At 47.7% G+C, this 56,993-nt stretch carries 62 protein-coding genes (1 of these 62 cut by a window edge); 59 read left to right on the plus strand and 3 right to left on the minus strand.

The window, feature by feature from the left end; genetic code table 11:
- The 14 genes from rpsA to LCF57_RS01130 all read left to right on the plus strand — a co-directional run.
- Positions 1–905: the 3' portion of a 30S ribosomal protein S1 gene (rpsA, locus tag LCF57_RS01065; protein WP_225999062.1), read on the plus strand. 322 nt of this gene lie to the left of the window's left edge; only the last 905 of its 1,227 coding nucleotides appear in the window; its start codon lies beyond the left edge, outside the window; the stop codon is at positions 903–905.
- 146 nt (positions 906–1,051) lie between these two features.
- Complete coding sequence (gene der / locus LCF57_RS01070) at positions 1,052–2,374, plus strand: ribosome biogenesis GTPase Der (RefSeq protein ID WP_225999063.1); 1,323 nt, start codon at positions 1,052–1,054, stop codon at positions 2,372–2,374.
- Between the two features lie 11 nt (positions 2,375–2,385).
- Positions 2,386–2,994, plus strand: coding sequence for a glycerol-3-phosphate 1-O-acyltransferase PlsY (gene plsY / locus LCF57_RS01075; RefSeq protein ID WP_225999064.1), 609 nt, complete (start codon positions 2,386–2,388; stop codon positions 2,992–2,994).
- Positions 2,987–4,027, plus strand: a complete 1,041-nt coding sequence (locus tag LCF57_RS01080) for an NAD(P)H-dependent glycerol-3-phosphate dehydrogenase (protein ID WP_318840568.1) — start codon at positions 2,987–2,989, stop codon at positions 4,025–4,027. Before plsY ends, LCF57_RS01080 begins: the two co-directional genes overlap by 8 nt.
- A 173-nt stretch (positions 4,028–4,200) precedes the next feature.
- A complete protein-coding gene (locus LCF57_RS01085; protein WP_225999066.1) occupies positions 4,201–4,476 on the plus strand; it encodes a stage VI sporulation protein F in 276 nt (91 codons plus the stop codon).
- A gap of 177 nt (positions 4,477–4,653) precedes the next feature.
- Positions 4,654–5,304: a hypothetical protein gene (locus tag LCF57_RS01090; RefSeq protein WP_225999067.1), complete on the plus strand. Its 651-nt coding sequence runs from the start codon at positions 4,654–4,656 to the stop codon at positions 5,302–5,304.
- A gap of 40 nt (positions 5,305–5,344) precedes the next feature.
- Positions 5,345–5,695, plus strand: a complete 351-nt coding sequence (locus tag LCF57_RS01095; RefSeq protein WP_225999068.1) for a 2Fe-2S iron-sulfur cluster-binding protein — start codon at positions 5,345–5,347, stop codon at positions 5,693–5,695.
- Positions 5,696–5,732: 37 nt separating this feature from the next.
- Complete coding sequence (locus LCF57_RS01100) at positions 5,733–6,308, plus strand: histidine phosphatase family protein (RefSeq protein ID WP_225999069.1); 576 nt, start codon at positions 5,733–5,735, stop codon at positions 6,306–6,308.
- Between the two features lie 197 nt (positions 6,309–6,505).
- On the plus strand, positions 6,506–6,787 hold the full coding sequence (locus tag LCF57_RS01105; protein WP_225999070.1) for a hypothetical protein: 282 nt from the start codon (positions 6,506–6,508) through the stop codon (positions 6,785–6,787).
- Positions 6,788–6,800: 13 nt separating this feature from the next.
- Positions 6,801–8,279, plus strand: a complete 1,479-nt coding sequence (gene spoIVA, locus LCF57_RS01110; RefSeq protein ID WP_025720972.1) for a stage IV sporulation protein A — start codon at positions 6,801–6,803, stop codon at positions 8,277–8,279.
- Positions 8,280–8,980: 701 nt separating this feature from the next.
- Positions 8,981–10,096, plus strand: coding sequence for a sugar ABC transporter substrate-binding protein (locus tag LCF57_RS01115; RefSeq protein ID WP_225999071.1), 1,116 nt, complete (start codon positions 8,981–8,983; stop codon positions 10,094–10,096).
- A gap of 74 nt (positions 10,097–10,170) precedes the next feature.
- Positions 10,171–11,688 carry a sugar ABC transporter ATP-binding protein gene (locus tag LCF57_RS01120; protein WP_225999072.1) on the plus strand — a complete coding sequence of 506 codons (1,518 nt, stop codon included), beginning with the start codon at positions 10,171–10,173 and terminating at the stop codon, positions 11,686–11,688.
- Positions 11,685–12,671 (plus strand): ABC transporter permease, encoded by a 987-nt coding sequence (locus tag LCF57_RS01125; protein ID WP_225999073.1) that lies wholly within the window; start codon positions 11,685–11,687, stop codon positions 12,669–12,671. The genes LCF57_RS01120 and LCF57_RS01125 overlap by 4 nt, the downstream gene beginning before the upstream one ends.
- Before the next feature lie 247 nt (positions 12,672–12,918).
- Positions 12,919–13,191 carry an HU family DNA-binding protein gene (locus LCF57_RS01130; RefSeq protein ID WP_013310732.1) on the plus strand — a complete coding sequence of 91 codons (273 nt, stop codon included), beginning with the start codon at positions 12,919–12,921 and terminating at the stop codon, positions 13,189–13,191.
- Between the two features lie 87 nt (positions 13,192–13,278).
- Here LCF57_RS01130 and LCF57_RS01135 read toward each other — a convergent pair whose 3' ends face one another.
- On the minus strand, positions 13,279–13,539 hold the full coding sequence (locus LCF57_RS01135; protein ID WP_225999074.1) for a hypothetical protein: 261 nt from the start codon (positions 13,537–13,539) through the stop codon (positions 13,279–13,281).
- Positions 13,540–13,608: 69 nt separating this feature from the next.
- Here LCF57_RS01135 and mtrB point away from each other — a divergent pair, with 69 nt between their 5' ends.
- The 21 genes from mtrB (at position 13,609) to LCF57_RS01240 (ending at position 32,579) form a co-directional block, all read left to right on the plus strand.
- Positions 13,609–13,839, plus strand: a complete 231-nt coding sequence (gene mtrB, locus LCF57_RS01140; RefSeq protein ID WP_013310730.1) for a trp RNA-binding attenuation protein MtrB — start codon at positions 13,609–13,611, stop codon at positions 13,837–13,839.
- Positions 13,840–13,937: 98 nt separating this feature from the next.
- The gene (locus tag LCF57_RS01145) at positions 13,938–14,489 is read left to right on the plus strand and encodes a hypothetical protein (protein WP_225999075.1); all 552 of its coding nucleotides are present in this window, start codon (positions 13,938–13,940) and stop codon (positions 14,487–14,489) included.
- Positions 14,490–14,603: 114 nt separating this feature from the next.
- Positions 14,604–15,473 carry a heptaprenyl diphosphate synthase component 1 gene (locus LCF57_RS01150; protein WP_225999076.1) on the plus strand — a complete coding sequence of 290 codons (870 nt, stop codon included), beginning with the start codon at positions 14,604–14,606 and terminating at the stop codon, positions 15,471–15,473.
- 9 nt (positions 15,474–15,482) lie between these two features.
- A complete protein-coding gene (locus LCF57_RS01155; RefSeq protein WP_225999077.1) occupies positions 15,483–16,211 on the plus strand; it encodes a demethylmenaquinone methyltransferase in 729 nt (242 codons plus the stop codon).
- A complete protein-coding gene (locus LCF57_RS01160) occupies positions 16,204–17,076 on the plus strand; it encodes a UbiA-like polyprenyltransferase (protein WP_225999078.1) in 873 nt (290 codons plus the stop codon). Before LCF57_RS01155 ends, LCF57_RS01160 begins: the two co-directional genes overlap by 8 nt.
- Positions 17,076–17,738: a UbiX family flavin prenyltransferase gene (locus LCF57_RS01165; protein ID WP_225999079.1), complete on the plus strand. Its 663-nt coding sequence runs from the start codon at positions 17,076–17,078 to the stop codon at positions 17,736–17,738. Before LCF57_RS01160 ends, LCF57_RS01165 begins: the two co-directional genes overlap by 1 nt.
- Complete coding sequence (locus LCF57_RS01170) at positions 17,695–18,561, plus strand: menaquinone biosynthetic enzyme MqnA/MqnD family protein (RefSeq protein ID WP_225999080.1); 867 nt, start codon at positions 17,695–17,697, stop codon at positions 18,559–18,561. The genes LCF57_RS01165 and LCF57_RS01170 overlap by 44 nt, the downstream gene beginning before the upstream one ends.
- Positions 18,558–19,532 (plus strand): polyprenyl synthetase family protein, encoded by a 975-nt coding sequence (locus LCF57_RS01175; protein WP_225999081.1) that lies wholly within the window; start codon positions 18,558–18,560, stop codon positions 19,530–19,532. The genes LCF57_RS01170 and LCF57_RS01175 overlap by 4 nt, the downstream gene beginning before the upstream one ends.
- 111 nt (positions 19,533–19,643) lie before the next feature.
- On the plus strand, positions 19,644–20,087 hold the full coding sequence (gene ndk, locus LCF57_RS01180; RefSeq protein ID WP_225999082.1) for a nucleoside-diphosphate kinase: 444 nt from the start codon (positions 19,644–19,646) through the stop codon (positions 20,085–20,087).
- 30 nt (positions 20,088–20,117) lie between these two features.
- On the plus strand, positions 20,118–20,918 hold the full coding sequence (locus LCF57_RS01185) for a CheR family methyltransferase (RefSeq protein ID WP_225999178.1): 801 nt from the start codon (positions 20,118–20,120) through the stop codon (positions 20,916–20,918).
- 228 nt (positions 20,919–21,146) lie between these two features.
- Complete coding sequence (aroC, locus tag LCF57_RS01190) at positions 21,147–22,316, plus strand: chorismate synthase (RefSeq protein ID WP_225999083.1); 1,170 nt, start codon at positions 21,147–21,149, stop codon at positions 22,314–22,316.
- A gap of 1 nt (position 22,317) precedes the next feature.
- Positions 22,318–23,412 carry a 3-dehydroquinate synthase gene (aroB, locus tag LCF57_RS01195; RefSeq protein ID WP_225999084.1) on the plus strand — a complete coding sequence of 365 codons (1,095 nt, stop codon included), beginning with the start codon at positions 22,318–22,320 and terminating at the stop codon, positions 23,410–23,412.
- Between the two features lie 3 nt (positions 23,413–23,415).
- A complete protein-coding gene (aroH, locus tag LCF57_RS01200) occupies positions 23,416–23,790 on the plus strand; it encodes a chorismate mutase (protein WP_025718923.1) in 375 nt (124 codons plus the stop codon).
- Between the two features lie 375 nt (positions 23,791–24,165).
- Positions 24,166–25,716 carry an anthranilate synthase component I gene (trpE, locus tag LCF57_RS01205; protein WP_225999085.1) on the plus strand — a complete coding sequence of 517 codons (1,551 nt, stop codon included), beginning with the start codon at positions 24,166–24,168 and terminating at the stop codon, positions 25,714–25,716.
- A 75-nt stretch (positions 25,717–25,791) separates the two neighbouring features.
- Entirely contained in the window at positions 25,792–26,838 is a 1,047-nt protein-coding gene (trpD, locus tag LCF57_RS01210; RefSeq protein WP_225999086.1) for an anthranilate phosphoribosyltransferase, read from the plus strand.
- A complete protein-coding gene (gene trpC / locus LCF57_RS01215) occupies positions 26,828–27,622 on the plus strand; it encodes an indole-3-glycerol phosphate synthase TrpC (protein ID WP_225999087.1) in 795 nt (264 codons plus the stop codon). The genes trpD and trpC overlap by 11 nt, the downstream gene beginning before the upstream one ends.
- Positions 27,619–28,305 (plus strand): phosphoribosylanthranilate isomerase, encoded by a 687-nt coding sequence (locus LCF57_RS01220; protein ID WP_225999088.1) that lies wholly within the window; start codon positions 27,619–27,621, stop codon positions 28,303–28,305. The genes trpC and LCF57_RS01220 overlap by 4 nt, the downstream gene beginning before the upstream one ends.
- Entirely contained in the window at positions 28,302–29,498 is a 1,197-nt protein-coding gene (gene trpB / locus LCF57_RS01225; protein ID WP_225999089.1) for a tryptophan synthase subunit beta, read from the plus strand. The genes LCF57_RS01220 and trpB overlap by 4 nt, the downstream gene beginning before the upstream one ends.
- The gene (gene trpA, locus LCF57_RS01230; protein WP_225999090.1) at positions 29,495–30,301 is read left to right on the plus strand and encodes a tryptophan synthase subunit alpha; all 807 of its coding nucleotides are present in this window, start codon (positions 29,495–29,497) and stop codon (positions 30,299–30,301) included. The genes trpB and trpA overlap by 4 nt, the downstream gene beginning before the upstream one ends.
- A gap of 59 nt (positions 30,302–30,360) precedes the next feature.
- Positions 30,361–31,464, plus strand: coding sequence for a histidinol-phosphate transaminase (gene hisC / locus LCF57_RS01235; protein WP_225999091.1), 1,104 nt, complete (start codon positions 30,361–30,363; stop codon positions 31,462–31,464).
- A gap of 26 nt (positions 31,465–31,490) precedes the next feature.
- Positions 31,491–32,579 (plus strand): prephenate dehydrogenase, encoded by a 1,089-nt coding sequence (locus tag LCF57_RS01240; RefSeq protein ID WP_225999092.1) that lies wholly within the window; start codon positions 31,491–31,493, stop codon positions 32,577–32,579.
- Positions 32,580–32,772: 193 nt separating this feature from the next.
- Here the strand turns inward: LCF57_RS01240 and LCF57_RS01245 are convergent, their stop codons facing one another.
- A complete protein-coding gene (locus tag LCF57_RS01245; RefSeq protein ID WP_225999093.1) occupies positions 32,773–33,387 on the minus strand; it encodes a class I SAM-dependent methyltransferase in 615 nt (204 codons plus the stop codon).
- Between the two features lie 689 nt (positions 33,388–34,076).
- Between LCF57_RS01245 and LCF57_RS01250 the strand changes: the two genes are divergently transcribed.
- The 8 genes from LCF57_RS01250 to LCF57_RS01285 all read left to right on the plus strand — a co-directional run bounded on the left by LCF57_RS01250 (position 34,077) and on the right by LCF57_RS01285 (position 39,830).
- On the plus strand, positions 34,077–34,673 hold the full coding sequence (locus tag LCF57_RS01250; protein ID WP_014282079.1) for an RNA polymerase sigma factor: 597 nt from the start codon (positions 34,077–34,079) through the stop codon (positions 34,671–34,673).
- Positions 34,670–35,296 (plus strand): anti-sigma factor, encoded by a 627-nt coding sequence (locus tag LCF57_RS01255; RefSeq protein ID WP_225999094.1) that lies wholly within the window; start codon positions 34,670–34,672, stop codon positions 35,294–35,296. The genes LCF57_RS01250 and LCF57_RS01255 overlap by 4 nt, the downstream gene beginning before the upstream one ends.
- A gap of 33 nt (positions 35,297–35,329) precedes the next feature.
- Positions 35,330–35,932 carry a histidine phosphatase family protein gene (locus LCF57_RS01260; RefSeq protein WP_225999095.1) on the plus strand — a complete coding sequence of 201 codons (603 nt, stop codon included), beginning with the start codon at positions 35,330–35,332 and terminating at the stop codon, positions 35,930–35,932.
- Between the two features lie 166 nt (positions 35,933–36,098).
- Entirely contained in the window at positions 36,099–37,208 is a 1,110-nt protein-coding gene (locus tag LCF57_RS01265) for a hypothetical protein (protein WP_225999179.1), read from the plus strand.
- Positions 37,209–37,260: 52 nt separating this feature from the next.
- On the plus strand, positions 37,261–37,767 hold the full coding sequence (locus LCF57_RS01270) for a gamma carbonic anhydrase family protein (RefSeq protein ID WP_014282075.1): 507 nt from the start codon (positions 37,261–37,263) through the stop codon (positions 37,765–37,767).
- A 22-nt stretch (positions 37,768–37,789) separates the two neighbouring features.
- Positions 37,790–37,969 (plus strand): IDEAL domain-containing protein, encoded by a 180-nt coding sequence (locus LCF57_RS01275; protein WP_025718907.1) that lies wholly within the window; start codon positions 37,790–37,792, stop codon positions 37,967–37,969.
- 278 nt (positions 37,970–38,247) lie between these two features.
- Positions 38,248–38,898 (plus strand): DUF1405 domain-containing protein, encoded by a 651-nt coding sequence (locus LCF57_RS01280; protein ID WP_225999096.1) that lies wholly within the window; start codon positions 38,248–38,250, stop codon positions 38,896–38,898.
- 86 nt (positions 38,899–38,984) lie between these two features.
- The gene (locus LCF57_RS01285) at positions 38,985–39,830 is read left to right on the plus strand and encodes a sporulation protein YpjB (protein ID WP_225999097.1); all 846 of its coding nucleotides are present in this window, start codon (positions 38,985–38,987) and stop codon (positions 39,828–39,830) included.
- A 94-nt stretch (positions 39,831–39,924) separates the two neighbouring features.
- On the opposite strand, the gene LCF57_RS01290 is transcribed toward LCF57_RS01285, so the two are convergent.
- Positions 39,925–40,794: a YitT family protein gene (locus tag LCF57_RS01290; RefSeq protein ID WP_225999098.1), complete on the minus strand. Its 870-nt coding sequence runs from the start codon at positions 40,792–40,794 to the stop codon at positions 39,925–39,927.
- A gap of 212 nt (positions 40,795–41,006) precedes the next feature.
- Here LCF57_RS01290 and LCF57_RS01295 point away from each other — a divergent pair, with 212 nt between their 5' ends.
- The 16 genes from LCF57_RS01295 (at position 41,007) to LCF57_RS01370 (ending at position 56,443) form a co-directional block, all read left to right on the plus strand.
- Entirely contained in the window at positions 41,007–41,336 is a 330-nt protein-coding gene (locus LCF57_RS01295; RefSeq protein ID WP_225999099.1) for a nucleotide pyrophosphohydrolase, read from the plus strand.
- A gap of 50 nt (positions 41,337–41,386) precedes the next feature.
- Entirely contained in the window at positions 41,387–41,905 is a 519-nt protein-coding gene (locus tag LCF57_RS01300; RefSeq protein WP_225999100.1) for a tetratricopeptide repeat protein, read from the plus strand.
- Positions 41,906–41,936: 31 nt separating this feature from the next.
- On the plus strand, positions 41,937–42,740 hold the full coding sequence (gene dapB, locus LCF57_RS01305) for a 4-hydroxy-tetrahydrodipicolinate reductase (RefSeq protein WP_225999101.1): 804 nt from the start codon (positions 41,937–41,939) through the stop codon (positions 42,738–42,740).
- A gap of 57 nt (positions 42,741–42,797) precedes the next feature.
- On the plus strand, positions 42,798–43,235 hold the full coding sequence (mgsA, locus tag LCF57_RS01310) for a methylglyoxal synthase (RefSeq protein WP_225999102.1): 438 nt from the start codon (positions 42,798–42,800) through the stop codon (positions 43,233–43,235).
- Positions 43,232–43,924, plus strand: coding sequence for a bacillithiol biosynthesis deacetylase BshB1 (gene bshB1, locus LCF57_RS01315; RefSeq protein ID WP_225999103.1), 693 nt, complete (start codon positions 43,232–43,234; stop codon positions 43,922–43,924). Before mgsA ends, bshB1 begins: the two co-directional genes overlap by 4 nt.
- A 127-nt stretch (positions 43,925–44,051) precedes the next feature.
- The gene (bshA, locus tag LCF57_RS01320; RefSeq protein ID WP_225999104.1) at positions 44,052–45,215 is read left to right on the plus strand and encodes an N-acetyl-alpha-D-glucosaminyl L-malate synthase BshA; all 1,164 of its coding nucleotides are present in this window, start codon (positions 44,052–44,054) and stop codon (positions 45,213–45,215) included.
- Positions 45,216–45,271: 56 nt separating this feature from the next.
- A complete protein-coding gene (locus tag LCF57_RS01325) occupies positions 45,272–46,606 on the plus strand; it encodes a CCA tRNA nucleotidyltransferase (RefSeq protein WP_225999105.1) in 1,335 nt (444 codons plus the stop codon).
- The gene (locus LCF57_RS01330; protein ID WP_225999106.1) at positions 46,599–47,573 is read left to right on the plus strand and encodes a biotin--[acetyl-CoA-carboxylase] ligase; all 975 of its coding nucleotides are present in this window, start codon (positions 46,599–46,601) and stop codon (positions 47,571–47,573) included. The genes LCF57_RS01325 and LCF57_RS01330 overlap by 8 nt, the downstream gene beginning before the upstream one ends.
- 345 nt (positions 47,574–47,918) lie before the next feature.
- The gene (gene panB / locus LCF57_RS01335; RefSeq protein ID WP_225999107.1) at positions 47,919–48,830 is read left to right on the plus strand and encodes a 3-methyl-2-oxobutanoate hydroxymethyltransferase; all 912 of its coding nucleotides are present in this window, start codon (positions 47,919–47,921) and stop codon (positions 48,828–48,830) included.
- Entirely contained in the window at positions 48,827–49,765 is a 939-nt protein-coding gene (panC, locus tag LCF57_RS01340) for a pantoate--beta-alanine ligase (RefSeq protein WP_225999108.1), read from the plus strand. The genes panB and panC overlap by 4 nt, the downstream gene beginning before the upstream one ends.
- Positions 49,758–50,141, plus strand: coding sequence for an aspartate 1-decarboxylase (gene panD, locus LCF57_RS01345; RefSeq protein ID WP_007430795.1), 384 nt, complete (start codon positions 49,758–49,760; stop codon positions 50,139–50,141). The genes panC and panD overlap by 8 nt, the downstream gene beginning before the upstream one ends.
- A gap of 82 nt (positions 50,142–50,223) precedes the next feature.
- Entirely contained in the window at positions 50,224–50,871 is a 648-nt protein-coding gene (locus tag LCF57_RS01350) for a tetratricopeptide repeat protein (protein WP_225999109.1), read from the plus strand.
- Between the two features lie 155 nt (positions 50,872–51,026).
- Positions 51,027–53,894, plus strand: a complete 2,868-nt coding sequence (gene dinG, locus LCF57_RS01355; RefSeq protein ID WP_225999110.1) for an ATP-dependent DNA helicase DinG — start codon at positions 51,027–51,029, stop codon at positions 53,892–53,894.
- A 45-nt stretch (positions 53,895–53,939) separates the two neighbouring features.
- Complete coding sequence (locus LCF57_RS01360; RefSeq protein WP_225999111.1) at positions 53,940–54,593, plus strand: redox-sensing transcriptional repressor Rex; 654 nt, start codon at positions 53,940–53,942, stop codon at positions 54,591–54,593.
- Positions 54,580–55,881, plus strand: a complete 1,302-nt coding sequence (locus LCF57_RS01365) for an amidohydrolase (RefSeq protein ID WP_225999112.1) — start codon at positions 54,580–54,582, stop codon at positions 55,879–55,881. Before LCF57_RS01360 ends, LCF57_RS01365 begins: the two co-directional genes overlap by 14 nt.
- A gap of 37 nt (positions 55,882–55,918) precedes the next feature.
- Positions 55,919–56,443, plus strand: a complete 525-nt coding sequence (locus LCF57_RS01370) for a DUF5590 domain-containing protein (RefSeq protein WP_225999113.1) — start codon at positions 55,919–55,921, stop codon at positions 56,441–56,443.
- The last annotated feature ends 550 nt before the right edge of the window (positions 56,444–56,993 follow it).

Here is a 56,993-nt window from a genome sequence, read left to right on the forward strand (position 1 = left end):
AGCAACTGTTCGAAAGCAAAGAAGTGTTTGAAGTAGTAGTAAACGACGTCGTTAAAGGCGGCATCGTGGTAGACGTGGGCGTACGTGGATTTATTCCTGCATCCATGGTAGAACGTCATTTCGTTGAAGATTTCAGCGATTACAAAGGCCGCACATTGCGTGTTGTTGTAAAAGAGCTGGATCGCGAAAACAACAAAGTGATTCTTTCTCAAAAAGACGTTCTGGAAGCAGAATTTGAAGCCAACAAGCAAAAAGTAATGGCTGAGCTGAAAGAAGGACAAGAAATCGTAGGTACGGTTCAACGTCTCACTCAGTTTGGTGCTTTTGTTGACGTAGGTGGCGTGGATGGTTTGGTTCACGTATCTGAGATCGCTTGGACTCATGTTGATAAGCCTTCTGATGCTGTTTCTGAAGGGGATCAAGTAAAAGTAAAAGTCCTGAAAGTAGACCCTGAAAAAGGAAAAATCAGCCTGAGCATGAAAGCTGCACAGCCTGGTCCTTGGGAATCCGCTGCTGGACAATTTAATAACAATGACATCGTAACTGGTGTTGTAAAACGTCTGGTTAACTTCGGTGCATTCGTTGAAATCGCTCCTGGTGTGGAAGGTTTGGTTCATATTTCCCAAATTTCCCACAAACACATCGGAACTCCACAAGAGGTTCTGGAAGAAGGACAAGAAGTGAAAGTTAAAGTTCTTGAAATGAATCCTTCTGAAAAACGTGTTAGCCTGAGCATTAAAGAAACTGAAGAAGCTCCTGAAGCTGCTCCAAAAGCTGAAAGAGCACCACGGGCAGCTCGTGCGCCTCGTGAGGAACTGAACAATCCGAACGTTTCGCTCAACAATTCCGGTCTGAGCATTACGCTTGGCGAACGTTTTGGTGATAAGCTGAACAAATTTAAATGAGTTTTTAATCAATACACTTTATAATAAGCATAACGTACACCATCGGCGGACCCAGAGGGTTCGCCGATTGTTGTTACGTGACCATATCGCCAATAAGAATGTTTTTTGCTATGATGATAGCTGAGAATGACAGGAGGAGTGAATTTATGGCAAGACCCGTTGTGGCTATCGTTGGTCGCCCGAATGTGGGAAAGTCCACTATTTTTAATCGGATTATCGGGGATCGTTTGTCCATTGTTGAAGATAAACCTGGAATCACCCGTGATCGTATATACGGTATATCGGAGTGGAATGGTAAATCCTTCAGTATTATTGATACCGGCGGCATTGAAATTGATGGTGAAGATGTCATTTTGAAATCCATCCGTATGCAAGCCGAACTCGCAATAGAAGAAGCAGATGTTATCGTATTTATGAGTGATGCAAAAGCAGGAATTACGCAATCGGATGAAGAGGTAGCTCAAATGCTGTATCGTTCGGGTAAACCGATCATTGTAGCGGTAAACAAGGTGGACAACCTCAATCGTGCCGATCTGATTTATGAGTTTTACTCTTATGGATTTGGAGATCCTATTCCCGTTTCCGGTAGCCACGGTACAGGTATAGGTGACCTGTTGGACGCAATTACGTCCAATTTGCCTGAGCTCGAAGAAGAGCACTATGATGAGGACGTGATTCGTGTCGCTTTGATCGGCCGCCCGAACGTAGGTAAATCTTCACTCGTTAACGCCATTCTGGGAGAAGAACGGGTTATTGTAAGTGATATTGCAGGCACGACACGTGATGCGATTGATACGCCTTTTGAAAAAGACGGCCAGAGATATGTACTGATTGACACGGCTGGAATGCGCAAACGCGGCAAAGTATATGAAACGACAGAAAAATATAGTGTCATGCGTGCTATGCGTGCTATCGAGCGTGCAGATGTTGTGCTGGTCGTTATTAACGGCGAGGAAGGTATTATTGAGCAGGATAAGCACATTGCCGGCTATGCTTATGAGGCGGGTAAAGCATCGCTGTTTGTTGTTAACAAATGGGATGTCGTGGATAAAGACGATAAAACGATGCATCAGTTTGAAACTAAAATCCGCGATCATTTCCTGTTCATGACGTATGCTCCGATTGTGTTCTTGTCTGCCAAAACGAAGCAACGCTTGCAAAAGCTGCTTCCTGTTGTACAGCATGTAGCGCAGCAGCATGTCATGCGTATTCAGACGCATTTGCTGAATGATGTCATTTCCGATGCAGTGGCGATCAATCCTCCACCAACAGATAAAGGACGCCGTCTGCGCATTAACTATGTGACCCAGGTTGCTGTCAAGCCGCCTACAATGGTTGTATTCGTTAATGATCCGGAAATCATGCACTTCTCTTACGAGCGTTATCTGGAGAACAAAATTCGTGCCGCCTTCAATTTCGAGGGGACTCCAATTCGTATCTTCACACGGCGCAAGTCTGACGAAAGTTAGGAGCGAATAGGTTGATTTTACAGATCGTTGCTATACTACTCAGTTACCTGCTTGGCTCTGTCAGCTTTAGTTTGCTGTATGGAAAATTAAAAGGAATCGACATTCGCCAACATGGAAGCGGCAATGCCGGTGCGACGAATACGCTACGCGTGCTTGGAAAAGGCCCAGCTATTCTGGTACTACTGCTGGATGTACTCAAAGGGGTTATTGCGGTGCTGTTGGGGCACTGGCTGGGTGGAGAATCTTCCTGGCTACCGGGTTTGTGCGGCATCGCGGCGATTGCGGGCCATAACTGGCCGGTATATTTTCACTTTCGCGGAGGAAAAGGTATTGCCACCGCTATCGGTGTATTAGCATCGCTGACCTTGCTTCCCGCTTTATATGCCGGGATCATTGCGATTCTTGCTATCGTGATCACACGCTATGTGTCCCTTGGATCACTGATTTTTGTCATTCTGACGCCCTGGATTTTGCTTGTGCTTGGATACGAATGGACGTTCTTCTGGACAGCTCTAGTCATTTGCTTGTTTGCTGTGTGGAGACACCGTACCAATATCGTCAAGCTGGCACGAGGAAATGAAAATAAGCTTGGCTCCAAAGGGGGAGATCGTCTTGTCTGAGAAAATAGCTGTACTGGTCGCGGGTAGCTGGGGAACAGCCCTGGCTTCCGTTCTTGCGGCCAATAACAACGATGTCTCTGTCTGGACGAGAAATGAGCAGCAAGCAGCTGAAATCAATGAAAAGCATACGAATGAGCATTATTTACCCGGCTCCATTTTGTCTGATCGAATTTCCGCTACAACCGATATGGAGACTGCCGTATCTGGTGCTAAAGCTGTTATTATCGTATCGCCTTCGGCTGCGGCTCGTCAGGTAGCACGTAGTCTAAAGGACCACTTTACCAAGGATATGCTGGTGGTGCACGCCATTAAAGGCTTTGAAACCGAAACGCTCAAGCGTATGTCCACGGTGATCTCGGAAGAGCTGGAAATTGTGGAGGGTGATATTGCCGTGCTGTCTGGTCCGAGTCATGCGGAGGAAGTGGTGCGAAAATGCCCGACAACGGTCGTTGTAGCTTCCTCCAATGAGAAAGCTGCACAAGCAGCGCAGGAGCTGTTCATGAACTCCTATTTTCGGGTATATACAAACCGTGATTTGCTTGGCGTAGAGCTGTCCGGGGCGTTAAAAAACATAATCGCTCTAGGCGCGGGAATGTCAGACGGACTTGGCTTCGGTGATAATGCCAAAGCGGCTTTATTGACCCGTGGGTTAGCTGAGATTACCCGTGCCGGGGTTGAGATGGGCGCTAATCCACTGACCTTTGCTGGCTTGGCTGGAATTGGTGACCTTGTCGTCACTGCAACGAGTCGTCACAGCCGCAACTGGCGTGCAGGCTCGCTATTAGGACAGGGTCAACAGCTTGATGCTGTGCTGGAATCCATGGGCATGGTGGTAGAGGGGATTCGAACGACAAAAGCGGCATATGCTATCTCACAAAAGTTGGGTGTTCAGATGCCTATTACAGAAGTGCTGTATGGGGTGCTGTTCGAAGGACGTGACGTCCGCAAAGCGGTCGAGGCACTGATGGGTCGTGATCCTAAGACCGAGATGGAAGTCATGCCGCTGCAAACTTGGGAGCAATGGCATTCATAAAGACCGGGTGATCCCAAAAGTAATGTATAGTAAAGGCTGTCTCGTAAGTAGATTTTTCTACGAATGAGATAGCCTTTTTTAGTTAGGCATTAGGCATGTCTTTTGTAAGCTTAATCACCTTTTATCTCCACCATTCATAGACTGAGTTGAGCAATGGCGGAGGAGGGGAGATTGTGAATAAAAACTTTCCGAAAGAAGCGTTGAAGGCCATTAACAAAAAGGGCGGCAAAAACATATCCGAAAATGCGGTAAAAAAGCTGGCAGGCACGGTGAAGGCGGACACGCTTCAAAGTGAAGCGCAGTTACGTCAGCTTATAAGGCAGGTGTCTGCGATGGCCAACATTCCGGTGTCGGAAGATACAGTAAGAGATATTGTTAGTGCCGTCAAAAAGAGCGGAATGAATTCTTCCAACATGGAAGCGTTAATGAAAATGATGATGAAAAAATAAAAAAAGCTAGCCGCAAATGGCCAGGTTTCGCCGTGAACCGGGCAGGTTCGCGGTTTTTTTTATATAATGAAGCAGGTTTCACCTTCTCTTCACTGCACAAAATATCGAACTACCATGCTGAACATGATATAATGATGCCCAATAGGAAACGGGTTGAAAGACAGTAAGGAGGAAACAATGTTGAAGGAGGCTATATCATCGGCGCTATTAAACAGGCTGCCTCACGATTTGACAGCTGCGCTGAGTAGCTTGGCTGAGCGTTGGTCAACGGTGTCGGTTCCGTGGATGCTGGGAGGAAGCTGTTCACTACTGGTGCAGGGAGTTGAGCTGGATCGCCTGCCTCGGGACATTGATATTTATGCGGATATTCAAGCAGCAAAGCAGCTTCATGCGCACCCCCCGGGTGTAAATATAGATCGACAGCAGGTTGACCGCAGCGGCTCGTACGTTTCATTGCTAAGCCATTATGAGCTGGAGGGATTTCCAGTTGAGCTGGTGGGGGGATTCGAGGTGCTCTGTGACGGTGCCTTATACCGCTTGGAGGTCGAGCGGCTCCTTTGGTCGGCGGGAATCCAGCTTAATTTGGGGCGTGCTTCACTACATCTGATGCCACTTAGTCACGAGTTGCTGTTTAATCTGTTGCGAAATCGCCCTGACCGATATAGAGCGATTGCAGAGGTCATGAAGCGTGATCCACAGCGTCATCTCGTGATACTCAAGCAACTGCTGATCAGTAACATTTGGGCAGAGGAGCAGTTAGACAAGCTGGTAGAGCTTTTGCCTTGGCCGGAGTTGCATTCCATAATTCGGATGGGACATGATAAATAGCTTCGTGTGTGTTAAGAGGAAAGACAAGGGAGGACTGTTCATGAATGTGCAGATTACGTTCAAGCCGTCAGGCAGGCGTGTACAAGTCGGTCAGGGTACAACATTGCTCCAGGCTGCCCGTAAAGCAGGTGTATATATTCCCACTCGCTGTGACGGGAAAGCGGCCTGCCTCATGTGTAAGGTACATATATCACCGGAATGGGCTGCATTAGCAGGTCGTCCCAATGATGCAGAGCAGCGTAAGCTGGGACCTTTACTGGAAGAAGGCATACGATTGTCCTGTCAGGCTCGTGCTCAAGGTGATGTAGAGGTGACGATACCGGAGGATAAACTTAAGGCTGCTGTCAGGCGGCAACTTGAGCGCCAAGCGATGGATGACGAACTGTGGTAATGTCAAATGAAAAATATTTTTTTCTTTGGGGGCTATGATGAAAACTTATATTTACATGGTAAGGCATGGTGAATCACCAAAGACAGAAGGGAATGAAAGAACAAGGGGGCTTACAGATAAAGGAAAAGTGGATACGAATCGAATAACTGAGTTATTGAAAACTGAGGGGATCGAAGTTTTTGTATCAAGTCCATATCAACGAGCAATCCTAACTATTCGGGAGTTAGCACAATGTTTAGGAAAAGAAATTTTAATTTTTGAAGATCTTAAAGAAAGAAATTTTTCCGCAGATGATATCCGAATGCCTGATAGTGAATTAATGCCTTTACTGAATCGGTCATTTTCTGATCCAAACTTTACTTTGTCGGGTGGGGAGTCTAATGCGGATTGTCAGAACCGAGCAATAAAGGTCCTAAAAGAATTATTAAAGACATATCAAGGACAGAAAATAGCAATTGGCACACATGGAGCCGTAATGACTTTAATGATGGGATATTACGATAGTCAGTACGATTTGGATTTTCTGCTACATACATCTAAGCCGGATATATATAAAATGGAATTTAATGGTCAAGAATTAGTAGAAGTTAAAAGATTATGGAGCGTCAATTAACAACAATTTTAAACTAGCGGAAACGATAGTAAATACCGAACATAAGCCCATCAATTTACGGCGGGTTATACTTTGCTAAAAAATAAACAACAAAGGATGTTATCCGACGACTATAAAACGGTCAGTCAGGAGAACGTCCTTTTTTATATGAAGTCTGGCGCCGAAGTCATGGGGAAACCCCTCTACGCATATATTAGATGAGTGGACCCAAACGTAAAATATTGTTTTGCAGTGATGGCCGTGACCTACTCTATTTTTTCAAAAAAATGAACATATTTTACGGAAGGGATACATATGATGGTATCAGTCCAAATGCATGTACGAGTTTACGCCGTTTCGCCGATTCCATCAGTCTCCTGAATCTCGGCGGCGGACGACTTCCGGGCATTTTAAAGGCTGTTCTGCCGCATCTGGGATCAAGCAGTTGGTTGAACACGAAGCGGATGCTCTTTAAGCATTTTTCCTTCGGAGACTTTTGAGGAGGGGATTTCATTGGAGAAAGTGGACATTTTTAAAGACATTGCCGAACGCACCGGAGGAGATATTTATCTTGGGGTCGTTGGCGCAGTACGAACAGGAAAATCAACGTTTATTAAACGGTTTATGGAGACGATTGTTCTGCCCAACATTACAAGTGAGGCGGATCGTGCCCGCGCCGTAGATGAGCTGCCGCAAAGTGCAGCAGGCAAGACGATCATGACGACGGAGCCTAAATTCGTACCGAATAATGCCGTCCAGATCAAAGTAACGGAAGGACTGGATGTGAATGTACGTCTAGTTGACTGTGTAGGATACGCAGTAGAAGGAGCGAAGGGTTACGAGGATGAAAATGGCCCAAGGATGATCTCTACACCCTGGTTTGAAGAGCCGATTCCATTTCAGGAAGCGGCGGAAATTGGTACACGAAAAGTTATTCAAGAGCATTCGACGCTTGGTGTTGTGGTTACGACAGACGGCACGATTGCTGAAATTCCGCGCAGTTCTTACGTGGAATCAGAGGAACGTGTCATTGAGGAGTTGAAGGAAGTTGGCAAGCCATTCGTGCTCGTCATTAACTCCACGCATCCGCGTAGTGATGAAACACTCCAGCTTCGCAGTGAGCTGGCTGCCAAGTATGATATTCCGGTCATGACACTCAGCGCAGCGACGATGACGGAAGATGATGTTACAGGCGTGCTTCGCGAAGTATTGTATGAATTTCCGGTGCATGAGGTGAATGTGAATCTGCCGAGCTGGGTCATGGTACTGAACGAAGATCACTGGCTGCGTAGCAATTATGAAAATTCCGTTCGCGATACGGTTAAAGATATCCGACGCCTGCGTGATGTAGATCGGGTGGTCGGCCAGTTTATGGAATATGAATTCATCGACAGAGCCGGATTGAGCGGGATGAATATGGGGCAGGGTGTAGCTGAAATTGACTTGTATGCGCCGGATGAGCTGTACGATCAGATTTTGGTTGAGGTTGTAGGGGTGGAGATTCGCGGCAAAGATCATTTGCTGCAAATGATGCAGGATTTTGCCCATGCCAAACGGGAATATGACCGCTTCGCTGAGGCACTAGAAATGGTCAAGACAACGGGATACGGCATAGCCGCGCCGTCGTTGGCCGAGATGGCGTTAGACGAACCGCAGTTGATTCGTCAGGGTACGAGGTTTGGGGTGCGCCTTAAGGCAACTGCGCCTTCCATTCACATGATCCGTGTCGATGTAGAATCGGAATTTGCTCCGATTATCGGGACAGAGAAGCAAAGTGAGGAGCTTGTGCGCTATCTGATGCAGGACTTTGAAAATGATCCGATCAAAATTTGGGAGTCAGACATTTTCGGACGTTCGCTGCATTCCATTGTTCGTGAAGGGATTCAGGGCAAGATTGCCATGATGCCAGACAATGCACGCTACAAGCTGCAGGAAACGCTGGGTCGTATCATTAATGAAGGCTCCGGTGGTCTCATTGCTATTATTCTTTAAGCGTAATCCAATGAAAAAGTGCAAGTAAATAAAGTATTAGACTAACTCACAAAACGAAACAGCGGCAGCTACGGACGAGAAATAAAGTCCTAGGCTGCCGCTGTTTTATTGAACGAACATTTCTCGTAAACGGGATGTAGTTTCTATTGCGACGATACACTTGTAATTAAATCTGCAATAAACGATTTTTCTTCTGGATCGATCATGCAGCGATTTGACTGACTATTGATTGACAGCGTAGTTCTGACACTCGACAGGACACCCCAAGTATTCAAATACTTTGTGTGCAGAATCGTCACCCGGCAAGAATACTTCAACTCTAGGAAATATGCGGTTGCATACAGAAAGATGAATTTGCTTGTAACGAATGGGAACTAACTCACCTGAGGTTTCCATTTCCATTCTGGCCAAAATGGTTCTTGATTGCTCAACTTCGTTTGTCAAATCCTTTGGCTGCTTATTCCAATACTTACGGTTGTTTCTGTTTTGAGTTGGGGAAAGAAGGGCTCTAAACAGGCTGGCTAATACTTTATTTTCTCGGAACATCTACGTTATTTTTTTATAAAATTGTCGTATTTTGTAATATAAACTCAGAAAATATTTTTATCTTCACAAAACCTATTTACATACTTGGTTTAACGCGATATATTAAGTATCAAATTTGAATCATTTTGTGGATTGCACGAGGGGGAAATAAAATCATGAATATCCAAAAAGAGCTCCAAAGAAACAAAAAGCTAGGGCTGGGGGCGATCATGCTGCTGGTGCTGGTTCTGCTGGTCACTGCATGTGGCGCGCCGAAAACAGAGAGCGGCACTCAAGGGACAAGCACTGCGGGATCGAATACAGCAGACGGAAAAACAGATAGTTTAAATCTGAAAGGTAAACGTGTTGCGCTGATCATGGAGTTTAACACGGGCACATTCTCGCAGCAGTATGTTCAAGGTGTGGAAGAGGAAGTTAAGAAATTTGGCGGAACACTGACTAAGTTTGTAGCAGATAACGATAAGGCTAAAATGGCTTCCTTGCTTGATAGCGCGATTAACCAGCAGTTTGATGTGATTTTAACCGATCATGGTGATGCGCTGCTGGAGACAGGACTGAAAAAAGCAATCTCTCGCAATATTCCGGTTATCGTGTTCGATGCAGACGTTAACGTTCCGGGTGCGGTAGTGCTCTCACAGGATGATCAAAGCATGGCTGAGCTGACGTTGGAGCAAATGAAAAAGGATATTGATGGTAAAGGCAACATCGTAAAAGTATGGGTTGCCGGATTTGCACCGATGGAACGTCGTCAGGTTGCTTACGGTGCATTTTTGAAATCTAATCCGGATATAAAAGAAATTGCGACTTTTGGTTCTGCACAGAATCCTGCTTTAGATACACAAGCGAAGATGGAGGCTGTGTTGAAACAATATCCCAAGGGCGAAATTACAGCTGTCTGGGCCGCCTGGGATGAATTCGCCAAGGGTGCAGCCCGTGCCATCCAACAAGCGGGACGTACGGAAATTAAAGTCTATGGCATTGATATGAGCGACGAGGACTTGCAAATGATTCAGGACCCGAAAAACCCTTGGGTGGCTTCGGCAGCCGTAGATCCAACAGATATCGGGCGCGTACAAGTGCGCTATGCATATCAGAAGCTGCATGGAGATAACCCGGAGGAGAAGGTGGTGTTGAAGGCTGTTTATGTGCAACGCGAAGCGCTGCCAGATAAGCAAATTTCTACATCCGAGCTGTCTCAATATGTGAAGGGATGGGGCCAAAGCGAGCAAGGCTATAAGGATTGGATGAAGGAATATGAAACGTCCAAATAAAATGTATGCATCATGCAGAGGCGCGCTTCGGCGCGCTTTTATCATAAGCAGGCGTGAGGGGGTTACTATGAGGAATGAGTTCACAAGTATATACACTGGAGATGAAGAAAATCAGCAAGCGCTTTGCTGGTGTGGACGCCCTGCGAGCCGTGGATTTCACAGTGCATGGCGGCGAAATTCATGCTCTGTTGGGTGCTAACGGGGCAGGCAAAAGCACGTTGACGAAAATTTTGTCCGGCGCATATCGTTCCGATCAGGGAGCCATCGTAGCCGGTGGCAAGGAACTGAGCATTAGCTCACCGTGGGAGGCCAAAAGAGCCGGGATTCACTGTGTGTATCAGGAGGTCGATTCGGCGCTTGTGCCTCAGTTAAGCGTCGCTGAGAACATTATTTTAGACGATTTGTCAGCACCTGAAGGACGATGGTGGACCGCGCCGGGTTCTATGCGCAGACGAGCGCGTGAGGCCTTGGCACGGCTGGAGACTGATATTGATGTAAGGCAATACGTGTCTGAATTAACATTGGCAGAAAAGCAGCTTGTACTTATCGCACGTATTTTGACACAGCAAGCAAAGACGATCATTTTTGATGAGCCTACAGCGCCGCTCAGCGAGGAAGAAACGCGTCGCTTGTTCCGTACGATCCATACCCTCAAGGACGAGGGGGTTGCATGCATCCTTATCACACATCGGCTGCCGGAGGTCATTGAGCATAGTGACCGTGTTACGGTGATGCGTGACGGTGAGCGTGTGTTCACGGGGTCTGCCTCTGATTTAAGTGTAGGCGAGATTGTTACGCATATGCTTGGGAAAACATTTGAAGAAGAGTTTCCAAAAACAGAGGTTGCTATTGGGGAAACGATCCTGGAAGCGAGAGGGCTTTGCAAGGGTTTACGAGTTCATGGCGTTGATTTGCAGGTCAGACGTGGAGAAATTTTGTCTATTGTGGGATTAGTCGGTGCTGGCAAGACGGAGCTGTCACGGCTTCTTACAGGGGCAGACAAGCCCGATAAGGGTGAACTGGTCTTTAAAGGCCGCTCCATTCGTTTGAGAGAGCCTGCGGATGCGGTAGTGCAAGGGATTGTGTCTATACCCGAGGAACGCCGGAAGCAGGGTGTACTGATAGAGGAGAACGTCGAACGAAACCTTAGTCTCCCGCTCTTGGGAAAGCTGAGTGTTCTTGGTTTCATCAGTCGCCCCAAAGAACGTGCTAACGGTAATAAGGTCGTCGCATCTCTTGGCATTAAGACACCATCTCTGCGCCAAAATGTTAAACATTTGAGCGGCGGGAATCAGCAAAAGGTAGCGATTGGAAAATGGCTGTATTCCGGAGCGGATGTGTTTGTTTTTGACGAGCCGACCAAAGGTGTGGATATCGGGGCAAAAAGTGATATTTTCCGTATCATTGGTGAACTGGCGGCACAAGGAAAAGCGATCATTTATCTCACCTGTGAATTTGCTGAGGGGATCGGCATTGGTGATCGGATTGCAGTGATGTATGATGGCAAAATAATTAAGGAATTTGCGCGGGGCGAAGTGGAACAGGAACAACTTCTGTTATATGCTAGCGGCGGTGAAGAGGTGCATTCATGAAGGAAAAATGGTTAAACGTCTCATTTCGTTACGGGGCTATCGTTGTGATTATTGGTGTGCTGGCTTTTTTTTCAGCTACATTACCTTATTTCTGGACGTACGATAACTTAATGGACATTCTTGGTTCGATTGCTATCGTAACTTTCGTCGCTATTGGTGTGACGTTGTCACTGATCGTGGACGGTTTTGACCTGTCGGTTGGAGCTACGGTATCTTTGACGACAGTAGTTTCAGCTTCGTTGATGGTCTGGTATGAGCAGCCTGTTGCGGTGGTCATTATCGTATCTTTGGCTGTCGGAGCTTTGGTTGGACTATTAAATTCATTGCTGATCATTAAACTACGTATTCCCGATTTGCTGGCAACCCTCGCAATCATGTATATTGTAAGTGGGATTCATAAAACGTACGCACAAGGCTACACCATTTATAATCATATGCAGTTTCCTGATGGCAGCAAGGCTCCAGGAGAGATATCTTCTGCATTTCTTCTGTTGGGGCAAGGTAAATGGCTGGGTATCCCAATTTCAGTTATTTTGCTGCTGTTGGCCGTAGCGGCGGTGCATACTTTCCTGACTTACACAAAGCATGGGCGTCAAATGTATGTTACTGGAGGCAATAAGGAAGCCGCTCGTTTGTCGGGCATACGGGTAAAAAAAGTCCGCACACTAGCCTATGTGGCTTCGGGCGTATTTGCGGCGATAGGCGGTATATTGTATGCTTCCCGTGTAGGATCGGGACAAATTGACGCAGGCTCTCCATTACTTATGGAGGCAGTTGCTGCAGTTTTCGTTGGTTTTTCGGTCTTTGGAGCGGGTAAACCCAATGTCATCGGTACTTTTATTGGCGCGGTGCTGATCGGGGTGCTGGTTAATGGACTGACGATGATGAATGTACAATATTTCGCTCATGATATCGTCAAGGGCGTAGTGCTGGTGCTTGCGCTGGCTGTTACTTTTTACGTGTTAAACCGTCGCCGTACTTGAAATTGTCTGTGGACTGTATTACTATAAACCTTGTTCCACGCAAGAAGGGTGCCATATAACGCCAGTTTCGGCCTATATTGCGGAGGTTAGGTATATTCTATGTATATTTAACGACGAAACGGAAACAGATGATAACATTATGGAAGGCAGCATGCCGCCCGGGTTATTTTATACAGGCGACTTCGTATCGGTCTACAGCACCGATAACCTTAATGCTGGACTACACTTGAATTAGGAGGTGAATATTATGAATAAAACGGATTTGATCAATCAGGTTTCTGAAAGCACTGAATTGTCCAAAAAGGACGTAACCAAAGCCATTGACGCTGTTTTTGAGGCGATCTCCGGAGCGCTGCAAAGCGGAGATAAGGTACAACTGGTAGGTTTCGGAAACTTTGAGGTTCGTGAACGTTCCGCACGCAAAGGACGTAACCCGCAAACAGGAGAAGAAATCGAAATCCCTGCGAGCAAAATTCCGGCATTTAAACCGGGTAAAGCGCTCAAGGACGGAATTAAATAAGATTTCTTACATATTCCCATTGCGCTGGAAAGACCGTGAATTTGATTCACGGCCTTTTCTTTTTGTCCTGTTTACTACGGGATAGATTTACTCTAGAGTAGAGGTACTTTGGACAGAAGAAGAGGAAGCTGTCTTGCCGTTCCGCGAGGCATAAGCGATCAGGATCAGTGGTTCACCTGTCAGCTCGGCGAATTCATGCTCCAGCTGTTGGAGTCGCTCGATTTGGGCAGGACTGAGATTGGCGGGATGATAGTTTTTCATCAGATTGGCTCCTTTCGTAAACATATGAGGCTGCACGGATAGTATGGCTCGCGAAACGCTAATTGTTGCAGGTAACGTCGGAAGCATGTGGTTGACAAAACAAGCTCAAATCTCCATCATAAAAAGTATAGCTTCGGCTCTCAGGGGGGAAAAGAAATGGAAGATAACGTGACGGGTAGCAGTGAGTACGTCGTAATTAAAGCAAAAAGCAACGGGTGTCAGGTTTTTGGTCTGACCAGAGGTCAAGATACACGCTTGCATCATTCAGAAAAACTGGACAAGGGCGAGGTGCTAATCGTCCAGTTTACGGATCATACCTCTGCTATTAAAATTCGCGGTAAAGCCGTAGTTATGACCAAACACGGAGTTGTGGATACAGAGGATTAAAATGCAGGCATAGCCTGCTTTTTTTTGTTGTACAATGAGAGTGAGGACCTTTACCATAGCAAGCCCACATTATGGGGTAGGGGTCAGGGGAGGCTCGGATGAAACCTTGGATTGTACTCGGCAGCTCGATTCTCATAACCGCTGCGGCAGCTGTATTGCTGCCGTCCTTACAGGCGCTCGATTCGGGAACCGCAGCTGTCCGTGAGACCCAGGCGGCGATATCGCCTCAGCAGCGAGTGCTGCTGACCGATGACAATCTGGTGGATACGCTCAAGGAGCTTCCCTTGACAACACCGATTGCCAGCGTAAGCTGGGAACATTCAGTCCTGACCCTGGATGTAAAGCTGTCAAAGGAAGAAACTGCGCCGCTGGAGATTTATCAAAATATGGCGGAGCTTGTTGCCTTTAGCTTTTACGGAACGACGAATGTACGGCAATTGCTGTTCCGTGTGGTCACGCAGGACGAGTGGTCGGGTGAACGCCATTTGCTGCTGGCATCCGATATACGCCGGAATGAGTGGACGAACGAAGCCCTGGAACAGCTGAGAAGCCGGGAAGGCGCAGAATTACCTGAGCAATTGAAATCCCGTTTCCGCATCACAGTTACACCCATGTGGCAAAAGAGGTTTGACGGTGTATATACAGATTAGATGTTTCGCCGTTGGACCTACGGTACTTTAGTCGCGAATCATTTTAAATTGTGATATAATATAAGGCATTGCAATTATTTGATACACCAGAAAGTCATGGCTCGGAGGCTTAGGATGAAAGCGTATCGCGTACCCCAATTAGCAAGGAAATATGTGGAATACGACATGATTCAACAACATACGGAAATGCCGGCTTTTCCTGACAGCCGTACCCGTTTGCTATTTGTTTTTTTGAACCGTAATATGCAGGAGCTGCATGCCAGCGAGGATGAGCTGTACGCTTTGGTCACCTCGCTTTTGCAGATGGGACTGGATACGCATGACATGATCGACACTTTATCCGGAATTCGGAGTCCGGAAGAGATGCGTTCCAGACAGCTGAAAGTGTTGGCTGGGGATTATTTTAGCAGCCGCTTTTATCAACTGCTTGCACTGGCAGGCCGCATCACGACCATTTCAAAGCTGAGTGATGCCGTATGTGAGGTCAATGCCGGTAAGATGAGCCTGTATTGGGAGATGAAGCACCTCCGCCTGGATGCGGCTCAGTATCTATCCCAGATGGTTCGTTTTAAAAAGGAGCTTTTTTTATCGTTGACTTCACTTGTGGCAGAACAGGATCGGGATGTTTGGGAGCAGCTTCTCCACGAATTTGCCCTCTGTGATACGCTGGTAGAGGAATGGGACAAGCGAGCAGAACCGGACAAGTCCCGTTTCGGATATATGTTCTGGCATGTTTACAATAACGGGGACCAGAGCGAGCAGGCGCTGCTTTCAGAGAGTGATATTGATACGGAAGCATGGCGTAGTCTTGTTCAGAGATACAAAGCCGAGGATGCGATACTGGACAAGCTTCGTACGGCTGTTATGCACATCCGGCAAATCCTGTCTGATGATCAAAATACGGGGATCGAGGAATTTGAACGCATGCTGGAACCTTTCCTGAAGCTGCTGAATAGTCCGCACCCGGTTGTGAGGGAAGGTTAGGTGAACGTCATGGGAACAAGCGACACCAAGCCGAAAGAGCAATTCGTTCATGGCGTGTTTGAAAGTATAGCAGGTAAATACGACTTGATGAACGATATACTGAGCTTTCGCAGACACAAGGCTTGGCGGAAATTTACGATGAAAAAAATGAACATGCATCACGGGGATACGGCAATTGATCTTTGCTGTGGGACATGTGACTGGACGCTTGCGATGGCGCGTGCAAGTGAAAGTGGTCACATCGTGGGACTGGATTTTAGTCAGAACATGCTTAATGTAGGTGAGCACAAGATTCAATCACAATCCCGTGAAAAGCAAATCAAGCTTGTTCGGGGCAACGCGATGGAGCTGCCCTTTGAAGACAATTCATTCGATTATGCGACGATTGGTTTCGGTCTGCGCAACGTGCCTGATCTGCGCCGTGTGCTACAGGAAATGCAACGAGTCGTCAAACCTGGTGGGCAGGTCGTATGTCTGGAACTGTCCAAGCCTACTTGGCAGCCGTTCAAGGGGATTTATTACGCATATTTTCAACACATCTTGCCCATGCTCGGCAAATTGTTCGCCAAACGTTATGAGCAATACAAATGGCTCCCTGATTCGTTGGCGCTTTTTCCAGGAAGGGATGAGCTGGCCGACATCTTCCGTGAAATCGGATTAAAGGATGTACAGGCTCATTCTCTTACCGGAGGCATCGCAGCATTGCATATTGGAATCAAGGAGAGTCAGCATGTTTAAGAAAATTGCTATTTTTTTGGAAATGATTAAAATTGAACATACGTTATTTGCGCTCCCATTTGCATTTATGGGGGCTGTATTGGGGTCGGTTGTCGTGACAGGCGACCTCCCGTCATGGCCGCAAATCGGTTGGATTTTACTGGCTATGGTTGGCGCACGTAGTGCGGCCTTTGGCTTCAATCGCATGATTGACCGTGTCATTGATGGGAAAAATCCACGTACAGCAGGACGAGCGATCCCGGCAGGGCTGCTCAAATCGAGCGAAGTGGTTATTTTCATTATCGTTAGTTTGTTGTTGTTATTCTGGGCATCATTCAAGCTAAGTCCGCTGGCGTTCAAGCTGTTCCCGCTGGCCTTTTTTATGCTTGTTTTTTACTCTTATACCAAGCGTTTCACTTGGCTTTGTCATGTTGTTCTGGGTCTAACGATTGGTTTGGCACCGCTGGGTGCGTGGGTTGCGGTAACGGGACAAATGGATTTGACTGCTCTTGTATTGTATCTCACAATTGCATTTTGGACGGCTGGCTTTGATATTATTTATGCTTGTCAGGACATTGATTTTGACCAGAACGAGGGTGTTTATTCCATTCCTGCCCGCTTTGGTATAGCAGGTGCACTCAACATCGCCCGGGCATTCCATGTCATTACGGCAATCGGATTTATTGTGCTTTTCTTTATTGCAGATTTAAGCTGGTGGTATCTGGCAGGTATGATTATTTCGTACATTATTTTATTTTATGAGCATTATATCCTTTCTCCAAAAGATATGAGCCGCTTGCAGACGGCGTTCTTTACAATGAACGGTGTGCTTAGCATGGTCGTATTTGCATTTACACTGATTGATTTGGTGGTGCGTCAATACTAATGAATTCTAATCAGGTGAGTAGCCATCAAGGCAAACGAATCGTTATCGGCATTACAGGCGCGAGCGGAAGCATTTATGGTGTACGACTGGTAGAGACACTGCTGGACTTGAAATACACAGTTCACCTGATTGTTTCCAATGCCGGCTGGAGGGTGCTGAAAGAGGAATTGGACTGGAACGTGACTGACCGGGAGGAGGCTTTGAATGAACAATTCGGAGGCCGTCCTGGTTCTCTTGTATACCATCCATTCACAGATATCGGAGCATCCATTGCGAGCGGCTCCTATCTGGTGGACGCAATGATTATTATGCCATGCTCCATGGGAACGTTGTCTGCGGTAGCACACGGTTCGTCCGATAATCTGATGGCGCGTGCAGCGGACGTCATGATGAAGGAAGGGCGTCCGCTGATCCTTGTGCCTCGTGAAACACCGCTTCATGCCATTCATTTGGAAAATATGCTTAAGCTTGCGAGACTCGGCGTCAAAATGATTCCGGCCATGCCGGCTTTTTACTTTCATCCGAAGACGCTGGATGATATTGTATTGTTCCTCGTAGGCAAAGTATTAGACAGCTTGCGAATCGAACATCAACTGTTTACGAGATGGGGGGATTCCGATGCCAACACCAGACACCAAGATGATCACAATCGGAAAAATTAAATATACAAACGCATGGCCAATTTTTCATTATTTTAATTGTTCAGAGCTTCTTTATCCGGCGGAGCTGGTTGCTAAAGTCCCAGCTGAATTGAATCGCGGTATGCTAAATGGGGGCTTGGATATCAGTGCGATGTCGTCCTTTGCGTATGCATCAGGCGCGGAGGAGATGCTGCTGCTGCCGGATTTATCCGTTAGTGCGGACGGTCCAGTGCAATCTATTTTACTGTTTTCACGCAAGCCGCTGAACGAAATCAAAAACGGAACGATTGCATTGACGAATACGTCTGCTACATCCGTGAATTTACTTAAAATTTTGATGCAAAAGGCATGGGAAGGTCAACCCTCCTATTTTGACTGTGAACCGGATCTAGATTTGATGCTGGACCAGGCAGATGCAGGACTACTGATTGGAGATCACGCGATCAAAGCTTCTTGGCGGAGTGAAGATCTGCATGTAACGGACCTGGGCGAAGAGTGGAAACGCTGGACTGGACACAGCATGACCTTTGCTGTATGGGCTGTACGCCGTGCTGTTGCTGCTGAGAATCCCGAAGCAGTAGCTGAAATTACAACTGCGTTCCGTGCAAGCAAGCAGCGCAGTTTGTCTGATTTGACCTCTGTTGTCTCTGAGGCTTGCAAGGAAATTGGTGGCCTGCGAGATTATTGGGAGCGCTACTTTACTAATCTGTGTTATGATTTTGGAGAGAAGCAACAAAGAGGCTTAGAGCTTTATTTTCAGTATGCGCATGAACTGGGGCTGCTTGACCGACAAGTGAAGCCGCTTCTCTGGAGTGACAATACGCTGACACGGGTGAAAGAATGAAACGATTGGATTTGTTCGGTTTATTAAAGAAGGATATGAACTTCATAGAGGAAGAACTGTACCGCAGCATTGATAGTACGGAGCCGTTGATTAATGACACATCGCTCCATCTGCTTAAGGCAGGAGGCAAACGTTTGCGTCCAGTGTTTGTATTGCTGGGAGGCAAGTTTGGAGAATACGATCTGAACAAGCTCAAACACATAGCGGTACCGCTTGAATTGATTCATTCTGCCTCTCTCGTTCACGATGACGTGATTGACGATGCCGAAATGAGACGCGGTCAACCCACCGTCAAGTCCAAATGGGACAATCGGGTGGCGATGTACACGGGAGACTACATATATGCACGTGCGCTGTCTATGGTTGCCGAATTGCCGAGTCCGGATATTCACCGGGTACTGTCGAAGGCGCTGGTGCAGATGTCCATTGGTGAAATGGAACAAATCCGCGATTTTTTTAATGTGGATCAAAGTGTGCGTAATTATTTGCTGCGCATACGGCGTAAAACAGCATTGCTTATTGCGGTTAGCTGCCAGTTGGGCGCTATGACTGCGGGGGCACGCGAAAGAGTCAATTCACTGTTGTACAGCTATGGCTATAACGTGGGCATGGCTTTTCAAATTCAGGATGACTTGCTCGATCTCTGCGGTACGGAAAAAAAGATCGGCAAGCCGCCAGGCAGCGATATGAGGCAGGGGAATATTACGCTTCCGGTTATTTATGCGCTCAAGCAGCCTGAGCTGCGTGACGATCTACTGGCTGAAATCGGTCGTATTCAGGACGGGGATGGGCAAGGTGATGCGCGTAAAGCGGTGGATATGATCAAAAAAAGTGAAGGAATCACTAAAGCGGAAATTCTCGCTGACCGATATATTAAGAAAGCGCTGAACGCGCTGGACTTACTGCCAGATGTCAAAACGAAAAAGACGCTTCGCGATATTGCTCATTTTGTGACGCGCCGCTCCTACTAAAGTTGTGTTTTGGGTTGGTTGTGACAAAATACTTTAACCGTATCCAAGCTTTCTGTTACAATACAGATTAGTACTGTATAAATACATTAAGATTGGATTGGGAGTGAGCCGATGGATCGCACGTTTTTGATGGTTAAACCGGATGGAGTACAACGCGGGCTGATTGGACGTATTATCAGTCGCCTAGAGGACAAAGGCTTCAAAATGACGGCTGGCAAACTTGTGCAGGTATCTAGAGAACAGGCGGAACGGCATTATGCGGAGCATGTGGGCAAGCCCTTTTTTGAAGAGCTTGTAGGTTTTATCACATCAGGTCCTGTATTTGCTATGATTTGGGAAGGGGACAATATTGTTACACTTTCCCGCTTGTTGATTGGTAAAACACAAGTATCAGAGGCTTTACCGGGCACGATCCGGGGAGACTTTGCTGCACATACACCGTTTAACCTCATACACGGTTCGGATTCACCGGAGAGCGCGGAACGCGAGATTGCGAATTTTTTCATGCCGGAAGAGTCGGTTCGGTATGAGAAAAGTGTGGAGACCTGGGTGTAAGTTTAATCTCGTATGAAGAAGGATGGTAGCATGACGGATCTGGAACTGGGTCAGACGGACCCCGATTATACGGCGTTTATCCGCAAAATTAAGGACAGCACAGGTATTGATCTTGCGCAATACAAAGAAGCACAGATGAAAAGGCGGTTAACGACACTTCGCAACAAAAACGGGTTTCCCAGTTTTGTTTCTTTTTATGATGCCATGATGAAGGAAAAACCCCTGTTTTATGAATTTCTCGATCGTATGACGATCAATGTTTCCGAATTTTGGCGTAATCCCAATCGGTGGGAAGTACTGCGGGATTCAATTCTGCCACAGCTGCTTGTAGGCAAGCAGAAGCTCAAGCTGTGGAGTGCGGCCTGCTCGACTGGCGAGGAGCCTTACAGTTTGGCTATGGTTCTGGACGGCAAGGGAATCTTGGGCAATTGTTCCATTACGGCTTCCGATATTGATGATGGTGCATTGGCTAAAGCCAAGGAAGGCAGATATTTGGAGCGTTCGCTCAAGGATGTGCCTGAACAGGTAGCCAGCAAATATTTCAAACCCGATGGTGCGATGTTCCGCGTGGATGACCGTTTGAAACAGGCTGTGAAATTTCAAAAGCAAAATTTGCTGCTGGATTCCTTTGAAGACAACTATGACCTCATTATCTGTCGCAATGTTATGATTTATTTTACTGAAGAGGCCAAGCATAAGCTGTACCAAAAGTTTGCAGCCAGTCTTCGTCCCGGTGGTGTACTGTTTGTTGGCAGTACAGAGCAAATTTTTTCTCCCAACCAATATGGTCTGGAATCGACGGAAACCTTTTTTTATCGTAAAAAAGCATAGTCCAGACATATTATCGACAATTCGTAATTAAATGTTTTTTATAATGAGCACCACCTTGATGGCTTGCTTATTGGAAGTGCACGTCCTTTGGCTTTGCTTAAAGGGCGTGTTTTTGTTTATCTGCATACCTGTGGCTTTTCTTGTCAAAGAAAGGTGCGTATACTATAATGAAGCACAGTTAAAGATTTTAGCGATGCACAGTTTAACAGTTTAAAGGGGGAACGCGTCATGAGTTTACGTTATTTAACCGCGGGGGAAACGCATGGTCCCCAGCTAACTGCAATTGTAGAGGGTATGCCTAGCAATTTAAAATTGGATTTTGAGGAATTGAATTTTCAGCTGCACCGTCGTCAGAAAGGGTATGGACGGGGTCGGCGTATGCAGATTGAAAAGGACACGGCGAGCATTGCCGGAGGCGTGCGTCACGGTTATACCACAGGTGCACCGATTGCACTGATTGTGGAAAATAACGATTGGAAGCACTGGCAGAATATTATGAATATTGAGCCGATTGAAGGCAGTGATGAAGAAAAGCGCCGGGTTCACCGTCCGCGTCCGGGTCATGCCGATTTGAACGGTGGAATGAAATACAACCTGAAGGATCTACGCAACGTGCTGGAGCGTTCCAGTGCGCGTGAAACTGCGGTTCGGGTCGCATGTGGTGGCTTGGCCCGCCAATTGCTGGCAGAGTTCGGAATCAAGGTGGCAGGTCAGGTCATCCGCATTGGGGAAATCGAGGCTCCTTACCGTGATATGCCGATTGACGAGCTGATTGCCGTGACGGAAGCCTCTTCCGTGAGAGTAACCGATCCAGAAACCGAAAAGAAAATGGAAGCGTACATTGACCTGATCAAGCAAGAAGGCGATTCGGTCGGTGGGGTAGTGGAATGTATTGTGGAAGGCGTTCCGATTGGTCTGGGCAGTCATGTCCAATATGATCGGAAGCTGGATGCACGTATTGCCCAAGGTGTCATGTCCATTAATGCTTTTAAAGGTGTGGAAATCGGCATCGGCTTTGAAGCAGGGGAACTGCGCGGCTCACAGGTGCATGATGAGATTCTGTACGATGAGGAGCGTGGATATCACCGCCGTACCAATCGTCTGGGCGGTTTTGAAGGTGGTATGACCAATGGAATGCCCGTTGTGGTTCGCGGTGTCATGAAGCCGATCCCGACACTATATAAGCCTTTGCAAAGCGTCGACATTGATACGAAGGAAGCGTTCACCGCACAGGTTGAGCGTTCAGATGCATGTGCGGTACCCGCGGCAAGCGTAGTGATGGAGCATGTCGTAGCCTGGGAGATTGCGAAGGCTTTGCTTGAAAAGTTCGGTGGAGATTCTATTGAAGAGATCCGGGCGAATATTGCATCCTACGAAGAACAATTGGAGCGGTACTAAGATGAGTACGCTGACGGTACAACTTGGAGAACGTTCCTACCCCATTCATATCGGGCGAGGACTGCTGCATCGGGCCGGAGAGCTTTTGAAGGAACGAGGAATTACGCAAAAAAGTCCATTATTGATTGTCTCTGATGAAAATGTAGCTGCATTTTATTTGGCGACACTGGAGAGCAATCTTCAGGAGTCGGGGTACAAGACGGTATCCTTTGTCGTCAAGCCGGGCGAAACATCCAAGTCGATTACTGTATTTGAGCAGGTTATAACAGCAGCCATTAAGGGCGGTTTGGATCGCCATTCAGCCGTTATCGCACTTGGTGGTGGTGTAGTGGGTGATCTGGCCGGATTTGTGGCAGCCTCATATATGAGAGGCGTCAAGTTTGTACAGATTCCTACTACGATCCTCGCCCATGACAGTAGCGTGGGCGGCAAGGTTGGCATCAATCATCCTCTAGCAAAGAATATGATTGGAGCCTTCCATCAACCGGAACTCGTGCTGTATGATGTAGATACGTTGTCTACATTGCCTCCGCGTGAAGTATCCGCCGGACTGGCTGAAATGATCAAGCATGGCTTGATCTGGGATGCTGATTTCGCCCAGTGGTGCCGTGATCATGCGGCAGATTTGCTGGCTCTGGATGCGCAAGCCCTGGAGTATGGGCTGGAGAAGGGCTGCTCCGTGAAAGCCGAAGTGGTCTCACGCGATGAACGGGAAAATGATTTACGTGCTATTTTAAACCTCGGCCATACGATTGGTCATGCCATTGAAGCGATAGCGGGATATGGGGAGTTTTTACACGGGGAGGCCATTTCTATAGGTATGGTCGGCTCCGCGCTTTTGGGGGTAAAGCTGGGGGCAGACCCCTCTTTGGTCGAAGAAACAAGAGATATGCTGTCCTCGCTGCGGCTACCAACCTCCCTTCCAGTACAACTCGATACGGATCGGCTGCTGGACGCGATGATGCATGACAAAAAGTTTAAAGAAGGCAGCATTACTTTTATCGTCCCACGCAGCATCGGGCGCGTGGAGGTTGTAAAAGATATTTCCGTCTCTGACATAAGGCAAGTCATTGAACAGTTAAAAGAGGAGGCGTAAATGATGTACAATCGTGGAATTCGTGGTGCGACGACCGTGGCGAATAATGAAGAAAACGAAATTTTGGAAGCGACAAGCCAACTGTTGGATGAAATTGTAGCCTACAATGAAATCCAACCTGAGGATATTAGTAACGTCTGGATTACGGTGACCCACGATCTGGATACTGCGTTTCCAGCGAAGGCAATACGTCAGCTTGACGGATGGGATATGGTTCCGCTTATGTGTGCATTGGAAATCCCTGTTGCGGGTAGTTTGCCCAAATGTATCCGTTTAATGGTGCAGGTAAACACCCATAAATCACAGCGGGAAATCAAACATGTATACTTGAACGGAGCGCAGGCGCTAAGACCAGATCTGGCTTCCCAAGGAAAGTAATCGCCCATTTTTTTAGATGATGGTTGCCAAAGTGACATCCTTTGAGATATAGTGTGTGTAGCAGAGTTGAGTAGAGTTAGCCAGAGCCAGAGTTGAGACGAGAAGAGTGCAGCCTTAGCCAATTCCATATGAGATGACAGAGTCCGGGTAGCGGAATAAGCTTTTGCCCTGAAGAGATTTTCTTCGAGAGATAAGCTTATTTGAGGGTACCTGCGATTAGGCAAGGGAAAAGTGTATACTTTGCTCGTTTGCTGTAGTCATTTTACATATGGTAGCATTCTTATAATTTCAATAACTGACAGCCTCTACCTTCCAGGTAGGGGCTTTTTTATTCTCTCCTTTGGTTCTGCACCAAATTGGAAAGGAAGTGATCTCATGTTAACGCCGCATGTGGAGCAAGTGATAACGATGGCGAATGATTTTAACCTGATTCCTGTGTACAAAAAAGTGCTGGCCGATATGGAGACGCCGATTCGGATTTTCCGTCGGTATGCAGAGCGGGACCGAGCCTTTCTGCTAGAGAGTGTAGAGGGAGGCGAGCAGTGGGCGCGCCATTCATTCATCGGGACCGATCCGTTCCTGATGGTTTCGGGGAAAAAAGGCCGTTTGATTTTGGAGCAACATGGTAAACGACAAATTTTAAACGATAAGCCGCTTGAAGCGCTCAAGGCATTGCTTCGCAAATATCGCAGTCCCAAGCTGAAAGAAATGCCTCCATTTACAGGTGGAGCAATCGGATTTTTTGGGTATGATCTGCTTCAATACTATGAAAAGCTGCCAGAGCATTCGGTAGATGATTTGAATATGGATGATATTCGTTTTATGTTCTGCGATCAAGTGATTGTTTTTGATCATGTAAAGCAGCAAATTTTGCTGGTTGGTAATGTGCATGTGGGCGAAGGGTTTCGCGATGAGGACATTCGTGCTGCTTATGCTGAAGTAGAGCGCAAGCTGGAGGAAACGGCGCAGTATCTGCGCAAGCAGACACCACCAGAGAGATTGGGATCTGCTTCCATTCCTGATGATGTGGAACTGGGTGAGATTCAATCGAATGTGACGAAGGAGCAGTTTATTTCAAACGTGGAGCAGGCAAAGGAATATATTCGCTCTGGTGATATTTTTCAGGTTGTACTATCCCAGCGTTTTCACATTGATACTGAGGCTTCTCCTTTGCAGGTATACCGCGTGCTGCGCACGATGAACCCGTCGCCATACATGTATTATTTGAAAATGGATGACGAGATCATTGTGGGCACTTCGCCGGAGGCGCTTGTCAAGGTAGAAAACGGCCGGGTAGAAACCCGCCCTATTGCAGGGACGCGGCCGCGTGGCGTCACGGAGACAGAGGATGCGGCGCTTGCTGAAGAGCTGTTGAAGGATGAAAAAGAACGTGCCGAGCATCTGATGCTGGTCGATTTGGGTAGAAATGATCTGGGCCGAGTATCTCAGTTTGGTACAGTCAAATGCGATACATTGATGGAGATTGAACGCTATTCCCACGTTATGCACATTGTATCCAATGTGTCGGGTGAACTGCGCGAGGATAAAGATTTCTTTGATGCTTTCCTGTCCTGCCTGCCAGCCGGCACCGTATCAGGGGCGCCGAAGCTGCGTGCAATGGAGATTATTGCCGAACTTGAACGGGAAGCGCGCGGACCCTATGCAGGGGCTATTGGATATTTGGGATTTTCGGGCAATATGGATGCCTGTATTACCATTCGCACCATCGTGTTTAAAAAGAACCGGGCCTATGTCCAGGCAGGCGCAGGAATTGTGTGGGACTCGGTTCCGGAAAGCGAGTACCAGGAGACGGTGAACAAGGCCAAGGCATTGCTGAAAGCAATCCGCACGGCAGAGGCGATGTTCCCGGCAACGACACAGCCCTACAACAGCGTCATCAACCAGGATTATTTGTACACTCCCTAAGCAAGTATTGATCAGGTAATACTTCATTGTGGGAGAAGGAATACACAAAAATCTGATTTAGAGGAGGAGACGGCGATGGAAGGACATAACATGATGCAAGTGGGATTAAGCCGGGTTATCGAGGGACAGCATCTTTCGCGTGCAGAGGCCCGTAGCGTAATGGAGCAGATTATGAGCGGAAGTGCTACACAGGCGCAAATTGGCGGGCTGCTGACAGCTCTGCGTATCAAAGGGGAGACGGTGGATGAAATCACCGGATTTGCTGAGGCTATGCGTAGTTACGCTAGTCCAGTTCAGACTGGAGAAGGTGAAACTCGTCTGCTGGACACATGCGGAACTGGAGGTTCAGGTATTCACAAGTTTAATATTTCCACAGTATCAGCTATAATCGCCGCTTCGGTGTCTGTACGGGTGGCGAAGCATGGCAATCGCTCTGCAAGCGGCCGCGCCGGGAGTGCAGATGTGTTAGAGGCCTTGGGAGTCAACATTCACCTGACGAGTGATCAGGCTCGGTCATGTCTGGATCGGATCGGTATCTGCTTTTTGTTCGCACAGCTATATCATCCTTCGATGAAGCATGCTGCTGCGCCGCGACGTGAGCTTGGAGTGCGGACAGTGTTCAATATGCTGGGTCCATTGACGAATCCGGCTGGTGCAGATCGACAGCTACTGGGCATTTATGACGCTGGAAAAACGGAAGTGATTGCCGAGGTGCTGAATCAGCTCGGTTCCAAACGGGCCATGGTTGTCAGCAGTCTGGACGGATTGGATGAAATTAGTATTTCGGCTCCGACGCGAGTATCTGAGCTGAAAGATGGCAAGGTTCACACGTTTGAGCTTCTGCCGTCGGACCTGGGTTTGCAGATGTATCATCTCGATCAGGTACTGGGTGGTGATGCACAGGTTAATGCCGACATTATACGGCGGATTCTGAACGGAGAGCGCGGCGCTTACCGGGACGTCGTATTAGCAAATGCTGGCGCGTGTATTTATGTATCGGGCGCAGCAGCTACCTTGGTGGATGGAGTAGCACGGGCGGCGGAAGCCATTGACACCGGGCTGGCACTGTCCAAGATGGATCAATTAATACAGGCGACGGGGGAATATCAATATGTATCTTGATAAAATTGTGGTGACGAAGCGACAGGAAGTGGAGCAGCTAAAGGAGCATTTTAATATCAGTGAAGCGGAACGGCTGGTATCCAATTTGCCTGCAACAAGAGGATTTGAGGACGCAATAGCGGTGCGTCGCAACCGGCCGCTAGGGCTGATTGCTGAAGTGAAAAAGGCTTCACCGTCCAAAGGGCTTATCCGACCGGATTTCCATCCGGTGGACATTGCTCGTGCCTATGAGGGAGCTGGAGCTGATTGTATTTCTGTACTGACAGATGTGACGTATTTTCAGGGCAGCCCTGAATATTTGCACCAAATTCGTGAGCAAGTGAACATTCCGTTGTTGCGAAAGGATTTTATCATTGATGAACGGCAAATTTATGAAGCTCGTCTACTGGGAGCCGATGCGGTGCTGTTAATTGCAGCGATACTGGAGCCACGTGTTTTGGGATCGTTTTTACAGATTGCCAAAGACCTGGGACTGGACGCATTGGTGGAGGTGCATGACAGTGAGGAGCTTAAAGGGGTGCTGGATTTGGGCACAGCAACCTTGATTGGGGTCAATAATCGCAATTTGCGGACGTTCGAGACCCGCCTCCAAACGACGGAAGAACTGATCGCACTAATTCCTAAAGGAGTTACGTTTATTAGTGAAAGCGGCATAGCCGGGCCTGAAGATGTAAAGTATCTGCATTCGATAGGGGCACACGGTATTCTGGTAGGAGAACATCTGATGCGTAAGGATGATGTGGGTCAGGCTGTAGTAGATTTGATGGACGGGGTTACAGCATGAATAAAACGGGCGTAAAAATTTGTGGACTTCAAAGCGTTGAAGTGCTAAAATCTATGATAAACTTACCGGTCGATTATATAGGTTTTGTGTTTGCCGACAGTAAGCGCCGGATTGACGGCGCTCAGGCTGGAGAGCTGCTTCGCGTATTGGATGAATGGACTCCGGGCAGCAGACCACGCAGCGTGGGTGTATTTGTGAATCCTGATGATGCGCTGTTAAATGACGTGATGGAGCAAGCTCCATTGGATGTCATTCAGCTACATGGACAGGAAAGTCCGGAGCGATGTAGTGAGATCAGGGAGCGTTTTGGCGTGCAGGTATTCAAAGCTTGGTCTGTAGACAGTCATCAGCAGACGAGGAAGAACCAGACAGAACGCCCGGCAGACGAATTGGAAGCCTATGCAGGTACAATTGACGCTTTACTGCTAGATACATATGATCCCCTGTATGGTGGCGGTTCTGGCAGAACGTTTGCATGGGATCGAATTCCTGCCTATCAGGCTTGGACCCATCAACATGGAATTCCTTTGTTTGTAGCCGGCGGACTGACTGCTGATAATGCGGAAAAGCTGGTTACCGAGTATCATCCCGAAGGGCTGGATGTGTCCAGCGGCGTAGAGACAGATGGAGTCAAGGACATTTCAAAAATCACGGCATTCGTAGAAAGGGTGAAGCAGGCATGACACAATTACCTGATAGCAACGGACGTTTTGGGACATTTGGCGGACGCTTCGTACCGGAAACGTTGATGAACGCACTGATTGAATTAGAGGAATCCTACCGGAAGTATGCAGATGATCCGGAATTTAAAGCAGAGTTGAACGGACTTCTAAAGGACTACTCTGGCCGGGAAACACCACTTTATCATGCAGAGCGTCTGAGTAAGCATCTGGGAGAGGCTAAAATTTACTTGAAGCGTGAAGATTTGAATCATACCGGGGCTCACAAAATCAATAATGCATTGGCACAGGGACTGCTGGCGAAACGCATGGGCAAACAGAAGGTCATTGCCGAAACAGGCGCGGGACAGCATGGTGTGGCGACAGCAACCGTGGCTGCGTTGCTCGGATTGGAATGCAAGGTGTTCATGGGCGAAGAGGATACTGTGCGTCAGCAGTTGAACGTATTCCGTATGCAGCTTTTGGGTGCAGAGGTCATTCCAGTGACATCGGGTACACGTACACTAAAGGACGCCGGGAATGAAGCTTTGCGTTACTGGGTGAGCCATGTCCATGATACCTTTTATATTTTGGGTTCGGCTGTCGGTCCCCATCCGTATCCGATGATGGTGCGGGACTTCCAGCGTGTGATTGGTGATGAAACACGTCGTCAGATTTTGGAAAAAGAAGGAAGACTCCCGGATGTCGTCGTGGCCGCGATCGGTGGCGGAAGCAATGCCATCGGCATGTTTTATCCTTTTATCGAGGATCAGGGCGTTGCTTTGATCGGTGTTGAAGCTGCTGGAAAAGGCGTAGAAACAGAATTCCATGCGGCAACGATGAGCAAGGGAACACAAGGGGTCTTCCAGGGCTCCATGAGTTATCTGCTTCAGGATGAATACGGGCAAGTGCAGCCTGCGCATTCCATCTCGGCCGGACTGGATTATCCAGGCGTTGGACCTGAGCATTCGTATCTGAAAGATATTGAACGGGCCAAATATGTTCCAATTACCGATCAGGAAGCGTTGGATGCACTCCAGCTTCTCTGCCGTACGGAAGGCATACTTCCTGCATTAGAGTCGGCACATGCAATTGCGCAGGTCGTCAAACTGGCACCTACGTTGACGGCAGATGATATTATTGTTATTTGCTTGTCTGGACGCGGAGATAAAGATGTGGACTCCATTATCAAGTATTTGGGAGGAAATCCGTCATGAATTTAATTGATCAGGCGTTTGAACGCCTTAAAAATGAAGGCAAAACAGCATTAATTCCTTTTCTGACGGTGGGAGACCCGGATACGGAGACTACGGTGGAGATTATTCGGCAGCTAGAGTCTGCCGGAGCCGATATATTGGAGCTGGGTGTTCCGTATTCTGACCCGTTAGCTGACGGTCCTGTCATTCAGCGTGCGTCTGAGCGTGCGCTGAAACGGCAAATCTCGATCCGCACCTGTATGGAGACAGCTTCTCTGGCTAGGGCGGCAGGTTCAAGCCTGCCTTTTATTTTGTTTACCTATTACAATCCTGTTTTACAGATGGGTATGGATGCTTTCTTTGCTGGCCTGCAGAAGCACGGTATCAGCGGTCTGATTATTCCCGACCTTCCGCTTGAGGAAGCGGAAGAGCTGGGAGCACGGGCGGCAGAGGTAGGAGTGCATCTAATCCCGCTAGTGGCTCCAACTTCTGAGCAGCGGATCGAGCGGATTGTCCGTAATGCCCGTGGATTTGTGTATTGTGTATCCTCGCTTGGTGTAACCGGGGAGAGAGCTTCCTTTTTTGAAGGGATAGAGGGCTTTATTACACAGGTCAAACAGCATACCGACATTCCGGTGGCGATCGGCTTTGGTATTTCAAATCGGGAACAGGTAGTCCGGTTTTCAGACATTTGCGATGGAGTTGTGGTCGGCAGTGCCATTGTGCGTCAGGTGGAGGAAGCCATTCCATTGCTTGAGGATTCTGCGCGCAGAGAAGAAGGGCTTTTGCAAATTCGCGATTTTGTGGCACAATTAAAGCAGTAATTTGACGTCAATATAGAGAGTAATAAATTCAGTTCTGATTGGATAGAGGAGGTAGGGGCATGCAACCTAAACCGCATATTGTACATTTGCCAGTATATCAGCCCGGTAAACCGATTGAAGACGTGAAACGTGAGCTGGGACTTGATGAAGTAATCAAGCTCGCTTCAAATGAAAATCCGTATGGCAGTTCTCCCAAAGTATTGCAGGCGATTCAACAGGAATTTGCCAACATTAGTGTCTATCCTGATGGAAGCGCGGTAGCTTTGACACAGGCGCTGGTCAAACAGACGGGTTTGAAAGAAGAACAGTTTATTTTTGGCTGTGGCTCTGACGAAATTATTGCGTTAATTGCACGTGCATTTCTTCTTCCCGGAGAAGAAAGCATCATGGCTGATCAGACATTTTCCGTATACAAAAGTAACGTGGAAATTGAGGGAGCGGTTGCAGTTGAGGTGCCTTTGCGCGACGGTGTGCATGATTTGGATGCTATGCTGGCTCAAATCAATGACCGTACAAAAATTATCTGGGTTTGTAATCCGAATAATCCGACAGGCACGATTGTACCTGAAGCAGAGCTGCTTGCGTTTTTGGAGCAGGTGCCTAAGCATGTGATGGTTGTGCTGGATGAAGCTTATGCCGAGTTTGTGACGGATCGCTCGTATCCAGATGGAATTCGTTTGTTGTCAGCGTATGAGAATTTGGTTGTACTTCGTACCTTCTCCAAAATCTATGGTCTGGCTTCGTTGCGTATTGGATATGGTATGGGAGCCGAGTCCACTATCCGTTTGATCAATCAGGTTCGTGAGCCGTTTAATACTTCACGGGTAGCACAGGCTGCAGCGATTGCGGCTTTGGAGGACCAGGAATTTGTTCGGGAATGTCGGGATCGCAATGCAGAGGGCAGAGCTTATTTGCAAAATGAGCTGAAGCGTCTTGGGCTGAAGTCTTTTCCGGCACATGGTAACTTTATTATGCTGGATGTGCGTCGTCCATCCGGTGAGGTATTTCAGGAATTGCTTCGTAAAGGCGTGATTATTCGCGCTGGTCATCATAAATATCCGACATATATTAGGGTGTCAATTGGATCGCAGCCGCAAAATGAGTTGTTTGTCCGTGCGCTGGAACAGGTCCTGGGGGCGGAAGCGGCGAAAGTACGCCTATAATTTCCGCAGATGGGATTTGATAATTGATGAAGATTGCCATTTTTGGCGTGGGATTGATTGGTGGGTCCCTCGCACTTTGTTTTAAAGGGAAGCCGGGCATCACCGTTGTGGGTCATGCTCACCTCCCTGAACTGATGGAACCGATGTTAAGCCGTGGTGTCGTGGACACCGCGACTCTTTCGGTTGCAGAGGCGGCAGAGGATGCCGATTTTATTTTTTTATGCGTACCTGTTGGTTTACTGGAGTATTATCTGGAGCTGTTAAGTCAGTTGCCGCTTAAAGCAGGTTGTATTATTACTGATGTAGGCAGCACGAAATCCTCGATTGCCAAAAAAGCATCGGAAATTTCTTTGCGTAACGCTTATTTTATCGGCGGCCATCCGATGGCTGGCTCGGAGCGTTCCGGTGTAAAGGCTGCTTCGGCGTTGCTGTTTGAGAACGCTTATTATGTACTCTCCCCCGCTGAGGATGTGCCCGAGGAAGCATACGGCTCGCTGGAGCAGCTCTTAAAATACACAGGGGCTCAGGTTGTGCGCGTCCAACCTGACATGCACGATGATATTGTCGGCGCGATTAGCCATCTTCCGCACATTATTGCAGCCGCACTGGTAAATCAGGTGCGAAAGCACAATGATGAAAATCCGCTGTACCGTACATTGGCTGCTGGTGGGTTCCGTGATATTACGCGGATAGCCTCTAGTGATCCGATTGTGTGGCGGGACATTTTACTAAGTAATCGTGATGTTTTACTAGGCCTGCTGGAAGAATGGAACGGGCAAATTGAGCGTTTTACCCATTTGCTGAGAACACAAGACGGAGAGGGAATCGCTGACGAGTTTTTGACGGCTGGGCATTTCCGCAGTGAACTGCCGGAGCGCCGCAAAGGTGTCATCGTCTCAACGTTTGATCTGTATATTGATGTACCGGATACGCCCGGTATTATCGGACGAATTGCAATGGAGCTGGGAAATCACAGCATTAACCTGAGCAATATGCAAATCATTGAGAGCCGGGAGGACGTCCCCGGTATTATGCGACTTTCCTTCCGGCTGGAGCAGGATTGGGAGCGTGCCAAGATCCTGCTAGGTTCGATGGGCTATAAAGTAGTGGTGTGAAGGTTGGGAAAGTGAGTGTTCGTTAAGGAGACCGCTCCGCTTCTCCAGATTCAAATGAACCTCTGCGCTACGGACCGCCTCAAAAGCACCACACTTTCTGGGAGTGAAGTTGTAGGAAAAGATTTAAAGCGAGCGAAGGTTCTCTTATGCTCGCTTTTTTGTTGCTTAAAGAGCAAATGGATCATTCTAGGTGTTACTTGGTTACTATGATTTTTCTATACATACCGTCGAACATTATAGGTACATCCTCTTTGATCCGCAATTTTAGCTTTTGTTTTTCATACAGTTCTTCAAAATTCAACCCGATATCGGTTCCTAACACCTTAATAAAGGGCCTTATCGTTTTTTTGAATAATGAGGGCTTTTTTCCTTTAGGAGAAAACTTATCGAAAATAATAAGTTCCCCGTCTTTTTTCAAAACTCGCACCATCTCATCGAAGCATTTATTTGCGTCAGGTACTACCGAGAGAATTAAACTTCCTACTACTATATCAAATTGCTCATCCATAAAATTCATTTGTTGAGCATCCATTTCTAAGAATTGTATGGAGGTATTGGTAAATTTCTTTTTTGCTTTGTTAAGCATTTCAGGTGAATAATCTATGGCAGTAATATCCAGCCCGTAGTGATTTATCAATTCTAAATCTGCTCCAGTTCCTACACCTACAAAAAGTATTTTTTGCGCGCTATTAAATGACTTTTCTTGAAATATGATCTTTCTAGAATTGAGGAAGCTACCTGAATTGAAAAACTTATCATAAATTGGAGACCAAATCTTATATATTGCCTTGTTCCACTTATTATTCATTTCTTGCCTCCTACCCATTGAAAAAATTTATTATATAATAATGTGTTTTAATAGAATAATCAAATAATTGGCATATTATTTATATTACAGTCCATCAATCCATATATGGGATGAATGAGTAAGATAAAGAGGAGTATAAGAAAACAAAAAAAAGACCACCCGGGTAAAGCCCCGGGTGGTAGCTACTTTTCTTAAGTAGCTGAGTAGGATAGGAGTGGAGAGAAACCATACTGTACTTTTATTATATGTATACGTTTTCATTTTGTCAATGTTTTTTTAAAGCGTTTTCTTTCGGCTAATTATTCAAACCTTTTATCTAAAGTAAAACGAATTCAATGGATCAGTTACTTTATCTACTTTAACTTAAAAAACATAAAATCAATTGAAAAGTCGTATATTTGAATCTGTTGCTAGCGTTAGGGAGCCATTGATGGAAATCGTGGGGATTTTGGACTTTTTTACTGGCGGACATTTTGTGGTACAATAGGTAAGTCCATTTGGGATAATGAGTATTGTTGGGGATAGCACCGTTAATGTTGGAAGTACATAGGGTAAGAAAATAACAAATGTTCCATGATGCTGTTTCATCATTTGCGCAGAGGGCGCAACTTTTTTTGACCTGTTCGGTATATATAGACAGAATCGGATGGGGAAACAGCACATGTATGGGCGAGGAGGGTCTCACTCGAATGATGACAGATTCCCAGATGATTCAGGAAATCAAACAAGGTAATGTTGAGGTTTATTCAGAATTAATGAGGCGGCACCAACGTAAAATTTTGGCTTTTGTTTATCATATGCTGAAAAGTTCGAACCTGGAAATGATCGCTGAGGACTTATGTTCGGAGACGTTTTATAAAGCGTACCGGAGCCTGCATTCTTTTCGCGAGGTTGATGCATCTTTCTCCACTTGGTTATATACGATTGCACGCAATACAGTGCTAAGCGAGCTTCGCAAGCATCGTAGCGGTCAGGTTCCATTGGAGGAGAGCGGTTATGTGCCGGTAGCACCACTGGATGTGATTCCGGAACAGGCCGTCCTGCGCGGCGAGAAGGTAGAGATGGTCCGTGAAGCGATCAACAGATTGCCTGAAAAGCAGAGATCAGCGTTGATTTTGCGTGAATATGAGCAATTGGATTATCAGGAGATTGCTACTATTTTAGGGCAGACGGTCAGTGCGGTGAAGTCGTTGCTTTTCCGGGCAAGAACCAGTGTGAAGACGCAGTTGGAGCCTTATTTTTTTGAACCTCTCTATGAGGAAAACGAAGGGATGAGCAGCCAATGAAATCCAGGGACGCTGAGGATTTGTTCGCTACAGGCAAAAATGTATCGAAACAGGACTCGGAGCGCAGACGAGCCAAAAGCTCGTCTGACAAGTGGGAGCTTGGTTCGGAAGAAAATGAATGGAATTTATCAAAAGAAAGTCGATCCGCTATCCGCGATATTTCCTTTGAAATAACAGATGAGCAGGTAGAGGCGATGAATCGCCGGGTCATGGATCGCATTTATGAAGAGTCACCGTGGCTTGTTCCCGGCGAGCACCGACGTGCGCGTGTGAACCCGGCAGCCCGTAAGTATATGTCTGTATGGATCGCCGGTTTTTTAGCCGTATTTTTGTGCAGCTTTTTGTTTTTGAATTGGAATGGAAGCTCCTCTCAGGAAACTCCCCCTCAAGCGGCACCTGTCTTGGACACAGGCATTTTACCGACAGGTTTGCTGGAAACTACAAGTACATCTCCACAATATCAATATCACATTAAAGATATGAATACGGGCATTATGGACCCGCTGGTTGCAAGCATTGTTCCTACTTACCCGCAATATTGGATCTTGTTGTCTGTGTTGGCGCTTGCGCTTGCCTTATTTTCTCTGGGCTGGATCCATCGGGCGAGAAGGGTTAGAAATTAGCCTGAATAACAGAATAGCGGAGGAAACGACACGATGCTTATTGGTTTGATCAGACATGGATTGACAGACTGGAATGCGGTGGGTAAAATTCAGGGCCACAGTGATATTCCGTTGAATGAGGAAGGGCGACGACAGGCACGCTTGCTGGCAGAACGATTAAAGGAAGAACCCTATCATTGGGATGGGCTTATTACAAGCAGCCTCTCCAGAGCGAACGAGACGGGGGAGATTATTGCTTCTGCTCTGCAGCTTCCGCTGCTGGAGCCGGATGAGCGACTAAGAGAACGTGCTTATGGCCAGGTCGAAGGGATGACACAGGCTGAACGTGAAGAGAAGTGGGGAGTCGACTGGCATCTGCTTGATCTGGGACAAGAGAGCGATGAGGCTCTACAGCAGCGCGGTTTGGCTTTTATGGAAGCCATCTGGTCAGAAAATCGGGAGAAAAATCTGCTGGTTGTTTCCCACGGCGGTTTTTTGGCTAATTTGTACAAGGCCCTGTATCAGGAAAAATATACGGAACGAATTGGAAATTTGTCATTGAGTATACTTCAGCGTGAAGGTGCCGATTGGACACCACTTTTGTATAATTGTATGAAGCATTTACAAGAAAAAAGTGAATGTAATTCAAAAAGATAAAGAAAGGCCACGATATTCTACTTACCGTAGAAGCCGTGGTCTTTTTGTTTTTTAATTATACCTTTACAAAAAAATAGGTTTAGAGTCTGAACATTCCGTCAAAGCTGTGGGTACAACAGGTAAGAATCATTTCCGGATGACAGTCCAGTGGCGAGGCGATGGAACGATGAATCTGGCGGATATGCTGACATTTGCGGATATTGTGCACTTGAACAGAATTGCGGTGTATTACGATTGTGACTGTAAGCCCAATTCCAAGCATGAGTTGATCCAGGGTATTTTGACGAAGCTCGGCAGCAGCAGTTTTTTTGAGACGCAGGTTAGGGAGCTGAGGTTGTCAGAAATAAGGTTTTTGAATGCACTGCTGTTCGATGACCGACCTTACTTTAGTATGGAGGAATTGATTGCGATTGCCAAACAATCTGTCGATGGGGACGTGGATAATGGTGAACGGCCACGGGACATCGTGACCCGTCTGCGCTCTAGCGGCTGGCTGTTCAACGGTTCTACGCACAATACGAGATATTTGTACCAAATTCCGTTGGATATGAAGGAGCGCTTTCGCCGTGTTATGGTGCGTGATCTCCAAAACGGAATGTCCCGGGTAAGTGAACCGTCATCGTACCGGGAAGAGGGACATCTTTTGGCGGAGGATTTACGACTTTTCCTTCAGTACTTGGAGCAGCATGAGGTTCCGCTAAATCCCGAGGGGGCATGGTACCGTCGCAATCAGCAGCAGCTGATGGAGCATTTGCATATTGCGGAGCCACTGCTGGGCAAGGGAGGCTGGCGTTTCGGATACGGTTCCTCTTTTAAGTTTTATCCAGACCGAATGGCACTACTGTATGATTATGCCCGTCACTCCAGGTACATTGAGGAGAAGGGAGATCGGGTTGTGCTGACGGCAAAGGGGGAGGCGCAAAGAGAGCACGCAATAGAGGATGAAATGATGCAGCTATTCAGGTTTTGGTTAAGATTGTATAAAGGAGCTGTTCCCAATCTGCTTTCTCTAGTCTACTGGATTGGAGAATGTGCCAGGCCCTGGACATCATCAGAGTCGCTTTTTGTACATATCGGGCCGCTGATCCGACCGTTTTACTATGATACGCCCCGTTCGGTCTTTGATCAGAGGATCCTCCGAATGATGCTACATCTGGGTATGCTTCGTCAAGGTGACCATCCGATGGAACCATCTGTACAGATGACGGCCTGGGGGCTGAAGCTGGCAGGGGAGTGCCGCATTGGGCGGAACGACCCGGGTATACGGCTCCATTGACAAGCAGCATGCATGTTGATAGAATTTCACCCAAAATGAGAGGGTGAAGATGATGCTGATTCACTATAACGGAAATATGCCACAGCTCCATTCATCTGTCTATGTGGCAGAAGGAGCAAAAATTGTCGGAAAGGTAACGATCGGCCAAGATTCCTCCGTATGGTTTAATGCCGTACTGCGCGGGGATATGGCGCCTGTCATCATCGGTGAACGCTGCAATATTCAGGATGGGGTCGTGGGCCATGTGAACACGGACCAGCCTCTGGTGCTGGCGGATGATATTTCGGTGGGACATGCTGCCATTATCCATGGCTGTACGGTAGGCAAAGGCACTTTAATCGGTATGGGGGCCATTGTACTCAACGGAGCGGAGCTTGGTGAATATGCTTTAATAGGAGCAGGGTCGGTCGTTACGGAAAATACTAAAATACCACCCTATACTCTTTCTCTCGGTACACCTGCCAAAGTGGTGCGCGAATTGACCGATGCGGATTTGCAGCGGATGTCACGAACGGCACTCAGCTATGTGGCGAAAGGAAAAGAATATAGGATCTCTTAAACTCATGTTGGAGGTGCATCCTATGGATAAAATGAAGGTTACTTATGAAGTAATGTTGGGCCTGTCTGCTGAAATGGTGTTGGACGAGGCATTACGTAAACACCGGAGTGAAAAGCTCTACAAGGATATTGATGAGGCGCTGGCCTCCGGAGATGAAGTAGCTTTCCGTCATCTTACGGATGAGCTGAGAGCGATGAGTTGAAACGATTTTAGGGAGCTTAGCTAGACATTTCAGACCCATCGTCAGTTCAAGATCATAATCACAAACCTGACCGTAGCAGCGGCCAGGTTTTTTTGAAGATTATAGAATTTATAAATTTTAGCGGAGCTGATATAATCGCAAGAAAAACTTCCGCTAAGCGCGGTCTGACTTCCGTGAAAGTACGTCGAAAGACGTTTTTCTTATACGCTTGGATATGGTATAGTTTTGGAAGGATGAGCCTGTGGGGGGTTCTGTCGTATGAACGGAGGATGAAGGACATGTCGTTATCTTATTTGTGGAGCCGGTCGTTCCTGACGAGCCGGCCTTTTTTGTGGCTGCTGTTCTGGTGCAATCTGATTGGAACAGTGTATGGGTACATATGGTATGGAGGACAGCTGGAATATACGCTTAACTATCACCCGCTGTGGCAAATTGTATTTGTGCCTGATAGCCCGACGGCCAGCCTGTTTTTTACGATCTCTATCGTATTCCTGCTTTATCCTCCACGCTTCAAGAGCTTGAAGGTGATCCGTCAGATCATGGAGGCGTTGGCTGTCGTTACGAGTGTAAAGTACGGTATCTGGGCCTCGACTATTATTTTTTGGGGTGTGGCGCAGGGGGACCATATGATATGGCAGGATTGGATGCTGGTGGCTTCTCATACGGCAATGGCAGTCGAAGCGCTGCTGTTTGTACGTTTTTTTACCTGCAAATGGATAGCTTTAGGATTAGCCGCTTTGTGGACATTGTTAAATGATACGATGGATTATACATTTGGCATATATCCGTATCTACCGCAGCAGCTAACAGATGATGTATCGCAAGTACGTGCTTTTACCTATATGCTGACTCTTTTCAGTATCGTAGCGGGATGGCTTGCCATGCTGGCGCGCAATCAAAAGGCATTATCTCATCGAAATACAGCTTGAGTCGTAGCCTGGTTTCAAACGATTCACCTAAAGCCAGTTCTAGTCCCGGTAACCTTGCCATACAGTAAGGTGAGGAGGGATGTCCCATGATTTGGGGTCGGGGGTTTCGTATTACGTTATGTGTAGTTTCGAGTATTGTGTTATCTATGGTCCTGCTGCTGTTCGTCTGCGTCCCTCCAGGTATAGCGGTAGCACGTGATCAGTCAAAGCCTGCTGATAATGCAAAAGAAATTCAAAAACTGGATCAAGCCGCTGCGATATTGTACAGGGATGTAATGGACGGGAATATTGAAAAAGCGCGCGCGGATGTAGACGAGGTGAGCCGATGGTTCAGCACCGGTCAGGTACAGGCAGCGCTATCTGTAGAGGCCATTCATGCTTTATCCGGCAGCATCCTTGAGGTGCAGCAGGCTACACAGTCCGTGCAAGCTTCGCCAGATGAGTGGGTGAAGGCAGCGGCCAGTTTGCGGCTTGCAACAGATGCACTTGCACATCCGCGCCAGCCCTTATGGCAGCAGTATTATAAAATTTTAAAAGAAGATGTCAGCGGCCTGAACACTCAGTTTGCAAAAGGTAACATGAAGGGTTTCGCGGCTGGAGCCGCGGTGCTGGAGGATCACTATGAGACGATCCGTACAGCAGCACTGATCCATGGTAAGTCAAGCGAGGTCGTACGGACCGATTCATGGATTTCCTACGTCAAAGGATTGGGGGATCAGCAAAATGTAGATGCCTCAGCGATTAGGGGGGCATTGGAGCAAGGGAACCCGACGTTTAATGCCTTGTTTGGACGTGAAAAAGACGCCACTGCTTTGGCGCCATTTATCCCCCGTGAGAGCGAACGCCGTGCGGAATTGGCAATCGGGACGATTGTGCTGCTGGTGCTGACTTATGTAGGTTACCGTAAATATCGAACCGGGTTCTCCAGATAACGCTGAGCAGCCGAATGTTCTGAACTGTTCGAGCAGTCGCAGCGTGAGCCTTGGATCTGTTCTATATACGTTTGTCCTCGCCCGGATTTCCGGGCTATTCTTCTTTGAATCCCTCTCCATGCACATCGTGCACATCCTGGATGATAATAAACGCTCGAGGATCGACGGACTTAACAATCTGATGCAAACGCCGTATTTCCTGACGAGACACGACACAGTAGGCAACATGCTTGGCCTGCTTGGAAAATGCTCCTACAGCGGGAATAATCGTAACTCCCCGATCCATGTCCTTTGTAATCATATCGGCAATATCCATCGTATGGTCACTGATAATCATAAAAGCTCTGGCTGAATAAGCCCCCTCCTGTATAAAATCAATAATCTTGGACGCGATGAACACGGCAACTAGCGTATAGAGAATTTTTTCTTTTGGTATGTAAAGTAATGCAGCGCCGATAATGACAATATCAATCACCAGCATAATTCTTCCCATACTCCAGCCAAATTTTCGATTTAAAATACGAGCTATAATATCAGAGCCGCCAGTGGTGCCGCCAAAGCGGAATACAATACCTAACCCGGCCCCGAGTGTAACCCCGGCATATAATGAAGAAAGTATAAAATCGTGTTCGGTCTGAAAGGTCCCCATCCATCCGAAATGAATCATTTTTTCAAACAGCCACAGAAAAAAAGTGAGCGACCCGATTCCTACCCCCGTATATATAATCTGCTTGCCACCAAGCATTTTCCATCCGATCAAAAATAAAGGAATATTCAGGAGCAATGTGGAGAGAGAGGGTGAAATCGAAAAAGCATAATTCAGCAATAGGGTAATCCCTGTAATGCCGCCTTCCATCAGTTTACTGGGTATAATGAAATACAGCAGACCGAATGCATAGATAGCCGTCCCGAGCAGAATGGGTAAAATCATTTTAAGCTGTTCAATGAATTTGGATATCTTCATATAATCCCTCGCAGTAGCAGTTTGGTGATGATCGATTCATGTATTTAGGGTGAGCCGTAGATCCTTATGTTTAGTATACCTTTTTATGGTAGCTTTAAAAGTCTAATGATTACAAGATGGAGACCGCAAGTTCAATTCAAAAAAAATTTGTTTTAAAATGTGCTTTACGATAACATATGAATAAACCTGCACATAGGGGGATTGTATGCTTCATGGAAAAATCGTTAAATGATATTCAACGTGAGGTAGATCAGTATATATCTCAATTCAAGGAAGGGTATTTCAGCCCCTTGGCGATGTTGGCCCGGATGTCTGAAGAAGTCGGAGAACTGGCGAGGGAAGTGAATCACTCCTTTGGCGAAAAGCCGAAAAAAACGGATGAGGCTGACAATTCCATTGAACTGGAACTGGGGGATATTTTGTTCATCACGGTTTGCTTTGCGAATTCGCTGGGTATAAATTTGACCGAGGCTCATGACAAGGTCATGCATAAATTTAACACACGTGACGCGAATCGCTGGACCAAAAAGGACACCGATTAGGCGTTTTGTACATATGCTGTACCAAACCGGTTACCCGGAGGTGCAGTGTCATGAAGGCGGAGGAATACGTTCAGAAAGCTTACCAATGCATTTTGCAAAACGATTTTGAGCAGGCCGTGGAATGGTTTGAAAAAGCGATTTCAGCACAGCCTGATCATGCGGAGCATTATTTCCGGTGTTCGGTTACCTATGCTCGCAGTGGACGTTTGGAGCAGGCGCTCGCCTATGCAGAGCATGCGGTTCGTCTCGCTCCGCACCAGGATGAATATGTGCTTCATCTGCATGCGCAGCAAGCCAGGCAACTTACGGAGAAGGCCAGAAAGATGCTGGATGTAGAAAAAACTACACCACAGCTGCATCGAGATGCGATCTTGCTGCTGGAACAGGCGATTGCTCTTGATCCGCTATGCGGTGATGCATTTATGTTGCTCGCATTGATTTATGATGAATTGAATGAATATAAGCTGGCTGTGCAGGCTGCCCGTGAGGCGGCTGCATTATTTCCTCACAATGTACAGCTTGCCAATCTCATGAAGAAGTTATGCCAACAGATGAATGAACAAATCTAGCACGAATTGATGCATAAGGAGTTGTAGGGAAATGTCAGAACCAATAAAAGTAGCTGTTGTAGGAGCAGCAGGGCGTATGGGCCGTGAGGTTGTCAAGTTGGTTCTCCAGGATGAGGAACTACAGCTTGTGGCCGCAGTGAACAGAACGCACGCCGGCAGTGATGCCGGCCTTCTCGTCGGACTGAAGGAAGCGGGCATCGCTATTGTAGAGGACGTGGAGCAGGCATTGCTGGATAGTCGACCGGATGTCATGGTCGATTTTACGGGGCCGCGTTTTGCGTACGCACATACAGCGCTTGCTATCAAGCATGGAGTTCGTCCGGTTATCGGAACCACAGGGTTTACACCCGAACAGATTGATGAACTGGACAAGCAGTGCCGGGAACAGCAAATCGGTGGTCTGGTTGCGCCTAACTTCTCCATTGGAGTCATTTTGATGATGCGGTTTGCGGCTCAGGCGGCAAAATACTTCCCGCATTTGGAAATCATCGAATATCATGGTGACCAAAAATTGGACGCGCCTTCCGGAACAGCCATCAAGACTGCAGAGCTGATTGCGGAGCAACGCCAGGAGCTGCGACAGGGCAATCCGGAAGAGGAGGAAACGCTGGAGGGATCACGTGGTGGTTACTATCAAGGCTTTCGTATCCACAGTGTCCGGCTTCCCGGCGTATTCGCGCAGCAGGAAGTGATATTCGGAGGATTTGGACAATCCCTTAAAATCCGACAGGACTCTTATGAGCGGGCTGGCTATATGCCTGGTGTTAAAATCGGTATTCAAAAGGTCATGGAGCAGCCGGGACTTGTGTATGGGTTTGAGCATTACATTGATTAAGAATAATGCGAATGAATTGACGAACGGAATTATAGAATGAGGCAGGAGGAATTTCGAATGTTAAAGATTGCATTTATAGCGCATGATCGTAAAAAGGATGAAATCGTTAATTTTGTAACGGCATATGAGCATGTGTTTACAGAGCATCAATTGTATTCAACAGGCACGACAGGTCTGCGCATTATGGAGCAAACGAAGCTTCAAATTCACCGTTTCATGTCAGGACCGCTTGGGGGAGACCAGCAAATCGGAGCCTTGGTTGCGCAAAACGAAATGGATATGATTATATTCTTGCGTGACCCGTTAATGGCACAGCCGCATGAGCCGGATATTAGCGCGTTGCTGCGTCTGTGTGACGTGCAGGGGATTCCTTTGGCAACCAATGTTGCAACGGCTGAAATACTGGTTAAAGCGCTGGATCGCGGCGATTTTGCATGGCGTGAGCTGGTACATAAATATAAACCGGGTATTGACGAGCTGGGTGATGTGAAATGACGCTGGACATCCTGATTTTTGGAGCTCATGCCGACGATGCAGAGATAGGCATGGGGGGCACGATTGCCAAGCATACAGCCGCTGGTTTAAAAGTGGGCGTGTGCGATTTGACACGGGCTGAAATGTCCTCCAATGGGGATGTAGATACCCGTTTGGCAGAAGCTGAGCACGCATCGAAAGTGCTGGGGCTTGCCGTGCGGACGAATCTAGGACTGCCTGACCGTGGATTATATGTTACACCTGAGCATGTAGCTGCAGTTACAGCAGAGATCAGGCGTCATGCACCAAAAGTCGTATTTGCTCCGTATTGGGAGGATCGGCACCCGGATCATGTCATGTGCAGCAAACTGGTGGAGGAAGCGGTGTTTAACGCCAAGCTACGACGCTTTATGCCGGGAAAACCTGCGGTTCAGGTGGAGCAATTATATTTTTATTTTATTAATGACATTGGCAGAACGGACCTGATCGTGGACATCACCGAGCACTATGAAGCCAAGGAGCAATCGCTGTTAAGCTATGCTTCGCAATTTCAGGCTGCACCAGGTAAGGACACGGTAGCTACGCCGTTAAATCAGGGATATGTGGAGCGTGTAAAAGCCCGGGACTCTTTGTTGGGTCAGCGCAAACTGATTTCATATGCAGAGGGCTTTGCGTCCAAAACGCCTCATCTGGTTAAGCTATTCACATAAGGATTCATAAAATTCTTGACATAAGTATGCATAGAATCCAACGTAAAACGGACAGAGATGTGCACTGCATTAGGTCTGTTACTATTATTAAAAGTCATTTCCGATGAACGGAAGGGGGCAGCTAAACTTGAATGACAAATTGAAAATTGGAATTACCTGTTATCCATCGCTGGGAGGCTCCGGCGTAGTGGCGACAGAGCTGGGCAAATTGCTGGCCGAGAAGGGGCATGAGGTTCATTTTATTGCCAATAGCATTCCGTTCAGATTAGGCGGGGCATTCCAAAAAAATATATTTTATCATGAGGTCGAGGTTAACGACTATTACGTCTTCAGATATCCGCCTTATGATTTGTCGCTGGCCACAAAAATGGCTCAGGTCGCACAAATGAAGAACTTGGATGTACTTCATGTTCATTATGCGGTACCCCATGCGGTCTGCGCTTATTTAGCCAAGGAAATGGTGGGCGATCACCTCAAGGTGGTAACCACGCTGCATGGTACGGACATTACGGTGCTGGCACAGGATGAATCGTTGAAAGACCTGATTCGCCTAGCTATTAACAAAAGCGATGCTGTGACAGCAGTTTCCAAGGATTTGATTCGTGAGACGATAGATGCGCTGGAGATTACTCGGCCCATTGACTTGACCTACAACTTTGTAGATAAGCGGGTGTACTATCCAAGGGATGCGGCTGCGCTGCGGAGAGATTTTGCCCAGCCGGATGAAAAGATTATGATGCATATTTCCAATTTCCGTCCTGTCAAACGGGTGGGAGACGTATTGGATATATTCGAACGAGTACAGAAAAAAGTACCTTCGAAGCTGTTGCTGGTTGGGGAAGGGCCAGATCTTCCAAAAATCCGTTGTAAAATCGAAAATTTAGGCTTACAGGATAAGGTATTCTTTTTGGGTAAGCAGGATGAGATTGCACAAGTCATTTCCATGGCGGATGTCCTGCTGCTTCCCTCGGAAAAAGAAAGCTTTGGTCTGGTTGCGCTGGAAGCAATGGCTTGTGGAGTGCCGACCGTTGGCTCTCAGGCTGGCGGTATACCTGAACTTGTTGTACATGGAAGTACGGGCTATCTTGCTGAAATTGGCAACACAGAGGCAATGGCTGAATATGCAGTCCAGCTGTTATCCGATGAAGCGATGGCAGAGCGTTTCCGTGAGGCCTGTCTGACACGTGCTCGTACAGTTTTCTGTGATGAGCTGATTAGCCGTCAATATGAAGAAATATATTACCGTGTGTTGGGACGCGAGGTGCCGGAGCTTAAACCGATCTGCGTTTAAGGAGGCGGACTCGCGTCCGTTTTTTTGTATTGAATACTTGCAAAGGGGGAAACCCTGTGAACACAAATACGTGGCAATATGCTGATCAAGAAATGGCTCTTCATGGCAGAGAGGTCATACATACACTAACGGCAGCAGGTCACGAGGCCTACTGGGTCGGTGGCTGTGTGCGCGATGAGCTATTAGGCCGTGCTATTCATGACATGGACCTGACCACTTCGGCTGAGCCTGAACAGGTCATAGCACTGTTCCCTCATGTCATTCCGACAGGAATTCAGCATGGGACGGTTACGGTCATGCAGGGTGGTCATGCATTCGAGGTGACCACATTTCGTACGGAAAGCGGTTATGCTGATCACCGCCGACCCACCGAAGTCGCTTTTGTGAAGGACATCCGCGAGGATCTGATGCGGCGGGATTTTACCATGAACGCAATAGCGATGGATGAATATGGAGCGAGAGTGGACCCGTTTGAAGGGGAAACCGATTTGCGATCTGCTCTCGTCCGTTGTGTGGGCCGAGCCGAGGAACGGTTTGAGGAGGACGGACTGCGGATGCTGCGTTGCATCCGTTTTGCCTCTGTTTTCCGTTTCCGTGTCGCTTTCAACACCTGGAAAGGGATGATTCGACGCAGAGAAGGACTTCGATTTATAGCAATGGAACGCGTACGAGTCGAACTGGAAAAGATGCTGTCCGGGCCGGACCCATTGCGTGGGCTGGAAATGCTGAGCCGCAGCGGATTGCTGGCCTGTACAAAGGTGCCTGTTCCCTGGGAGCAATGTGAAGGAGACGCGCTCAGCGGACTGGTGCAACTGCCAGACGAACTTCGTTGGGGCTTGCTCCTGTTGTCTTGCAGACTGACCTCGGAGGCAGCCGACGAGCTGCTGAGAGCTTGGACCTTCTCCAACGCTGTACGTCTGCGGCTGGTTCATCTGCTGGAATGGGAGGCCGAGCTAATCAGCTGTGCTGTTGTGATAGCGGGTGATTCCGCTTCGCACAAAGATGATGAATTCCACGATGAGGCTTTGCGTCGTAGCTGGATTCGACTATTAATCAAGCTGGGCCGGGATACCGCTTCAGACTGGCTTGAGCTTCATAAGACACTGCCTCCCTCATTCCGTGGATTATCGTCATGGGCAGACAAGCATGTGGTCAGGATGGCAGAACTGGCAAATGAGTGGACGAAGCAAGCCGTAGTGATTCGTATTAAGGATTTAAACATTACAGGAAATGTACTGGTTCAAGCGATGAATCGACCGGGTGGGCCTTGGCTGGGGCAGACGATGGAACAGCTTCTACTGGCTGCCGCCTGCGGAGATATCCCGAATGAAACAGAAGCATTGCTTCAGGAAGCGAAACGGGTGACGAAACGGGTGATAAGTAGTGAATAATCATGAGAGATTGTTAGGCATACTGGAGGAGGGGGCTTCTGATTATGTCTCGGGGGAGGAAATCAGCCGCTACCTCTCGGTCAGCCGCACGGCGGTATGGAAGCAGATTAACAAGCTGCGTGAGCTGGGCTACAATATTGAAGCCTCCTCGCGTCGGGGCTACCGAATCGTGTCCCGACCAGATCGACTGGAAGTTTCCAAACTGGCACGATCATTGAATACACAATCGTTTGGCAAGCGTATCGTTATACTGGATTCGACGGTCTCCACTCAGCAGGATGCCATGCGTTTGGCAGAAGAGGGGGCGCCGGAGGGGACGGTAGTGCTGGCGGAGGAACAGACAGCAGGCCGGGGACGTTTGGGCCGGAGGTGGTTTTCACCTCGCGGCAAAGGCGTCTGGATGAGCATTGTGCTGCGTCCCACCCAGCCCATGGCCTTTACTCCCCAACTGACACTGCTTACAGGTGTGGCGTTGTGCAGGGCCATTCGTCGGCTGACGGGTGTGGAGGCTGGCATTAAGTGGCCGAATGATCTGCTTATTCATGGTCGCAAAGTGTCTGGTATTCTGCTGGAATCTGCAGCAGAGGATCAACGGGTCCGCTATTGTATTGCGGGCATCGGCATTGATGTGAATTTGAATAGGGATGATTACCCGGAAGAGCTATCTCAGGTGGGAACATCCTTGAAAATAGAGGCAGGACATGAAATTGACCGTACTGAATTGATTGCCGCAGTGCTGGGGGAGATGGAGCAGCTATGCATGTTGTATGCAGAGCAGGGGTTCCAGCCTATAGCCATGCTGTGGGAGGCGTTATCGGTAACGATAAACCGCACTGTACGGGCACACACCGGACAAGGGGTAGCAGTAGAAGGGACAGCCGTTGGTTTGGACCCTTCTGGGGCATTAGTGGTAGAAACGGATCAGGGAGAGCGAATTCAGGTTATTTCAGGTGATATACAACTGTAAGAGCGAGCATAGCTGTGAATAGCGCCGCAATCGCTATGTTCCCTGTGCAAAACTTCACGTGAAAAAGCCGATGTTTTTTGTTATACTGTGCAGGAGGCGGCATCGGACGGTCCGAGCTGCACTCCAAGGGCACATGCTCTACTTTAGCAAGTTTGTAAAACCATCATAACTTCATTTGAAGGTTACGTTGGATTCTGCTCTGAGCCGAACAGGACCGAGACAGAAGGGACGATCTCAAAATGAGTGTCTTTTTTGGCTGTTCGGACCTTTTAATGACGCACATATGCAGGCGTTCATAAAAGGTTATTTTTTGTGCCAAAAAAAGATGGAAGGGAGCCATGCCAAGTGGCGGGAAAACAAGCACTGAATATTGTGAAAATGAAAAAAATGAAGCAGGAGGGCATTCCGCTCAGTATGCTGACCGCGTATGATTATCCATCGGCTAAAATAGCCGAAGAGGCGGGAATTGACATGATTCTCGTCGGTGATTCGCTGGGTAACGTAGTTCTCGGTTACGATTCGACCATTCCCGTAACTTTGGACGATATCGTATACCATTCCCGGGCGGTAGCAAGAGGTGCGGAGCATACATTTATCGTAGCGGACATGCCTTTTATGACATACCACAGCAGCGTATCGGAAAGCCTTCAGGGCATTCGCCGTCTGATGCAGGAAGGACATGTGCATGCAGTCAAATTGGAAGGCGGAGCGGAGATTGCCGACGTCGTAAAAGCGACTGTTCAGGCAGGTGTACCTGTACTGGGACATATCGGTCTTACACCACAGTCGGTTAATCAGATTGGCGGCTATCGCATTCAGGGTAAGGATGAAACGGACGCACGTCGCTTGATGGCTGACGCTAAGGCACTGGAGCAAGCGGGTGCATTTGGCATTGTACTGGAATTGGTGACTGAGGAAGTCGCAACGGCGATTTCCAAAGAACTGTCCATTCCGACCATTGGAATTGGCGCTGGACGCGGATGCGACGGTCAGGTGCTGGTCTATCACGACCTGATTCAATATGCATCGCCTTATTACAGCAAGCGCTTTGTTAAAACCTATGCCGATGTAGGCGGCTTGATCCGCAGCAGCATTGAGCAATATGTGAGCGATGTGAAGGGACGCGCCTTTCCAGCTGAAGAGCATGTGTTCAGTGCGGACGATCGTGTCGTGGAAGCTCTGTATGGTAAGGCCAAAGGCCAGGCCAAGGAGCAAGTTAGGCAACAAGCTAAGGAAAAGGTGGAATCCCAGTCATGATCATCGTAAGAGAAGTGGCTCAGCTGCGGCAGGCTATTGCTGAACGTCGGCAGCTTGGCACAAACAGAGCAAAAGCGGAATACGGTTCTGCTGCCATACAGCAACATACAGTCGGCTTTGCGCCGACGATGGGGTACTTGCATGAAGGCCATGCAAGCTTGATGCAAAAGGCACGTGAAATGTCAGATACAGTGGTGCTCAGCATTTTCGTCAACCCGATTCAATTTGGACCTAATGAAGATCTGGACAGCTACCCTCGTGATGAAGCACGTGATCTGGAGGTAGCGCGGCGCGAGGGTGTGGATATTGTATTTTTGCCAACAGTAGCGGAAATGTACCCACAGCCAACCCGAACCAAAATTCACGTATCCGCTTTGACGGAGCGCTTATGTGGCGCTTCACGTCCGGGACATTTTGATGGTGTGACGACGGTGGTAGCCAAGCTGTTTAACATGGTCAATCCTGATTTGGCCTTCTTTGGTATGAAGGACGCGCAGCAGGTTGCTGTGCTCCAGCAGATGGTGACCGATCTTAATATGAATGTGACCATTGTACCTTGCCCTATCGTCCGAGAGGCTGACGGTTTGGCCCTGAGCTCGCGTAATGTGTATTTGAGTGCTGAGCAGCGGGAGCAGGCGTTGGTACTATCCCAATCACTGCGCAAGGTGCGTGAAGTGAGCGAAGATGCTGTACAAAGCTCGTTTACAATCGGTCAGATACATCAAATGGTGGAGTCCACCATTACTTCCTCACCATTGGCAGACATTGATTATATTGAAATATTAACTTTTCCCGGCTTAGAGCCAATTCTTGCCGAGCAGCGGCTAAGTGATGTTAAAGAGGACATCATTGTAGCGCTGGCTGTGAAATTTGGGAACACCCGACTGATTGACAATATTAGATTACAGAAAGCGGAGGTGCTTTCCCATGTTTAGAACGATGATGAAATCGAAAATTCACCGGGCGACGGTGACTGAAGCCAATCTTAACTATGTGGGGAGTATTACGATTGATGAGGATTTGATGGAGACATCCGATCTGCTGGAAAATGAAAAGGTTCAAATTGTGAACAATAACAACGGGGCCCGGTTGGAAACCTATGTTATCCCTGGACCGCGTGGCAGCGGCGTGATTTGCCTCAATGGTGCAGCAGCGCGTCTGGTGCAGCCTGGTGATACGGTCATTATTATTTCCTACGCTTCTATGTCAAATGAAGAGGCAAAAACATACAAACCGACTGTGGTATTCGTTGATGAACATAATAAACCAGCCCAGACGGCGAATAAGGAAGTCCACGCTACGATCATGTAATGAATGGGAGTGCGGATGAAACACGTCCTTTAGGCGAAGAATGTGAGTGTATTACTCCATCTTTCGTAAGGGCGGGATGCACATGTTCCAGCATGTATTCGCAGAAATGAACAGCATGTTAGATGATATCGTGAAGCATTACCCATCAGCCCAAGGCTCTCGCAAGCAGGAGCTGCTGCAGCATTGGAGTTTGCTGCGGAAAATGAGTGACAGAATTATGGATGAATGGCTGGCCTTTGAGGAAAAAATGGTTTGCCTGCGAGCGGCCGGTTTTTCTGCAGAGTCCGACATTTCTGACGCAGAGCTTTCTGAAAAGGAACTGCCTGAAAAGGAGCTGCTGGCTTATAATCGGGGACAAGGGTATTACCAACTGCTTATGTACCCTGAGGCAATTCAGCAGTTCGAGCAGGTATTACAGCATTTTCCGAACAGCTGGCAAAGTCGTATGTATTTAGGGATGGCATATTTTCAACTGGGGGATACAGCAGAGGCTGTACGCCATTTTCAGAAGGTGCTGCACCTGACAGAGCAGCCAGGACTCAAGGCGGTCATCTATAATGCGCTGGGCTGTCTGATGGCCAAACAGGCTGATGTAGAGGCAGCGCAAAAATGTTTTGCTCGCGCGCACCAGCTCGACCCTGCGATGCCCGAGCCGCTGCACAACATGGAAGCCTGTTTGTCCGGTACCGAAATGCTTCGCTACGATAGCTCGATGATGCCCTGGATGTAGTTGTCAGACACCAGCTGAGACGATGCATGCCCACCTCTTAGGCGGCGCGTGCATCGTCTTTTTTGGCTGTCTTAATTTCCAAAAAGGCGATATTCTGCTATGCTGTTATACGGAGTTATTATTTTTGTATGTGTCAAAAGAAAGGATTAAGCCCGATGAAATTTGCGGTATTGGATTTTGAAACGACAGGCACCCAGTCCGCGGATGACATCATTCAAGTCGGACTTGCAATTATAGATCATGATAACAGCATTTCCCGTGTTTACGGTTCTTATGTGAACCCTGGCAGACCCATTCCGCCTTTTATTACCGGGTTGACCGGAATTACAGACGATGACGTCAAGGATGCTCCTGCGCTCGAAGAGATGATGATGGAGCTTGTACCTATGCTGGATGATGTTGTGCTGGTCGGTCATAATGTGGCATTTGATTTTAATTTTTTGCAAAACGCTTTAGATCGATGTGGATATCTGCCGTTTAGCGGTCGAATTTTGGACACGATGGATTTTCTGAAAATCATGTTTCCATCGCTTTCTTCCTATCAGCTAGGATTTGTATCTTCGGAGTTTGGGCTGGCTCATGACCGTCCCCATCAAGCAGACAGCGACGCGTTGGCCACGGCCGAGGTGTTTTTAAAGTGTGTGTGGGAGCTTCAAGCCTTGCCTTTAATCACGATACAGCGGCTCAGTGATTTGTTCGCAGAGGAAGACAGTGATCTTGGATGGTTTCTTGACGGGGTACGTGAAGAGAAAGAGCTTGATCCCATTCAGGATTTGGAGGGGCATCAGTTTTATCGTCAGCTTGCACTAAAGGTGGAAGATTGGACAGAGTTAGTTACTCCGCGCAAAGAAGATGACCCAAATCCGCTGTCGGGCGTTTCCTTTGATAAATACATGGATGATGTGCGAGATCATTTACGTTCATCCTTGAGCCAATACGAGGAGCGCGAGGCGCAGGTACAAATGATAGAGGATGTAAATCAGGCGCTGAGTGAAGACAAGCATTTGCTGATCGAGGCGGGTACAGGAACAGGCAAGTCCCTGGGTTATTTGCTTCCGTCACTGTATCACAGTGTAAAATATGGTCAGCGGGTCACAGTAAGTACGCATACAATCAACCTGCAGGAGCAATTACGTGAGCGCGATATTCCGATGCTGACAAAGGTGATTCCGTTCCCGTTCCGGGCTGCCATTTTTAAGGGGCGAGGGCATTATTTGTGTCTGCGTAAGTTTGAACATAAAATAAACAGAAGAGACTTCGCAACGCCAAAGGAAGACTTAATTACAGCTGCCCAGATGATCGTCTGGCTGACACTCACGGAAACTGGTGATGATGAAGAACTGAATCTAAGCAACCGTGGCGGAGATTTTTGGGAAACGGTGGCAAGTGATTCCGAGTCCTGTCTTGGCCGTTCATGCCCGTGGTTCCGTAAGTGCTTTTACCATCGTGCACGTCATGAGGCGGGAATAGCGGATGTGGTTATTACGAATCACTCCAAGCTGTTTACGGATGTCAAGGCAAGTCATCAGCTATTGCCAAGCTATGAGCATCTGGTCATTGATGAAGCACACCATCTGGAGGAAGTCGCTGGTAAACACTTGGGCATGCATATGAAATATTTCACACTCGTCCATACGCTGACCCGGCTGTTCAAAGACAGCAAGAATGGACAGCTGCCTTCATTGCGTCAGCAGTTGGTAAAGTCCGGTCATGAGAAGTCGGCAGATTGGGCTTCGATCATCGATCAGCTATATCCACTTGTGCTGGAGGTCAAAGAGACATGGGATTTGTTAAGCGACAAGCTATTTGGTATGCTGCCGGAGCGAAGTGATGCAACACCGGGTGAAACGGGGCAGTTTTCTTCCCGTCTCAAGCCGTCGGCCAAGCCTGCCAAGTGGGATCAAGCGGCTGTGCTGGAAAATCAGCTAAATGTTACGCTAAGCGAAATTTTGCGCAAGGGCGACAAGCTGATGCTGGACGTTAAGGAAGAACATGACGATTATGCGGCTGACAGCCTCATTACGGATATTACGGGACTGCTCAAGGATTTGGCGGCTGTGAAGGAGAATTTGCGCTTCTTTATGCGTCTCGATGATGAGACGACCGTCTACTGGCTTGAGGCGAGTGGGCAATTCCGCAGTAAATCACTGCAATTTTATGCAGTGCCTGTAGATGTGAGCCGCCAGCTGAAAGAAATGTTTTTTGACAAAAAAAGAAGCATCATTCTGACTTCAGCTACCTTATCGGTAGATAAGTCGTTTCAGTACATGACCGATCAGCTCGGTTTGCAGGAAGCCGCAGATGAGGGACGACTGATGACTTCGCAGCTCCCGTCGCCCTTTAACTACAGGGATCAGGTGCTGCTGGTCATTCCCCGGGATTTCCCGAGTGTAAAGGGCAGTGTTGGAGATGCACATTTTGTAAATATGCTCGTTAGCTCGCTAGGCTCGACTGCTCAGGCGACCGGGGGGAGAATGCTCGTTTTATTTACCTCGTACCGGATGCTCCGGCAGGTGTATGAGCCACTCAAAGAGGCATTGTCTTCCAGCGATATCACTGTGCTGGGACAGGGGGTAGACAGTGGGAGCCGCAGCAAGCTGACCCGGCGTTTTCAGGAGGCCAAAGCTTCTGTATTGCTGGGAACCAGCAGCTTCTGGGAAGGTGTCGATATTCCAGGCAAGGCGCTGACTTGTTTGGCAATTGTCCGGCTGCCGTTTCAACCGCCAAATCACCCGCTGCTGGAGGCGAAAAGCGAGCTGCTGCAGCGGCAAAAGAAAAATCCATTTATGAAGCTGTCTGTTCCTCAGGCAGTCATTCGCTTTAAACAGGGATTTGGGCGTTTGGTACGTACAGCGAGCGACCACGGGGTCGTCATCGTATACGATACACGTGTAATCGAATCCTATTACGGAAAGCACTTTTTGTACTCGTTACCGGGACCAAAAATGGAGCATATGCCGACGGAGCAAATGGTGCCCCGCATCTCTGAATGGCTCCAATCCGCCCCGGAGACTGAGGCATAACGGACGGACACTTAAACATGTCCGTTACAATTAGGGGGAGCAAGTATGAAATCAGATAAAATTTCAGAGGCAGTTGTACGGAGGTTACCCGTATATTTACGTTATCTGAATGCACTGCACAAAAGGGAGGTGGCCACGGTCTCTTCCCAGGAGTTGGGACAAAGACTAAACTTGAATCCGGCTCAAATTCGTAAGGATCTCGCATATTTTGGAGATTTTGGCCGAAAGGGTATCGGCTATGATGTTACTTATCTTATTGAAAAAATACGTCATATTCTGAAAATTGATCAGCAAATCAACGTTGTATTGGTCGGAGCTGGTAATCTGGGTCAAGCCCTTTCGAATTATAATGCTTACTTAAAAGACAATATGAAAATTGTAGCGGTATTTGATGCGGTTCCTGAGAAGACTGGGACGATGATCAATACGCTGATCGTTCAGCCAATGGATCAATTGGAAGCGACCATAAAAGAAAAAAATATTCGGATCGGGATTATTACCGTACCGGATTTCGAAGCGCAACACGTGGCTGACAAGCTTATTGAGAGTGGTATTGAAGCGATCTTGAACTTTGCACCGATCATTCTTAAGACCCCGGACAACATCCGGGTACATACCACAGATTTTACAACCGATTTGCTAAGCCTCGCTTATTATTTAGAGGATGGAAAGGAAGAATCGCAATATGACAGTGAATAAATGGATGATTAAAAACGGCTCCTTTGCCGTAAACGGACCGGAAGTCGGAGTAATCCATGGCTATATGATTGTGGAGGATAGCCGGATTACTTACATTGGCGAAACTTTGCCTGCGGGAGAGGAAGAGACAGACGCTTTTGACGGTAAGGGCTTGCTCTTTTTACCGGGTCTGATTAATACTCATGGTCATGCGGCGATGTCACTGCTGCGTGGACATGGTGATGATTTGGCGCTACAAGTATGGCTTCAGGAGAAAATGTGGCCGATGGAAGCCAAGTTTACATCTTCAGATGTGTACTGGGGCACATCCCTGTCTGTGCTGGAAATGCTGAAAGGCGGGACAACAACCTTCCTGGACATGTACGATCATATGGATGAGGTGGCTCGTATAGCTGAAGAATCAGGCATTCGTGCGAGTCTAATGCGTGGGGCGATTGGATTATGCTCTGAGGAGGAGCAGCGAATCAAGCTGGCTGAGGCTGTGACTTTTGCGCGTAACTGGCATGGTAAGGCAGATGGTCGTATTACAACGATGATGTCTCCGCATGCGCCTTACACATGCCCGCCTGCGTTTATCGAAAAATTTGTACAGGCTGCGCATGATTTGGATTTACCGCTGCACACACACATGTCCGAGACTCTTGCCGAAGTTGAGCAAAACGTACGTGATTATGGCTTGCGTCCAGTTGCACATTTGGATAAGCTCGGCTTTTTCTCCCGTCCTTCGCTTGTTGCTCATGCCGTTCATTTGAACGATGAAGAAATAGCTTTGCTGGCTGAACGTGGTGTAGCGATTTCGCATAATCCGGGTAGCAATCTGAAGCTGGCAAGTGGTGTAGCAAGAGTGCCTGAACTGCTGCGTGCAGGGGTTACTGTTTCCCTCGGAACGGATGGTCCTGCCAGCAATAATAATCTAGATATGTTTGAGGAAATGCGTCTGGCTGCGCTCATCCACAAGGGAGTATCCGGTGATCCTACGGCAGTTCCTGCGAATGAAGCGCTGCGTCTGGCAACAGAGTACGGCGCGAAGTCGATTGGTTTAAAAGAGGTAGGAGTACTGGCAGCAGGCAACAAGGCTGACTTTATCGCATTAGATCTGAATCAGGCGCACTTCTTGCCGCGTACAGACCTTATTTCTCATGCTGTATACTCCGCAAGCGCCAAAGATGTGGCCCATGTGTGGGTGGACGGTCGTCAGGTCGTGAAAAACGGTGAGTGCCTGACTATGGACGAGGAACGTATCAAACATGAGGCACAAGCCGCCTTTGAAGGGCTGCTGTCGCGCTAATTCAGGTGTCACATCCCCTTAGAGAGGAAGCACAGGTTTGAAAAACAAGAAAAAATGGATAGCGGTCGCCATTTTGGCCGTGATACTGATCCTGGTCAGCATGTTCTGGTATTATTCTTATGTTACGCAAGACCAGGTGGCTGAGAAAAATGCCGCTATCATAAAGGCCAAGCAATCGGGTGGTCTGGTCAGCACGACTCGTACATGGAAGTCTGTATGGAGTCAGGTATATTGGGTAGTTCAAGGGAAAAATGCCCAAAATGAAAATATAATGGTGTGGGTTCCCTTTCAAAAAGTGGAGGGACAGCCTAATGTACCTGCCGCAGATAATAGCGGTGTCCATACCGAGCTATTGAAAAACGGAGTCGACGAGCAGAAAATGACTGCAATCATTCAGCAGCAGCTTCCAGATGCAGAGATTGTGAGTCTCCAGCCGAGTGTGTTCAATGGCGAATATGTGTGGCAGCTGTTTTACAATGATGGAAGCCATCATTACTATACCTTTTACCGTTTCTCAGATGGAGGATCGACGGGAGTAAAGTATACTTTGCCTAATTACTAGAGTGACGTGGGGAGTGGCTGATGGTGGTTTGGAGGGTTTGGAGGGTTTGGAGGGTTTGGAGGGTTTGGAGCCTTAGGAGCGTTAGGAGCGCTGCGTAGTCCATTTGATCTTACGATCGCTGTTGCCGCCGGATTTTTTTCGATTAGTTTCTTATGGGGAAAATCCGTCGGCAAAGGCGAACGCTCCGCTTCTTCAGATTCAAATGGCCCACTCCGCTGGTTGACCGCCATGGAGCCACTCCAAACAAAGGGAGCTGAGGTAGGAGGGAACGAAGGCCGCGCTGCGCTTGTCTCCGTTTTGAGTTTTACATCAGTCATTCTTGTCCCCGGATTTCTCCTCTGACATAGGCTTATTCGAGAAATCTCGAGGCGGCCGATGGAAAGCATCATCCCCTGCGGAGTGGCGCAAAAGGTAACTTTTAAGCTCAGTTTATAAAGCTTGGAATGATTGAAAGTTAAAAAAAAGACGTAAATACGATGAAATTCGTATTTACGTCTTTTTGGTTTTTATGTTTGAGTAGTATTTATCATAGCATGACTATTTGAGTATA

The sequence above is a fragment of the Paenibacillus sp. BJ-4 genome (assembly GCF_020404765.1).
Lineage (GTDB): Bacteria > Bacillota > Bacilli > Paenibacillales > Paenibacillaceae > Paenibacillus.

Excerpts from the sequence above, each read along its gene's own strand:
- LCF57_RS01280 (WP_225999096.1), top strand. The coding sequence starts at position 38,248 with ATGTCGTTATCTTATTTGTGGAGCCGGTCGTTCCTGACGAGCCGGCCT.
- LCF57_RS01185 (WP_225999178.1), top strand. The coding sequence starts at position 20,118 with ATGACGGATCTGGAACTGGGTCAGACGGACCCCGATTATACGGCGTTT.
- LCF57_RS01365 (WP_225999112.1), top strand. The coding sequence starts at position 54,580 with ATGACAGTGAATAAATGGATGATTAAAAACGGCTCCTTTGCCGTAAAC.
- LCF57_RS01250 (WP_014282079.1), top strand. The coding sequence starts at position 34,077 with ATGATGACAGATTCCCAGATGATTCAGGAAATCAAACAAGGTAATGTT.
- hisC (WP_225999091.1), top strand. The coding sequence starts at position 30,361 with ATGCAACCTAAACCGCATATTGTACATTTGCCAGTATATCAGCCCGGT.
- trpB (WP_225999089.1), top strand. The coding sequence starts at position 28,302 with ATGACACAATTACCTGATAGCAACGGACGTTTTGGGACATTTGGCGGA.
- LCF57_RS01275 (WP_025718907.1), top strand. The coding sequence starts at position 37,790 with ATGGATAAAATGAAGGTTACTTATGAAGTAATGTTGGGCCTGTCTGCT.
- trpE (WP_225999085.1), top strand. The coding sequence starts at position 24,166 with ATGTTAACGCCGCATGTGGAGCAAGTGATAACGATGGCGAATGATTTT.
- LCF57_RS01155 (WP_225999077.1), top strand. The coding sequence starts at position 15,483 with ATGGGAACAAGCGACACCAAGCCGAAAGAGCAATTCGTTCATGGCGTG.
- mgsA (WP_225999102.1), top strand. The coding sequence starts at position 42,798 with ATGTTAAAGATTGCATTTATAGCGCATGATCGTAAAAAGGATGAAATC.
- LCF57_RS01160 (WP_225999078.1), top strand. The coding sequence starts at position 16,204 with ATGTTTAAGAAAATTGCTATTTTTTTGGAAATGATTAAAATTGAACAT.
- LCF57_RS01295 (WP_225999099.1), top strand. The coding sequence starts at position 41,007 with ATGGAAAAATCGTTAAATGATATTCAACGTGAGGTAGATCAGTATATA.
- LCF57_RS01095 (WP_225999068.1), top strand. The coding sequence starts at position 5,345 with ATGAATGTGCAGATTACGTTCAAGCCGTCAGGCAGGCGTGTACAAGTC.
- LCF57_RS01165 (WP_225999079.1), top strand. The coding sequence starts at position 17,076 with ATGAATTCTAATCAGGTGAGTAGCCATCAAGGCAAACGAATCGTTATC.
- LCF57_RS01300 (WP_225999100.1), top strand. The coding sequence starts at position 41,387 with ATGAAGGCGGAGGAATACGTTCAGAAAGCTTACCAATGCATTTTGCAA.
- bshB1 (WP_225999103.1), top strand. The coding sequence starts at position 43,232 with ATGACGCTGGACATCCTGATTTTTGGAGCTCATGCCGACGATGCAGAG.
- ndk (WP_225999082.1), top strand. The coding sequence starts at position 19,644 with ATGGATCGCACGTTTTTGATGGTTAAACCGGATGGAGTACAACGCGGG.
- LCF57_RS01125 (WP_225999073.1), top strand. The coding sequence starts at position 11,685 with ATGAAGGAAAAATGGTTAAACGTCTCATTTCGTTACGGGGCTATCGTT.
- trpD (WP_225999086.1), top strand. The coding sequence starts at position 25,792 with ATGGAAGGACATAACATGATGCAAGTGGGATTAAGCCGGGTTATCGAG.
- LCF57_RS01240 (WP_225999092.1), top strand. The coding sequence starts at position 31,491 with ATGAAGATTGCCATTTTTGGCGTGGGATTGATTGGTGGGTCCCTCGCA.
- LCF57_RS01350 (WP_225999109.1), top strand. The coding sequence starts at position 50,224 with ATGTTCCAGCATGTATTCGCAGAAATGAACAGCATGTTAGATGATATC.
- LCF57_RS01175 (WP_225999081.1), top strand. The coding sequence starts at position 18,558 with ATGAAACGATTGGATTTGTTCGGTTTATTAAAGAAGGATATGAACTTC.
- trpA (WP_225999090.1), top strand. The coding sequence starts at position 29,495 with ATGAATTTAATTGATCAGGCGTTTGAACGCCTTAAAAATGAAGGCAAA.
- aroB (WP_225999084.1), top strand. The coding sequence starts at position 22,318 with ATGAGTACGCTGACGGTACAACTTGGAGAACGTTCCTACCCCATTCAT.
- dinG (WP_225999110.1), top strand. The coding sequence starts at position 51,027 with ATGAAATTTGCGGTATTGGATTTTGAAACGACAGGCACCCAGTCCGCG.
- aroH (WP_025718923.1), top strand. The coding sequence starts at position 23,416 with ATGTACAATCGTGGAATTCGTGGTGCGACGACCGTGGCGAATAATGAA.
- LCF57_RS01115 (WP_225999071.1), top strand. The coding sequence starts at position 8,981 with ATGAATATCCAAAAAGAGCTCCAAAGAAACAAAAAGCTAGGGCTGGGG.
- LCF57_RS01135 (WP_225999074.1), bottom strand. The coding sequence starts at position 13,539 with ATGCTTCCGACGTTACCTGCAACAATTAGCGTTTCGCGAGCCATACTA.
- LCF57_RS01105 (WP_225999070.1), top strand. The coding sequence starts at position 6,506 with ATGAGTGGACCCAAACGTAAAATATTGTTTTGCAGTGATGGCCGTGAC.
- panC (WP_225999108.1), top strand. The coding sequence starts at position 48,827 with ATGATCATCGTAAGAGAAGTGGCTCAGCTGCGGCAGGCTATTGCTGAA.
- LCF57_RS01150 (WP_225999076.1), top strand. The coding sequence starts at position 14,604 with ATGAAAGCGTATCGCGTACCCCAATTAGCAAGGAAATATGTGGAATAC.
- LCF57_RS01245 (WP_225999093.1), bottom strand. The coding sequence starts at position 33,387 with ATGAATAATAAGTGGAACAAGGCAATATATAAGATTTGGTCTCCAATT.
- LCF57_RS01170 (WP_225999080.1), top strand. The coding sequence starts at position 17,695 with ATGCCAACACCAGACACCAAGATGATCACAATCGGAAAAATTAAATAT.
- der (WP_225999063.1), top strand. The coding sequence starts at position 1,052 with ATGGCAAGACCCGTTGTGGCTATCGTTGGTCGCCCGAATGTGGGAAAG.
- LCF57_RS01090 (WP_225999067.1), top strand. The coding sequence starts at position 4,654 with ATGTTGAAGGAGGCTATATCATCGGCGCTATTAAACAGGCTGCCTCAC.
- mtrB (WP_013310730.1), top strand. The coding sequence starts at position 13,609 with ATGGAAGATAACGTGACGGGTAGCAGTGAGTACGTCGTAATTAAAGCA.
- LCF57_RS01290 (WP_225999098.1), bottom strand. The coding sequence starts at position 40,794 with ATGAAGATATCCAAATTCATTGAACAGCTTAAAATGATTTTACCCATT.
- aroC (WP_225999083.1), top strand. The coding sequence starts at position 21,147 with ATGAGTTTACGTTATTTAACCGCGGGGGAAACGCATGGTCCCCAGCTA.
- LCF57_RS01285 (WP_225999097.1), top strand. The coding sequence starts at position 38,985 with ATGATTTGGGGTCGGGGGTTTCGTATTACGTTATGTGTAGTTTCGAGT.
- LCF57_RS01360 (WP_225999111.1), top strand. The coding sequence starts at position 53,940 with ATGAAATCAGATAAAATTTCAGAGGCAGTTGTACGGAGGTTACCCGTA.
- LCF57_RS01100 (WP_225999069.1), top strand. The coding sequence starts at position 5,733 with ATGAAAACTTATATTTACATGGTAAGGCATGGTGAATCACCAAAGACA.
- LCF57_RS01260 (WP_225999095.1), top strand. The coding sequence starts at position 35,330 with ATGCTTATTGGTTTGATCAGACATGGATTGACAGACTGGAATGCGGTG.
- LCF57_RS01265 (WP_225999179.1), top strand. The coding sequence starts at position 36,099 with ATGAATCTGGCGGATATGCTGACATTTGCGGATATTGTGCACTTGAAC.
- dapB (WP_225999101.1), top strand. The coding sequence starts at position 41,937 with ATGTCAGAACCAATAAAAGTAGCTGTTGTAGGAGCAGCAGGGCGTATG.
- trpC (WP_225999087.1), top strand. The coding sequence starts at position 26,828 with ATGTATCTTGATAAAATTGTGGTGACGAAGCGACAGGAAGTGGAGCAG.
- LCF57_RS01145 (WP_225999075.1), top strand. The coding sequence starts at position 13,938 with ATGAAACCTTGGATTGTACTCGGCAGCTCGATTCTCATAACCGCTGCG.
- LCF57_RS01255 (WP_225999094.1), top strand. The coding sequence starts at position 34,670 with ATGAAATCCAGGGACGCTGAGGATTTGTTCGCTACAGGCAAAAATGTA.
- LCF57_RS01130 (WP_013310732.1), top strand. The coding sequence starts at position 12,919 with ATGAATAAAACGGATTTGATCAATCAGGTTTCTGAAAGCACTGAATTG.
- LCF57_RS01220 (WP_225999088.1), top strand. The coding sequence starts at position 27,619 with ATGAATAAAACGGGCGTAAAAATTTGTGGACTTCAAAGCGTTGAAGTG.
- LCF57_RS01270 (WP_014282075.1), top strand. The coding sequence starts at position 37,261 with ATGCTGATTCACTATAACGGAAATATGCCACAGCTCCATTCATCTGTC.
- panD (WP_007430795.1), top strand. The coding sequence starts at position 49,758 with ATGTTTAGAACGATGATGAAATCGAAAATTCACCGGGCGACGGTGACT.
- LCF57_RS01120 (WP_225999072.1), top strand. The coding sequence starts at position 10,171 with ATGAGTTCACAAGTATATACACTGGAGATGAAGAAAATCAGCAAGCGC.